The organism is Chitinophaga pendula (genome assembly GCF_020386615.1).
Taxonomy (GTDB): Bacteria; Bacteroidota; Bacteroidia; order Chitinophagales; family Chitinophagaceae; genus Chitinophaga; species Chitinophaga pendula.
In genome coordinates this window covers 2,652,889-2,710,559 of record NZ_CP077769.1, presented here as the reverse complement: position 1 = coordinate 2,710,559, position 57,671 = coordinate 2,652,889, and the positions used below count along the sequence as shown (strand labels likewise).

Below are 57,671 nucleotides of genomic sequence, written 5' to 3'. Positions count from 1 at the left end.
TGAAGCCGGTAAGGAGGAGGTGGTAGCATTGTTACGGCAGATGGGGTGGGAGGATATTGTAGATATGGGTACGATAGAAATGAGTCGCAATATAGAACCGCTGTGTGTGTTATGGTACGCCTATGGTTTCCGCACCGGTATCTGGACGCATGCATTCAAGATGATAAAATGACAGGACATGATAAGGGCGTTGAACCCGGAACGTGCTTCAAGTAGGACTTTAAACCAGGCAGCTATCAAATAGGCAACAACCGGTATAATATCATTACAATGAGTCTGTTATAACGTCCACGGCTCAACGCCCTATATTTTCACTTTAGGTTTACAGTTTTTGTGTCTGTATGTAGAAGTTGGGATCTACCTTAAAGCTGGCGGGATCGGTCAGCGTAATATTGGCAGATTTCCAGGTGGTGGTGGGATAGATAAAAGTGTATCCGCGATCGCCTAAGGTCACCTTTAGCGGCATGTTGAACCCTGGTACGTCTGTCACCCAGCGGAACTGTACCCGTTGTCCTTCCAGTTTATATTCCAGTTTAGGGATGGTGATATGACGCAGGTATTGATCAAATACTTTGCTGAAGTCCATGCCGGTCTGTTCGTTGATATACTTTTCGATCTGCTGAGTGGTAACGGTCTGGTGCCAGAACGTTTTGTTCATACCTCTGAGCAGCTGCCGGAAGGCTTCATCATTATTAATGATCTGGCGGATCATGTGAATCATGTTGGCGCCTTTATAGTACATATCGCCGGAGCCTTCTATGTTTACATTATAGGGGCCGATGACAGGGATATCGTTTTTGATATTCTGTCTGATTCCCTGTACATATTCGCTACCTGCCTGCGGGCCATATTCACATTCGGTGAAAAGGGTCTCGGAATAGTTGGTAAAGCTCTCATGTATCCACATATCCGCGATGTCTTTGCTAGTAATGTTGTTACCGAACCATTCGTGACCGGATTCGTGGATGACGATGAAATCCCATTTGAGACCCCAGCCTGATCCGGAGAGGTCGCGGCCGTTGTATCCCATTTTATATTTATTACCATAGGCTACGGCGCTTTGGTGTTCCATACCCAGATGGGGTGTTTCTACCAGTTTATAGCCATCTTTATAGAAAGGATATTTGCCGAACCAGAATTCGAAACATTTGAGCATATTGGGCACTACTTTAAAATGCTCGCGGGCTTTCTCCTCATTATAGTCGAGTACCCAGTAGCTGAGATCGAGTTTACCTCCTTCGCCGGAGTAGCGGTCTTTGATCTCGACATAGTGACCGATATTAAGTGCGACATTATAGTTATTAATAGGACTTTGTACTTCCCATTCGAAAGTGTTGGTGCTGTCACTGCCAGCCGTACGTTTTTTCAGGCGGCCGTTGGAGACATTGATGAGCTTTTCCGGCACGGTAACGCTGATGGTCATGGCTTCTGCTTCATCGAGCTGATGGTCTTTGTTAGGCCACCATACGCTGGCACCGAGACCCTGGCAGGCGGTAGCGATCCAGGGACGTCCCTTATCGTCTCTTTTCCATACGACGCCGCCATCCCAGGGGGCGTTGATGGCCCGTTTAGGTTTGCCATGATAAAAAACGGTGAGTTGTTGTTCATTACCCACTATCTGAGGTGATTTCAGGGTGACGAAGAATGCATTACCATCCCGTTCGAAGGGTATGGACTTTTTATCCTGGACGATACTGTCTATCTCCATGGGTACCTGCAAGTCGATCTGCATGAGGGAATCAGCTTTGAGTACCTTATAAGAGATCTTATTGTAACCGCTGAGGGTACTATCTTTTGTGTTGACGCTGACATGCAGGTTATAGGCTTTGACATCCCACCAGGCGCGGGCGCGGCCATAGGTCCCCCGGAGGGTATCGGCATGTGTATAGTGTTGTACGACGCCATGCAGCGGCGTCTTTGTCTGCTGTGCACTAACTGCCGCTGAGATCGTCAGCGCTGTGCAGAGCATCTGTAAGTGCAGTTTCATATAAACTGGATGATTTTTGATAATCCCGGTAATAATACCCGGAAAGATATTATTTTACTACCAAATGAAAAGTAGTTATTGCCAGGCGGTTATCATACGCTGTCTTTTATGCTGTATTTGTGGTGCGATGGTCTTTTCCTGCGGAACACGTGCGCGTTCGGGCAGGCAAGTATTTCGCTATAATCAGCAGGAGGGGATCGCCACATTAGATCCGGCGTTCGCCAAGAATCAATCAATTATATGGGCGGTAAGGCAATTATTCAATACCCTGGTGGAGCCGGACAGTCAGCTGGAGATACGGCCGTCGCTGGCAAAGGGATGGGAGGTGTCTGCTGACCGGCGTACTTACACCTTTCATTTGCGGTCGGACGTATATTTTCATGACAGCGAGATATTTCCTGGTGGCAAAGGGCGGCATATGACGGCAGCCGATGTGGTGTATAGCCTGCGTCGTATTATGGACCCTGCCACGGCCTCTCCCGGCGCCTGGATATTTAATGGCCGGGTAGACCCTGCCAAGGGATTCCTGGCCCTGGACGATTCCACCTTTCAGCTTACGTTGCGAGCGCCTTTCCATCCCATCCTCGGCATCCTGAGCATGCAATACTGCTCCGTACTTCCTCATGAAGCCATCTCCCGATATGGGAAAGACTTCGGCCGGCATCCGGTAGGCACCGGGCCTTTCCGTTTTCATGTATGGGACGAGGGGCAGGCGCTGGTATTTCATAAAAACACCCGGTACTTCGAGCAGGACAGTGCGGGGCAGCACCTGCCTTACCTGGATGCCGTACAGGTATCTTTCCTGGAGAACAAAGCCACTGAATTCCTCCTGTTTCGTCAGCATCAGCTGGAGTTCATGAATGATATCGACGCTTCCTTTAAAGATGAAGTGCTGACCAAACAGGGGCGGCTTAAAAAGGAATGGGAGGGACGCATGCGGCTGTCGAAAAGTCCTTATCTCAACCTGGAATATTTTGGTATCCTGATGGACGGGGAGAAGGAGATCGTACGACGGTCTCCGTTACGCCTGCAAAAAGTACGGCAAGCTATCAATTACGGCATAGACCGTACGAAGATGATGACCTATCTGCGTAACAGCATCGGTCGGCCGGCCAACGCCGGCTTTGTGCCACCCGGTCTGCCTTCATTTGATGCCGACAAAGTAAAAGGATATTCCTACGATCCGGCCCGGGCAAGACAGCTACTGCGTGAAGCCGGTTTTCCGGAAGGAAAAGATTTACCCCCGATACGGCTGCTCTCCATTCCCAACTATGCAGACATGGCCAACTATGTGGCTAACCAGTTACAAGAGATCGGTATCCGCTTACAGGTGGAAGTGGTACAGAAGAGCTTATTGCTCGAGCAGACAGCGAAATCGGAAGCGTTGCTGTTCCGTGCCAGTTGGATCGCTGACTATCCCGATGCGGAAAGTTACCTGGCCATGTTCTATAGCCGGAATCCGGCTCCTCCCAACTATACCCGCTATGCGAACCCATCGGTAGATAAATTGTATGAGCAGGCTTTACAGCAGGAAGAAGATTCCATACGGTACCGGCTGTACCAGCGTATAGACAGCACAGTAATGGCAGATGCCCCCCTGATTCCGCTTTTCTATGATGAGGTCATCCATTTCATCCAGCCGGAAGTAGAAGGGCTTGCCAGTAATGGGCTAAACCTGCTGGAACTAAGGCGGGTACGGGTTCGGCAATAATATAATATGGAGATCGGGTTAGATAAACTTTAACATTTGAAAAACAGTTAATTAGGTTACCTTTGTAGACTTATATCATCACATTTACACATTACTAGATGACAGCTATTTTGATATTTTTCTGCGTGCACTGGTTCTTTTCCCTGTTTTTTCACACGTTCTTTTTGCACCGTTATGCATCTCACCAGATGTATACTACCAGTAAATTCTGGGAGCGTACCTTCTATTTTTCAACCTGGTTTTTCCAGGGTTCTTCTTACCTGATCCCCCGGGCTTATGGTGTGATGCACCGTATGCACCATGAATATAGTGATACCGAAAAAGATCCGCATTCTCCACATTTCTTTAAGGATGTATGGCATATGATGGTACAGACCCGTAAAATGTATAACGGTTTTGTTACCAAAGAAAACCTGCCTGATCCTGCTTTTACAAAAGAGCCTTTACCGGAGTGGGAAGCAATGGACAAATTCGGCGATCATAATGTGACCCGTGTGCTGTGGATGTTGGCATATGTTGGTTTTTATGTTGCTTTTGCTCCCAGCTGGATATGGTTCCTGTTGCTGCCTATCCACTTTTTGATGGGACCAGTACAGGGGGCGGTAGTAAACTGGTGTGGTCATAAGTATGGCTACAGCAATTTTGACAACCACGACGAATCTAAAAATTCCAGTCCCTGGGGTATCCTGTTGTTAGGTGAGTTATTCCAGAATAATCACCATAAGTATAAAGACAGCGCGAACTTTGCCAAAAAGTGGTTCGAATTCGATCCTACTTATCCGGTAATGCGTTTGATGAGCTGGGTGGGTATCATTAAGTTGAAATCCACTGCGAAAGTGAGAGCATCAGAATTGAGAAAGGCAGCTGCTGCCTGATCCGTTTAGGTTATTGTATATAATATTATACAGGCTCGTCGAAAGACGGGCCTTTTTTATTTTCATCAGCGAGGTCAATGGAATTGGCGATAGAAGGGATGGGTGGCGATACCCAGCATTGCCCGGTCGCCTTCGGTATCTCCATATGCATATATCTCCTGGTAGTCGGCCAGCTGATACTGCTCCTTTATACGTAACACCTTTTCCTCCTGGTTACAGTTGGCCCCTTGCAGGTTGCCGGAAAGTTGCCGGTCTACTACCTCCAGGCGGGTACCGATGCAACCGATCCCCAGGGTACGGCACCAGGGGGCCACCCAATCTTCGGCAGAAGCAGTGACCACTACTACCTGGTGGCCTTGTGCGAGGTGTTCCCAAATAGCGGTTAATGCGGCCGGCCTTACCAGCTCCGGCAATCTTTGCCGGCAGAAACTTTCACAGCCTGCCTGGAAGGTGTCCACCGGCGTGTGCCGGAAGAACCGGCGGATAGCTAACTGCTTGGCCGTGTGACTGGACAGCAACCCTAATTTGAAGAGCAGGAGGGCTGGCGACAGGCAGGCGAGCCCGGTATAAAGTGCCAGCGTCCCTTGTTGAAAGCGGATGATCTCAAATAGTGTATCCTTTCGGGTAATGGTACCATCGAAGTCAAAAAATGCGATGCTACTCATGACCTATAGTTTCAATTTTTTGAAGATGAACTCCGGGATCGTTTTGATAATGAGCATGATGTAACGCCAGAACCACTTTACATAAATGGTATTTTTCTTTTTCTGTACACCTTTCCAGATAGCACCGGCAACGGCTTCCGGTTGCGCAGTCAGTAAGGCAGGTAGCTGCAGGTGTTCTGTCATCCGGGTATAAACGAAGCCGGGTTGTACACTCATCACATGTACGCCGGTATGGAACAACCGGTTGCGCAGACCGCTGAGGTAGGCAGTAAAACCCGCTTTGGCGCTGCCATATATATAATTACTCTGTCGCCCTCTTTCACCGGCAACGGAACTGATACCGACGATGATCCCTTTTTTGCGGGATGCATAATCTTCCGCTACGACGTTCAGGATAGCGACCGCTCCGGTATAATTAGTATGGATAATACGGGCAGCTTCCTGCCAGTCCTGTTGTGCTTTCTCCTGTTCGCCAAGATAGCCGAATACAGAGATGGTGATATCCGGTTGCAGGGGTAGCGACCGGTAGAAGGCGGCGTGGCTGTCAAAACGTTCTGCGTCAAAAGCATGCAGAGTAGCATTGACGCCAAACCGGATCTGGAGGTCTTGTTGAAGTGCCTCCAATGCAGCCGTATTCCTGGCAGCCAGGAGGATATTATACTTTTCTTTTGCAAACTTTCGAGCGATAGCTACCGCCATATCGGAAGAGGCACCTAATATTAAGATACTTGACATATAAGATTATAAAGCGAACAGGCTGATGAATGACAATAATTTACTCTGCCACAGGAGTGATCTGTAAGCGGTCGGATTGCAGGGAGCGGAAACGCTGACCGGCATTATAGTGCCGTACGATCTCTGCGAACCGGGTGGCGCCGGGGTAGCTTTGCCAGAATATCTCCCGCTTCATCCGGGCGTCTTTAGATAGGTAGATCCGGCCGCCAAATTGGAGGACGAGTTCATCCAGCTCATCCAGGAACGGAAATAGCCCTTTACGTACGGGGAAGTCTAATGCCAGTGTATATCCTTCCATCGGAAAAGATATCAGGCTTTCCTGCCGGCCAAATACCTTCAACACTGCCAGGAAAGAACCCCAGCCTTTATCACTGATACGACGGAGGATAGTAGCCAGGCCTTCCTTCTGCTCGAGCGGAAGGACAAACTGGTATTGTACAAAACCTGCTTTCCCATAGCCACGGTTCCAATGCAGGATGGCATCCAGCGGGTAGAAGAACGGTTCGTAGGGTACGACATTATTGATCTCCTGGCGGATATTCTTATTGTAATACAGCCAGTTAAATGCTTTGACAGAGAAGGTATTCAACACGAAAGAAGGGAAATTGAACGGTATGCTCAGTTTCTTTTTGGCCGGTAAGGACAAAGGGGATTGTCGCTGCCGGGCATTCAGTTCCTCCGGTGTGGCATGTTCGCCAACGATCAGTATACTGCGTCCGAAAGCATCTCCCTTCTTCAGGCAGTCGATCCAGGCCATAGAGTAGGTGTAATCCTTATATTCTTCAAACAACCGGATCACTTCATCCAGGTTGCGTGCTTTGATCTGTTTTTGTTTGATATAGGCGGTGTCGATCGCTTTAAGGCGGAACATCACACGGGTAATAACCCCGGTAAGCCCCATGCCGCCACAGGTAGCCCAGAAAAGGTCAGCGTCCCGGGAGGGGGAGCAGGTCAGCGTTTGTCCTTCGCCGTTAACGACGTCCATATCGATAATATGGTTGGAGAAAGAACCTTCTACATGATGGTTCTTACCATGTACGTCAGAAGCGACAGCACCGCCGATGGTGATATATTTGGTACCCGGGGTTACTGGCAGGAACCACCCTTTGGGAACGATGACGTCCAGTATCTGGTCAAGGGTGATACCAGATTGACACTCGAATACCCCATTCTCATCATCGAAGGCAAGGATCTTATCATATTTAAGAGTGGAAATACTATGTATGCCGAGAGAGGCATCCCCATAACAGCGTCCGTTACCCCTGGCGATAGTACCAGGCTGACGATGTATAATATCCTGTAATTGATCTTCCTGTGTAAAAGCCTGCTCTTCACAGGATATAACCGGGTAATTACCCCAATTGGACAACCGTTTCTCCATTCGCATTAGTTAAAAAATGATCTATTTACTGGTAGTAAATAAATAATTACGTAAAAACTCAGGACCCAAAGGAGTATGGTTAATTGAATAAAACGGTCTTTATACAGGATCTTGGTGGGAGAACCAGTGTTGTTCTCCACATAGGTTATTTGCAAATATCGGAATAATCCGGCAATTACAAAAAGGGTGGTATAGTAAAGACGGTAGGTACCAAAGTGTTGTATGGTATCTATCGACATGGCATACATCAGATAACATACAATGATCACGGCAGAAACCAGGGCAAGCATGACGTTCAGGAAGTCCATATTATACCCTTTGGCGGCTTTACGCATTTCTTTACCGGAGGTCTGCTGCAGGATGATATCATCCCGGCGTTTGCCGATGGCCATAAACAAGGCAAGGAGGAATACCATCAGCATCAGCCATTCGGACACGACGATCCCCGTTGCGATACCACCGGCTTTGACACGGATCACGAATCCCACAGACAGGATGAGGATGTCAAGGATAGAAATATGTTTCAACCCAAAAGAATATAACAAGTTGATAACGAAGTATATGCCTAAAACAAACAGGAATTTGGGGCGAATATACCAGGCGATGGCAGCGGCGATCAGGATACACAACACAAACAGGACCAGCGCTGCCGGTTTGGATACCGCACCGGATGCCAGCGGCCGGTGTCTTTTGACCGGGTGAGCCTGGTCAGCCGCGATGTCCATATAGTCGTTGATAACATAAATACTGCTCGCAGCCAGGCTGAAAGCTACAAATGCGATAGCTGCCTCGATCACCAGGGCGGGATCGAAGAGTTTGCCGGCAAAGAACAACGGGATGAACAGGAACAAATTTTTAGCCCAATGGCTGGGGCGTAGTAATTTTAAATACTCCACGGGATAAATTTTATGTTTGGCGGCCCAAATCTACAATTTCCAGCCCTACATTTCTGTAAATCATTCTTTATCATTCTCCGGCCACCTCCCAAATTCTGCCTTATTTTACTTTCTTTGCATCCATATGAAAATATTAACTCCCCAACGTGGCGCCTTCCTTACAGAGGCGCTTATAATAATCGGACTGGCACTAGTGCCACTGTTAGTCACATTCCCTTACCGAGTGAACATCTTTTTATCCTGGGAAGGAGCTTACCGGCTTTCCCAGGGACAGATCCCCTACAAAGACTTCGGTACCCCCCTCGGATATGGTTTCTGGATCATCCCGGCTTTGTTCTTTAAACTGTTCGGTCCTCAGCTAATTTCTTTAGTAAAAGCCCAGGTGCTGATCAACATTATGGCCGGATTTGCTTTCCGCTCCATTATGAAAAGCATGGGAGTAATACCGGCAATAAGGATATTATCCGTCTTGGTATTTGCCCTCTCTTATTCCTTTTTTAACTTCTGGCCCTGGTACAATCATACCGTTATCGTATATGAACTGATCGGGATCGCCTTCCTGTTAAAATATATCACCGGCCCGCAAAACGGATGGCGTTATCTATGTCTGCTACTCGCGGCCGGGTTTGTATTCCTCTCCATCTTTACGAAACAAGATGGTGGAGGGCTGGCCTTATTATTATGCTGTGCCTTATTATTATATAATGGCGTGCTCGAAAGGCGCTGGTGGGAACTACCGCTCTTCCTGGGAATGTTGGGTGTGGTGGCCATTATCTTTATCGCTCCGCTGATGCCAGGATTTGCCTATTGGTTCAATCATGGTCAGGCACCACACAACTCCAGGCTGGCATTGTCCGATTTCGCAGAAGAAATACTAGGTAATTCCCAATGGATCAAATTATACTTCCTGCTCATCGTGCTGTGCCTGATCCCTGCCTTGAAACAATTCAAGACCTTCTGGGAAGATAAAACAGCGATGTTATTTACCTTATTGACCCTGGGCATCCTGACTGAGGCCGCCATTTTTCAGGTGACCAGCTATACACCGCCGGACAATAATATCTTCTTCCACAGTTTCGCATTCGCTTTTATCTTTTCCCAATTAACGGCGCGATTACAAATCGACTTAAGTGGATTAAGGGCATTTTTACTTTCAGGCCTGCTGATCATGTTATGGTGGTCGCAGGTATATTGGAAATATATCGAGCGGATATTTCCCCGGCAGGAGGTATCTCACCAACCTTCATCTGAGAATGTCGTATCCCGTCAGAACTTTATGATCAACAACGATACGACGAATGTTCCGCTGTCAGAATGGCGGTTTTCTCCTTATCCGGAGTTTCAGAAGATTTCCATGCCAAGTGTTACCGTAGATGGAATAGCGAGGGTGCTGGCATTGCCTGTTGTAAAGGAAAAGCAGGGAGCAATCAAAGTCCTCAATATGACAGAGTTAACCCCACTGGCTCATACTATGCACTACCAGCTGGAGACAGGGCCTGATTTCCCGCTCTGGTACCACCTAGGGGTAGGAATGTTCAACAGGCAATTGCATACTTTCCGTAACAAAGTGCAACAAAAGCAATATGACTTAGTGCTTTACGAATATGCGCCTACCTTGAACAACTTTTTTCCTTTTGCGCTACGGGATGAGCTGAAACTTCACTATCGTCAGGTAGATTCTTTCCTCGCTCCGAGGCGACCTACCAATGCAATGATCGAAGTATATATAAAACCATAATAGTCTAATTATCAAATCATATAGATGCCCATCTGAAATACAACTTCAGATGGGCATCTTGTTTTTAGGAGATAACGGGAGCAACCCACTCCAAGGGCTGGAACAGGGGAGGAGTGCAATGGAAAATTAAGGGAAAATGAACGCAACATATCCTCTCTACAGTCCTAAAATATGCTCATAAAAAGGACCGGTACAAGATCTCGAAAAAAGAAAGGGTGAAGAAGCGAATAAGAAGGTGAAAATAGTATATTTACGACCCTGACTGAAGACCTTTTTTGCTATACATGGCCGTTATTATTTAACTGATTATCATATAATTGTGTTTAAATTTATCAATAATTACTATAGGTATGTAAAAACGCAGGTTTTGCAGTCATATTTTTTAACCTGTAAAAAGTGTTTTGCAGGTTAAAGATGAATATATTACCTTTGTTTTCGATCAAAAAAACAGGTCATGTCATCGACTGTTCCCATGGCAACTTTACGGCTGGATGGCGGGATACTTTGCCTTGATTTTGTCAATACAATTGATAACCGGTTCCGGGAGTCCGGAATAGACTATCTTACGGGTTATCAGCAACTGCTAGAATGGCATGACCATGTGCGGGTCATACCGACCAAGTTATTGCAGACACTACAACGCCTTAGCAGATCTTACCCCGCTCAGGCCACCCTCGTTTTCGAAAAATCACTTCAATTACGGGAGGTCCTCTACCAACTTTTTACGACGATCATATCAAAAAAATCACCTGCAGCACCCGACTTACAGACCTTCAATAACTATGTAACGGAGACGTTAGCCCATGTTACTTTAATATATGATAAGGGGAGTCGCCAGGGTAATGTGATATTTACGTCACCGGTTATGGAACAGGCGATGTGGTGGGTGGTGCAATCAGCCTTAACCTTATGGACGTCTGATCAGTTGCCGTTGATACGCCAATGTCCCGCTTGCGGATGGTTGTTTATGGACCGGAGTAAAAACCGCTCCCGTAAATGGTGTAGTATGGAAACTTGCGGGGGGCTCGACAAAGTGAAGGCATGTTATGAAAGGAAAAAGAAACAGGAAAAGAATAATCGGCATCCATTATCGCGCTAAATACAACCATGTCCAATAAAACCAAGTTGATTGCCTGCCTCGGCGCAGTATATATTATATGGGGATCTACCTATCTAGGCATGAAGATCGCCACCCAGGGGATGCCTCCTTTTCTGATCTCCACCTGGCGATTTGTATGTGCAGGTAGTATTTTACTCCTGATCGGTATTATCAAAGAAAGACAATGGCCAGATAGGCGACAGGTCCTGTCGGCTGCGGCAGTTGGTGCCTTACTAATTGGAGTTGGCAATGGCGGCACGGCTCTAGCGGTTCACTATATGCCCAGCGGTTTGGTCGCCCTGATTGTAGCAGCAATGCCTGCCTGGTTTGTAGGACTGGATTGGCTGTTTTTTAGCAAAAAACGTCCGACAAATATGACTATTTGGGGCATTTTGATCGGTTTTACTGGATTATTTATCTTATTTAACCCTTTTGCTCACCACAGCACCCGGGATTATCCACTTTGGCCGATCGCCGTGGTGGTGACCGGATCTATTTGCTGGGCAACAGGATCACTCATGGTACAACGCCTGCGTATGCCGACACAAATGATCTCCACCGCCATACAGATGTTATCAGGCGCTGTGGTGTCTATACTAGCCAGCCTGCTTTTCGAACGGGCGGACTGGCATGGTACCGATCTGATGACGCCGGCAACCTGGACGGCCTTTGTTTATCTCGTGGCCATTGGTTCACTCGTCGGTTTTACTTCCTATAGCTGGTTGGCACGTAATGCACCTCCCCGGTTGGTGTCTACCTACGCCTATGTGAATCCTGTCGTTGCCTTGTTCCTCGGATGGGCAATCGCCAACGAAGCGCTAACTGGCATCGCCGTGTTAGCCTCTGCTATCGTGGTTTGCGGCGTTGTGTTAATGACCATGGGACGCCGCCTCCAATAAGATGTGCATAACTATTGCATGTAAAAATAGTATTGAAATAATACGAATTTTGACCAATTACGTTTATTATACAACTACGCTGTAGCAAAATGTCTTTACAAATCTATTTTTGGAACAAAAAATAGGCTTGATCGATACTTTATTAGCATTAGCTCGCTTACGAAACAAATAGGATCTGATGGATTTGCTAAAATAATTAGTATTTTTGTATCCTAAAGTGTGTGTGCATGTCTGAGCGTATCCTGGAAAAATTATCCATTCTGGCCGATGCCGCCAAATATGATGTATCCTGTGCATCCAGTGGCAGCGACCGCAAGAATCATAATAAAGGGTTGGGAAATGCACACCCTGGTATGGGCATTTGCCATACTTATACGGCAGATGGGCGGTGCGTATCGCTGCTCAAAGTATTGATGACCAATCATTGCATTTATGACTGTGCCTACTGTGTGTCCCGCAAAAGCAATGATATCAAAAGAGCTGCGTTCACTGTACAGGAAATTGTTGACCTGACCATCAACTTTTATCGCCGTAATTATATAGAAGGGCTTTTCCTCAGCTCCGGCATTTTTAAAGATCCTGACTATACCATGGAGCGATTAGTGCTGGTAGCCAAAAAGTTACGTACAGAACACCGGTTCAATGGATATATCCACCTGAAAGCAATACCTGGAATCAGTCCGGAACTGACTCATGAAGCAGGACTTTATGCGGATCGCTTAAGTGTTAACCTCGAAATACCCACAGAGGCAGGGCTTAAACTGCTCGCACCGGAAAAAGACCGGGCCGCAATGATACGCCCCATGCGCTATCTGCAACAGGAAATCACCCGCTTTGAATCCGAACAGCAGACCATGAAACATGTACCCAAGTTTGCACCGGCAGGCCAAAGTACCCAACTGATCGTTGGCGCAGGCCAGGAAACAGATCGCGATATTATCAGCCTGGCCGATCACTTCTACCGCCAATTCCGGCTCAAACGTGTCTATTATTCAGGCTATGTACCGGTAACAACAGATGCTCGCTTACCCGCCCTCCAAAGTAAAGTTCCCTTAATCCGGGAACATCGGCTATATCAGGCAGATTGGTTATTAAGATTTTATGGATTCGGACCACAGGAATTGTTATCAGATCAGCATCCCGACCTGGACCAGGATGTAGACCCTAAATTAGGGTGGGCATTAAGGAACCTCCACTGGTTCCCTGTAGATATCAACCGGGCAGACCGCCTCCTGCTGGCCAGAGTGCCTGGTATCGGAATGCCTACCGTAAAACGCATCTGTGAAGCAAGACGTTTCGGCGATCTGAACTGGGAACAGGTAAAAAAAATGGGGATCATGGCCAATCGCGCACAATATTTTGTGTCCTGTAAAGGTCTTCCTCCTTCACGTGGCGATCTCAACGCCCAACAAATCAAACGACGTATCATTGACCCGGCAGCACAACAACTATCCTTGTTCTGAAAATCTTCCCGGGCATTTTATTGGCTGACATTTTTCCATTGCAAAGCCGAACAGCTGTAGATGGCTGACACCGGCACAATCACTTTGTTATGACTACCTGGCTTTATGACGGTTCTTTTGACGGTTTCCTGTCGGCGGTCTTCGACCTGTACTGGCAACGCCGGTCAGATGTACGTATTTGCAAAGAGCTGGCTTATGTGCCGTCTCTTTTTGGCCCGGCCATCTTTATGCCAACCGTAATGGCCAACGCAGAAAGGGTATGGGCCGGACTACGAAAAAGACTTTCTGCAACAGGACTGGAACAACTGTTTGCATGTTACCTGGCAGAGATACCAAGAGAAGAAGATAATATGGTGGGATTTATCCGGCATGTATTCGCCGGATCTGAAAATGTCGAAACGGATTTTGGTAACGCCTATGTACTCCGGGTATCTCAGCTTTCCCGGATGGTACACCGGGAGAAACATCGCATGGAAGCGTTTGTACGTTTCCAGCATACCGCGGAAGGCGTTTATTACGCAGTAATAGAACCGGATTACAATGTACTACCCCTGATCACAGGCCATTTTAAAGAGCGGTACGCAGATCAGGACTGGCTGATCTATGACCTGCGTCGTCACTATGGTATATATTATAATCATAAAAAAGACGTCGTCGATACGGTCAACCTGCAGTTTAAACCTGCCTATTTGGGTGGCAGGGACGTAACTGCTGTATGGAGTCCGGACGAAGCCCTTTATCAACAGCTATGGCAAACTTATTTCCGCGAAGCTAATATACCAGCTCGTAGTAACCGTCGCCTGCATCTGCAGCATGTACCCCGGCGATATTGGAAATACCTGACAGAAAAACATCCTCCTCGATAATTTGGTTGCCTCAGCTCACGTCAACACAGCCTTCCGGCAAGATACCGGTACGGAATTGATTGACCGCATTATGGGCTAGCCGGGTCGGCTCCGGCAAACGATACTTACCAATACATTGATGAATAAGCGATATACTATCCCTCACATCCAGGCGATGACCTGGAGATATAAACACCGGCTTTACATGATCCTTGGTCCGGAGTACCGCACCAATAACCTCTCCTTTATCCAATAACGGCGTATAGTCGCCGCGGTGGGAACCGGGGTCAGTATAGGTACCAAATAACAGCTTTTTGGCACAGCCGATAGTCGCCTGTCCTGTGAGTGCTCCAAAATGGGCAGCTATGCCCATCCGGCGAGGATGCGCGATCCCATGGCCATCTACCACCAGCACATCCGGTTTATGTTCCAGCTGCTCCCAGGCCGCTAATAAAGCCGGCACCTCCCGGAAAGCAAGATAACCGGGTACATATGGAAAATGTACTTCCTGTTTTACCAGGCAATAACCAATGGGACGCAATTCCGGAAATCTTAACAAGACAATACCGGCATAAACGGTAGTACTGAATTTATTAAAGGAAATATCCGCCCCGGCGATGATGTTAACAGGAAAGTCGCGTTCCTGTATCAAAGTACGCGTTCTCAATTCTTGCTGTATCCGGGTAGCCTCCGGTACGCTGATGTTGTCGTATTGCATAAAAAGGAAAATCCAAATACCAGGCCACGAGGTTTAAAACAAACTGAGTTGCTGCGGTCCATCTGTTTTTTGGGGTGGAGGTACTTTGCCCATCACAGTGCGCCCACCATGTTGCCAGGAAGTCTGTTGTTCATGCTTTATCAGCTCATCCAGCGATGCATCGGGTTCAAAATGCTCCTCCATGTTGGCTGCCATCGTACTGAGCTTTCGGATAGCGTCCGCTTTGTCCGACTGACCGATACGTGCCTTGCTGACGGCATCTTTCAATACAGTGATGGTCTCATCATAAATATTCACCGGTACCGGGAACGGATGTCCGTCCTTCCCGCCGTGCGCAAAAGAAAAACGCGCCGGATCCGTAAAACGGGAGGGTGTACCGTGTATGACCTCGCTGACAAGGGTCAGCGATTGTAACGTTCTCGGTCCCACACCTTCTAATAATAGGAGAGCGTCAAAATCCAGTAGCTGCCGGTCATGCGCAAGCGCCAGTACAGTACCCAGCCGCTTCAGGTCCACATCCTTCGTACGTACATCATGGTGTGAAGGCATCAGCAGTTGCCTGATCGCTGGTATAAGTTGAGCGGGTGACTCCTGTATCAACTGTAGCATCGCATTTTTAGTATCACCAGCCTCCTTATCAGTCAGGTTAAGTATCTGACCCTGGTTCCGTCCATATATAAAGGTATGTGGCGCCTCCGTATAAGACTGAAATGCCGAGCTATGCCAGTGGTAACGACGGGCCATACCATTACTGTCGTGCATTCCTTGTTGTACAACCGCCCATTCTCCTTCATCACTCAAAATAAAATTGTGCAGGTATAACTGGAAGCCATCCTGAATGGCAGTGTTGTCTACTTTGGCCGTAAGTTTACTGCTACGTACCAGCGCATCTCCTGGCAGACCGGTCCGTTCGGCTATAGCCAGTAGTTCGGCTGGTGTCTGCCGGGAATGTCGGCCCTTGCCCCCACAGATATAAATACCCAACTCATGAGAAATAGGATTGATCGCTTTCTTCAACGCACCCATGACACTGGTCGTAATGCCCGAAGAATGCCAGTCCATCCCCAACACGCATCCCAATGCCTGGAACCAGCAAGGATCACTGAGCCGGCGCAGTACTTCTCCCTTACCGTAGTCAGTGACGATAGCCGTAACGATTGCCCCTCCCAGGTAACTCATACGTTGAGCCAGCCAGGGTGGTACATGACCGTAATGTAATGGTAGATCTGCGTGTGAGTAAGCCATAAATCTAAACAGCAGTAAATCATCAAAGCGGGTTCGTCAATACTTCAAACTCCCGGATGTCCGGATGTTGCAGCAGATAATCATTGAAGGCAGTAATACTTTTCAGTTTCCCTGTCACTTCATATTTATCTTCTATGAGCGTCTCCCGACGCACAGAGAGCATCTTTTTAGACTTAAGACCCAGATTCCTGAATTGCTGATCCAGTTGCTCCGGGATCGGGTGCTCCCTATAGTATATTATAGTATATGTGCGTTTGTCATTCCAGCGGGAAATATATCCTTCGACCTGTTTCATACCCAGCAACACAAGCAGGGAGGCCATTAATGTAAAGGTAGCCAACCAATAGTGATTAATGCCTACTGCCATTCCAAGGGCCGCCGCAATCCAGATAGTAGCTGCAGTAGTGATACCGTCAATGGTGAAATCCCCCTTGAAAATAACACCCGCACCTATGAAGCCAACACCCGTGAGGATATTGGAAGCCACACGATCCGCACTGGCAGGATATCCTAGTTCTGCAGAAAGTATCGTAAACAAAGTACTGCTTACACAGATCAGTGTCATAGTCCGTATGCCGGCAGCCTTTCGCTTGTATTCACGCTCAAGACCCAGAATAGCTCCCAATACAAGCGCAACTGTAATTTTAAACAGCTGATCCTCTTCTATGATATGTAAAATATCCTTCATGGTTTATTTCCTTACAAATGTACGGGTTGGCACAATTCTTTCCTTAAATGGGGATATGTAAATCCTTATTGTTTAACCATTAATACTTTCAATGGATGAAAATGCAAAAAACGGGCGATAAAAATGTAATGCCCTATGTTAAGCCCGGACTTTATAAATTAGTGATGACCCTTTGTTTTGCGTTGATCATCAGCATGTTCCTTTTTGCCTGTGGTGGCGGAACCAAAGATGCCGCACATGAGGACAGCACCATTGTCAACAGTAAAGAGGTGGTACCAGTGAACACAGACAGCCTCCAACGGGATAGTGCATTGACCGTTCCTGCCGATTCCACACTCCCTAACAAATAGGATGTATTTCCTCTAAATGTAGAAAATATTCCTACCCGGTTTACGGTAGTTTTCATAAAGGGCCTCCACAGATACAGCATATCGGACAACTTTATTGCAAAAAACCTTTAAAACGGGAATTATGACAACAACAAGAAAAAGCTATTTCAAACAGGCAGTACAAACAGTGCTGATAGTAAGCCTCTCTGTAGGTCTGCTGAGCGCCTGTGGAAATGGTGCAAATAATAATGCGACCGACTCTACCGGAGTCAATGGTATGGACAGTACCATCAATACACTACCATCAGATACTACCACCATGAGAGATACCGCTCCTGGTTCGGAAATCCCCCCGGGGGCCATTAATCCGGGTGAAGATTCTGCCCGGTACGGCAATGGCGCCAACGACTCTTCCAAAAACAGAAGAGGAGGAAAATAACTATATATAGTATCACGTGTCAAGCAATATCCAGTCTTTCCGAAAAGAGAGGCTGGATATTTTTTTTTCCCCATACCTGCAATTATTACACACCCAACCGTGCAAAAAATAAATTGCTGGTCCTTTAAAATATTATAACTTGTCAATCGTCTTCCTTTATTAGAGCCGGAAGACCATTGTGCATTCAAGATATACACCCCAATAGTTATCACCTGCAGGCCAGCCCGATTGCCAGCAATTGCCCCTGCCTGTATAAACCGAAACTAAACCAGTATGGAGACTAAAGAAGAAAAAAAAGAACCACGAAAGAAGATCTCTTTGAAGAAAACCCTGCGATTGTACAAGTATGTTAAACCCTATTTGTTCGAATTCATCATCGGTATGATCTTTCTGTTCATATCAAGCGTAGCCAACTTAGCTTTTCCAAAATTATTAGGCGACCTGGTCGATTCTGGCAGCAAAGGTCACCTCATGCAGGACATTAATCGTATTGGATTATTGCTCGTACTGATATTAGGTGGTCAGGCAATATTCTCCTTTTTCCGCGTGATACTCTTTGTCAACGTCACCGAAAAAACACTGGCCTCCCTGCGCCAGAATATATACAGCCACATGATACGGCTACCGATGAAGTTTTTCGTAAGCCGCCGGGTAGGGGAGTTAAGCAGCCGTATCTCCTCAGATATATCCTTATTGCAGGAAACATTCACGATGACCATCGCAGAATTCATCCGCCAGCTGATCATCATCGTAGGAGGTATCGTACTGCTCGTAAGTACATCCGTACAACTGACCCTCCTGATGCTGACCATCATACCGGTAATATTATTGGTCGCCATGGCCTTCGGTAAAGCAATCCGCAAATATGCCAAAGACATTCAGACCCAGGTGGCAGAGTCAAATACCATCGTAGAAGAAACATTACAAGGCGTACTCAATGTAAAAGCTTTTGTCAACGAATTCTACGAAATGAAACGTTACAAAAACAAAACCTCCGAAGCGGCCCGCTTGGGTATCAAAGGAGGTAAATACCGCGCCGCCTTCTCTTCCTTCCTCATCATGGCCATATTCGGTGCCATGGTAGCAGTAATATGGAGAGGCGCCATGCTTATCACCGCCGGCGAACTGGCCACAGGACAATTGTTCTCCTTTATTATATACTCCGGATTTATCGGGGGCTCGGCATCCGGCCTGGCAGAAGTATATGCCAGTATCCAACGTAGCATCGGAGCCACCGAAAACCTGCTGGAAATACTCGACGAACCAATGGAACCTTTGACAGAACAGATACAATTGGCCCCCGAAGATGTGCTGGAAGGTCGTATCAGCTTCAGACATGTGTCGTTCCACTACCCGTCAAGAGAAGATATAAAAGTGCTGGATGACGTATCCTTCAATGTCAGCGCAGACCAGCAAGTAGCTTTGGTAGGCCCCAGCGGTGCCGGCAAAAGTACCATCGTTTCTATGCTACTTCGTCTATATGATCCCGTACACGGTTCCATTTATTTCGATGGCCGCGATGGAAAATCCTACCCCTTGTCCGCATTACGTAGTCAAATGGCCGTAGTACTGCAAGACGTATTCCTGTTCGGTGGTACCATCCGTGAAAATATCGCCTACGGAAAACCTGGCGCCACAGAAGAAGAGATCACACATGCCGCCAAACAAGCCAACGCACTGGACTTCATCACTAACTTCCCGGCAGGAATGGAAACGGTAGTAGGAGAGAGAGGTATTCAGCTCTCCGGTGGACAACGCCAGCGCATCGCCATCGCCAGAGCCGTATTGAAAAATCCTCGCATCCTCATACTCGACGAAGCAACATCAGCACTGGATGCAGAATCAGAAAGACTGGTACAAGACGCACTGGACAAACTAATGGAAGGACGCACCTCCATCGTCATCGCTCACCGGCTCGCAACCGTCCGCAAAGCAGATAAGATCATCGTAATGGATCGCGGACAGATCGTAGAAGAAGGCACACACAAAGAGTTGATCACTGTAGATGGAGGACTGTACAAAAACCTTAGCGAAATGCAGTTCACAAACTAATAGACTTATAACCCTATCACAGGGTAAAAGAGAAAGGGTGACTCAAGTAATGGTTTACTTGTAGTCACCCTTTCTTCGTTATTGATAATGAAAGTATTCCCGTCCGTTACAGGTACTGTTTCATTTCCTCGTCAATGTCCTTACGAAGATCCATCAGCTTACGCGCATATATTTCCAGGCGGATCTCATCTTCCGTCGCCGGCGTCCACTTAGGTACCGGTATCGTCTGCCCCTGATCGTCTACAGCAGCAAACACCATCACACAGTGGGTGGTCTTTGTCTTGCCCTGCTGCCTGGGATTGCCCGCATATACATCAATAGCAATGTGCATACTGGTATTCCCCGTATAGATAACGGCAGCCTGTATTTCTACAAGATCACCGATGGCTATCGGTTTAAAAAAACGGATGCCGCCAACATAAACCGTCACACAATACTGCCCACTCCAGTTAGCAGCACAGGCAAAGCCCGCCTGATCGATCCATTTCATGACCGCCCCTCCGTGTACCTTCCCGCCAAAATTAACATCTGATGGCTGCGCCAGAAAACGCAGCGTAGTCGTTTTACTCATTTTTGCTAGTGGTTGTGTCCGCCAAAACTACGATATCACACCCGAATTACTGAAAACCTTCTTCCTGCCCCCCATGCTGAGGACCTCCCTCTTCTTTGTTCTTCTTTTTGAACAAGTGTGTATCCATCTTACCAAAACGATAAGATACATTCAGCCGCAATTCACGGGTTGCCCGCTTACGATAACGCTCCTGGTCGGAGAAACTCGTCCGCGTATAACTCAGGTTACGGTCCGTATTGAAAATGTCGTTCAACCCTAATGAAATAGCCAGCGCCTTGTTTTTCAGGAATTCCTTTTTGATAGCCATGTCCATCGAATACTGTGGTGCATTCTCCCCTTGCGGCAATATTTCCTTCGATTCATACTCCCCACTTACCTGCAAAGTAGTATTCCAGGGCAGTTTCGTATTGCTGTTGATCTTACCAAACCAGATGAAACCCTGATTGCTGATATTTTGTCCCACATTATCCGCATTGATCTTCGTCTGCGCGATATTCAGGTTGGTCGTCACATCCCACCAGGATGTCAGCTGGTTACGAACCGTGAACTCTGCCCCGTAAGAATTACGGGTCGCAGCATTGATAGGATAGGATAATACCACCTTCTGCTGTTGACTATTCAACGTAAGTGTCGTATCTACATAAAAACTGGTAATGGCGTTATTCGTATTCCGGAAATATACCGACACCAGGATGTTATGTTTATGGTTAAAATCCTTCAGATACGACAACTCAAATGAGTTGGTAAACTCCGGCCTCAGTCCCGGATTACCACGACTGGCCGTCTGGGCATTATACTCCAGGTTAGGCAGCAGGTCCCTGAACCAGGGGCGACGTATACGACGGCTATAGTTTAGCTGGAACTCATTATCTCCTTTTAATTTTTGAGAAAGGAACAAACTCGGGAAAAGACTGACAGGATAGTTCGTTTTATAGGAGACCTCTTTAACTCCCTGCATCGTACCCGTATAGAACGACTGCTCCGCTCTCAACCCTACCTGGTATCCGAAGTCCTTCTTAGTACCGCTGAATGTCGCATAGGCCGCATTTACCTGCTCCCGGTAATGATAATCATTGGAAAGAGCACTGTCTAAGGAGAAGGTGCCGGTTGTAAAATCTTTACCCAGGGTAGCCAGGTTGTTCTCAAACGTCCTCAATACCGAACGTAACCCCATCTCCAGCTTTGCATGCTCAGATAGTGGATTCACGAAATCTATCTGACCCGTCCAGTAAGTCGTATTACCCTTACCGTTACCATATCGCAACTCCGGCCGCCGGGGTTGATCGATGGCATGCCCGCCCATGTCAAAGTATTGCACACTATAATCGGTACGGTCCTTACTGTTGGCAGTATTAAAGGTCACGTCAGCAGTCAGTTCCTTTCCTTCCTTGGCAAAAGTATGTTTATAACCCAGCTGTGTAGTGTAGTTACGGAAGCCGCGCTCGCTGTTGTCAATCCCCTTTCCATAGCGTACCCGCTGTTGCTGCTGGCTAAGGTCGTACAAGGTCTGGTCATTGTAGTTGTTGAAATTACCACCTACCAGTCCTTGCGACAGCGTCAGCGTATTGCGGTTATCAATAAACCAGTCCGCACCGATACGACCGTATTGGAATTGCCGCAACATATCACCGTCCTGGTACTGATCCAGGAAAGTAGTCGTGTCCGCACTGATGTTTTTACGGAACAGATGTGAGTTAACAGATCCTTTACGGCGTCTTATATTATAACTGACAAAAAAATTGAACTTCTCCTGCCGTACACTAAGGTCAATACCGCCATTGGCAGATCCTACCGTACCCAATCCACCATTGACACTGCCGTTGATACCGGCCTTACGATTCTTCTTAAGTACAATGTTGAGAATACCGCTAACCCCTTCCGCATCATATTTGGCAGATGGATTCGTCACCACTTCTACCGAAGCAATAGCATCTGCCGGTATCTGGTCAAGCGTAAGCGTAGTCGGCCGCCCGTCCACAAAGATGGTCGGACTGCCATTGCGGATAGACACATTGCCGTCTATATCCACATTCACAGATGGTACTTGTTTCAGTACATCCGTAGCAGTACCACCTATACTGGCAATGTTTTTATCTACATTGAACACACGCTTATCTATAGCCATTGTAAAAGTAGGCTTCTCGCCAACCACTTCAACACCGGTAAGAGATTTAACATTGGCTTGCAGTTTAATATTGCCGGCATCCATGCGAGTACTTTGTGCCGTAAGATGGACCGCCTTATAGATAGTTGTATAACCGATAAAATTCACCTTCAACAAGTACTTCCCTAAAGGTACCTGCTCAAAAAGAAAGTCCCCGTTCCCCTTGGAAAGCATACCGGTGAGGACGCTCGAATCAGCCCGGAGTAAAGCGACTGATGCATACTCCACTGGTTTATTAGTTTGACCGTCCAGCAGTTTGCCATATACAGTACCTTTTTCTGCATTCCCATTCTTTTGTGCAGGCGCCTGCTGGGCATATATATTATTATTTAGCCAGCAGCATATCCCTAACATCAACATAACAAATTTTCTCGTGGTCGCCATTATCTTATTTTATTCTACGGTTTTGGTTTCCGCAAAAGTAAAATGATAAAAAAAACAATGCCGAATTATAGGATGGGTGGAGTGTTAAATACTGTTAATGCCTCACTGGGACCGCTTATAAACGGTAATAAGCAGCCTGTACATGGCAGCATCATTCATATGAATGGCAACAGATGTGGATTAATTACCAGCACTGTATATGAGCACTTTAGCACATTTACGTATCTTTACACTTGCAACTGCCTAATTAATATGCTTAACGACTACCAACCGGATTGGGACATTTACCCGTGCCGCATCGAAGAAAATCCGGCGATTATTGGACTGGACCTGGACTTGCGGCGGTTTGCACCGCTTAAGGAAATGCCGCATGCAATTTATATTTCTGTATACCTGAATAATCCCCGGGAAGATGGTTTCCCTCAAGGTGAAGAATTCAATAAACTGGGAGAGATCGAAGATGCACTCGTACATTCGCTCAAATCAAAACTGGATGCTCAGTTTGTAGGACGTACCATCTCTAATGGTGTAAGAGACTTCTATTTCTATGCCGGCGACACCTTACTGCACGACAAATTCATATCCGATGTAATGATCGGATTCCCCGATTACAGATATGATTATGGCGTAAAAGAAGATAAAACCTGGGAACTGTACTTCGACTACCTGTTTCCCGATATGCACGAATTTCAACGCATCCAAAACCGCCGTGTATTACGCACCCTGCAACAACATGGCGACCTCCCAGACATAGAACGCCCGATCGATCACTGGATATACTTCAAACAAGACGCAGAACGCGAACGCTTCCGCGAACATATCGAAAAAGAAAAGTTCACCGTCACAGAAGTCCGTACCAAAGAAGGCGCCGAAGAATACCCATTGGTATTACAGATCTGCCGCACCGACAAAACAGATGAAGAAACCATCGATCGGGTCGTAATGGAACTCTGGATACTCGCGCAGGAATGCAACGCCTACTACGATGGCTGGGAAACCGTGATCGTAAAAGAAAAAGAACAAAGTAACCCCCACTGAAAAGGAACTTTCTCCTATTCCTGATATAGTTCCAAACCATACTCCGGCCAGCCAATGCAGCGTAAAATACCCTGTACTGGCTGGCCCATAACACAGTTTGTGGAATTCTATGCCCATCACCCCACTGTAACCCATTGACAGTCAGCCGCTAAAAGTCCTTCACAGATCAGTAAAAATGCCCGCCTGCCAGCCTCTTCCAATATCCCATGCCCAACAATATCGCATGGAATGATAATTGCACCCCTGCTCTTATCTGAGCACTACATGGTGTTAACTAGTTGCCACCATAATGCCGCTACTTACTGATTCATTCACCTTAAAACTGTTATGTTATGTTACGTTATGCCCTTATTTTCTTCATTATCGCGATCATCGCAGCCGTGTTCGGCTTCGGCGGTATTGCCGCAGGCGCAGCCGCAATAGCCAAAATATTATTCTACATCTTTATCGTATTGTTCCTGCTTTCCCTGATCGGAGGACTCTTTAGAAGATAGCCGGCTGATGTCATGTCTTAACAATAAACAAAGGCATTCTCGTCTTGGAACGGGAATGCCTTATTTGTTATTTAAATATTTTCTTTACATTAGGCGAATAACTGTTACACGCTCACCGTTCTATATACCAGACAGGGGAGGTATAGTATTTGCTTTGCCTGCATGATATGAGAACGGGTATTTTTTATTAAGAGACCGCCAGATTGCCTAGACTATATAATATATTATTTGCCCTTATGATCAGCAGCTGCCTGCTGTCAGTTTTCAATTTACAGGCAAACCCTACTTCCGATACCGCTTTCTTCCACTTTACTACCATATCCCTCAACGATACACTACCCAAACCCAGGAGCATCTTCCAGCGTATCAGAGACTATCGCGACTCCCTACGGAGAAAACCATACCGGGACTCGCTGATCCGCGCCGTCACCCGACAAAACGTACCCGAACCGGCAGAATTCGATAGCTCTCTCCTCAAAAGTGAAGAGTTTTTCACCCGCTTTTCCGGACGCGTCATAAGAGATATCTACTACCGCCAGGTGCCCGTATTTGGTCCAAGGAATATCAATGATACCTCTTTCACCACCTCCATGAAGCTGATCCACCTGGCCAACAGGCTTCACTTCAAAACAGAAGAATGGGTGATCCGGCAGTCATTGTTCTTTCGCGAACACGATACCATCAGCGCTTTCGTATTGGCAGACAATGAACGTTATCTGCGTAACCGCCCCTTCATCCAGGATGCCCGTATCTATATCATTAATGCCGGCGCACATCCCGATTCCGTTGACCTCCTCATCGTCACCAAAGACGTATTTGAATATGGTGTCGACGTATCCCAGGTAAGTACCTCCGCCGTCCAGGCTGGCGTATATAATAATAACTTGTTCGGCGCCGCTCAGGGCCTTAAAGTAGGGGGCGCCTGGCATAAAAGCTACACCCCGCAATGGAATACAGAAATAAGATATAATAAATACAACATAGGGGGCACCTTCATCGATGCCAGCGCCGGCTATACCACGTTGAACAACTATATGCCGCTGGATACCGGTACCTATGAAGGTTCCTATTACGTCAGTTTCAACCGGCCCCTCTACCGCAGCTCCTCTAAAGTCATAGGGGGCCTGAGCCTAGCCACCAGCTTCTCTATCAATGCCTGGAACCGCCCCGATAGCCAATTCCGCGATTACCGATACAGCGTCATTGACGCCTGGGTAGGATACAACTTCTTCAATCGATATGGCCACAATGGAAAAGCCGTCGACCGGCCCAGTATGGCGCTGCTGCTGCGACACTACAACCTTTTCTTCCAGCAGCGGCCAAGCCAAAAAAGCCTCCTCAGCGACCCATTATATAATAACCATCGGCTCTATATCGCCCAGTTTGTACTCTATAAACAGGACTTCTTCAAAACACACCATTTCTTCGGCTTCGGTCGAACGGAAGATATCCCGCTGGGATATAACGTCTCCGCCTCCACAGGCTGGGAGACCTGGCTCGGCCGTACCCGCATGTATACAGGTTTCGATATACAGCGCTTTTGGCAAACCAAACGCGAAGGCCTCATCAACGTCACCTTCGGCCTGGGAAGCTTCTGGCAACATAATACCTCCGAAGATGCTGTCATCCACGCCAATCTGCAATATTACAGCCGCCTCATCACCTTCCGCAATTCCCGGTTCCGCCAATTCGCCTCCATAGACTATCTCGGCAATCCCAATAAACTCTTTTACCGCCCCCTCGATATCAACTACGAAAGAGGCGTATGGGGATACCGTAACACCAAACTCAATGGATACCAACGCCTGAACCTCCGCTCCGAAACCGTCTACTACAGCCCCCTGAAAATATTAGGCTTCAAATTCAACTTCTTCGCCTCTATACAAGCGTCCATGCTAACAATCAACAGCAATAACCTCTTCAAAAATCCTATATACAGCGGATTCGGATTGGGATGCCGTATCCGCAACGAAAACCTCCCGCTCAATACACTCAAACTTTCTGTCTATTACTATCCGGGAGCAGCAGAAACCGTCAACCCCATCTTCCCAGAAGTAACCACCGTCTCCGACTTCAGATTTGATATCTCCCCCCTACGGGCCCCCAACTTCCAGCAATTCAGGTAGGTTTATATATGTAACTTTATCTCCCAAAAAAGTAATAAGATGAAGTTGTGGAATAATATCGTCGCAGAAAAGCTACAGGTGCAATACCCGCTGATACAGGCGCCTATGTTAGGCATTACCACACCAGCAATGGTCGCCGCCGTCAGCAACGCCGGCGCACTGGGATCACTCCCTATCGGCGGTCTCGCACCTTCCCAAGCCGCTGCCTTGATACAGGAAGTAAAACGCCTTACCGACAAACCATTTGCCGTCAACCTGTTCGCACATCCCGCACCAACACCCTATACAGCAGAAGAGGTCACACAAATGCAATCACTCCTGCACCACATCCGCCAGCAACATCAGCTCGATATCACAGCTATCAATCCCGATAACGTACAATACCACTACCTCGCCGATCAAATACCCGTACTCCTCGACGAACAGGTCAGGATCATCAGCTTCACCTTCGGAATACCCGATGAAGAAAGTATGCACCGCCTCAAAACAGCGGGTTGCCTACTGATCGGTACCGCCACCTCACTCGCAGAAGCCAGTATGCTGGAAGCAAAAGGCTGCGATATGATCGTCGCACAGGGAGCAGAGGCAGGAGGCCACCGGGGCACATTCCTCGATCCCATGCATCCGCCTATGATCGGTACCATGGCACTCGTACCGCAAATATTTGCTAGTGTACACATACCCGTAATAGCCGCTGGAGGTATAATGGATGGGAGAGGAGTCGCCGCCGCTTTCGTACTGGGCGCCCAGGGAGTACAGGCCGGTTCCGCCTTCCTCCGTTGCACCGAAAGCCTCGCCACTCCTGCACACAAACAAGCCATCGCCGACAGCTACGATACCTCCTCACAACTCACCCGCGCCTTCTCCGGCCGATGGGCCAGGGGAATTCGCAACGAATTCATTGACACTGTCCACAACGCTGGCATAACACCGCTGCCTTATCCCGTACAGGATGCCCTCACCAAACCCCTACGCAACGAAGCCAGAAAACAGGATAACATCGCCTGGATAAGCCTCTGGGCTGGCCAGGCCGCCGCACTCGCCCACAACAGAAGCGCCGCCGCCGTAATAGAACAAATGAAAATGGAAACAGAAGCAATATTTAGAACAGCTGCTGAAATGCTATGATCAAAATATTTTAAATTTTCAACCGGGCACATCCTTCTTTTTTACTTTATCAAAAAAGTGACTTTCCGTTATTAAACCGTACGATTTACAGGCCTCCACCCTTCAAAACAGTGAATTACAAAAGATCACCGCACCGCAGAATATTTTGTGGATATCAAAATATTCCCCAATTTTACATGGTAATTAATGCTACAATGGAATCCGATCATTGCTCCGGCAACAATATTCTTATCGCTTATATCACTGCGAATTTCAACACTTCACCTCCCATTTCCAGATAGTAAATATTTTCCGGCAAATTATCGACATAGTATAACTGTTGGCGCATAGCCCGTAGTGAGTCGTTGTATGTGCTTTCCCCACTCAAGGACCAGCACAACAAGATATACCGTGTCCGTACATGCCGGCCTGAGCTTCCCGCTTATTCACATTCACTTATAAACATCTGAAAAATGCAAACCACAACTGTGCTGCAATGGGCATTGCTCATTGGCCTGCCCCTCCTATGCCTGTTATGCTACAAGCTAATTCTTCGCATATTCTTTGGCGTAGTCATCGTACCCGAAGACCGTATCGGTCTCGTCACCAAAAAGTTCGTACTGCTTGGTAAACAAGAACTGCCGGAAGGCCGCATCATGGCCACCAACGGAGAAGCAGGCTTCCAGGCCCAGACACTCGCACCGGGCGTATACTTCTGGAAATGGATATGGCAGTATAGCGTCGCCTTCCAGCCCTTTACCATCATACCAACGGGTAAGATCGGTCTCGTACTCGCTAAAGATGGCGCCGAACTCGAAACAGGTACCATCCTCGCCCGTAAAGTGCCTTGCGACTCCTTCCAGGATGCCGTCGCATTCCTCCAGGCAGGTGGCAGAAAAGGCCGGCAGACAGCCATCATAACGCCTGGATCATATCGTGTCAACACCCTCATATTTGAAGTAGAGATCACCGACACTGTCACCGTACCCGAAAACGCCGTAGGTATCATCACCACCCTCGAAGGAAAAGCCATCGAACCGGGCGCCATCGCTGGTAGAACCATCGAAGAACATAATAACTTCCAAGACGTCGATGCATTCCTCGAAAATGGGGGCTACAAAGGGCTGCAGGAACAAGTCATACTCGCAGGTGCCTACTTCATCAACCCTTGGTTCGCCAAACTCGAACTGGTCAAGATGACCGAAATATCCATCGGACATGTAGGCGTCGTAATCTCCTTCGTCGGCAGCGATGGCATCGACCTCAGCGGAGCAGAGTTCAAACATGGTAACATCGTCTCCAAAGGACAAAGGGGCGTATGGGCAGAACCGTTAGGGCCTGGCAAATATCCCATCAACCCCTACATCATGAAAGTAGAACTCGTGCCTACCACCAACCTCGTACTCAACTGGGCCTCCGCCAGAAGCGAAGCACATCAGCTCGACAAAAACTTGTCTACCATCACCGTACGCAGCAAAGATGGCTTCACCTTCAACCTCGATGTGGCACAGATCATTCATATACCCACCAACGAAGCGCCTAAAGTGATCGCACGGTTCGGTAACATGAGCAACCTCGTCACACAGGTACTGGAACCCACCATCGGTAACTACTTCCGTAACTCCGCACAGGGCGCAGATGTGATCAGTTTCCTCACCAGCCGTAAGGAAAGACAGGAATCCGCCCGCGAACATATCGGCCACGTACTCGAACAATACAACGTATTCGGCGTCGACACCCTCATCGGTGATATCGTACCGCCCGAAACATTGATGAAAACACTGACAGATCGCAAGATCGCAGAAGAACAAAAAGTCACCTACGATACCGAACGCCTCGCCCAGGAAACACGACAGGCACTCGAAAAAGAAACCGCCATCGCCGAAATGCAGAAAGAAATCGTAAAAGCCGACCAAGGCGTATGGATCGCAGAAAGACATGCCGACGCCTCCGTCAAAAAAGCCACCGGTGACGCCAATAGCGTCCGTCTCCAGGCCAACGCAGAAAGCGATCGCATGAAACTGCTCGCCGCCGGTGAAGCCGAAAAAGTAAGATTACTCGCTAAAGCAGAAGCAGAACGCACCGAATGGATCGCCAAAGCCGATGCCGAAAAGATCGCCCTCACAGGTAAAGCAGAAGCAGAAAAGATCCTGGCAATAGGGCAGTCCAGCGCAGCATCCTACAAACTGGCCGTAGATGCCATGGGTGACGACAACTTCACCCAACTCAAAGTAATGGAAGCCATCGGTACACAACAGATCCGCATCATGCCCGAGGTACTCATCGGCAGCAACGATGGCGCCAATGGCCCCATCAGCGGCCTGCTCGGCCTCAAATTGCTGGAAGATATATCCAGGAAAAAAACACCGGAAAATAAAGAATCATCCCACTAACAGACAACATACTTTTATCCCTTCACCTATATCCATTTGCCTATATTAGTACTACGCGGGGTGGTGTCTACCATCCCGCAGCTTTTTATACCGCACATAGGGGGCCGCCACCACTATTACCGTCTATAATACCATCATCAGTATTATGAGCATGCACAGCGCCCGCCAACACCAATCCCCCGGACTCCTCTTTCAACAGCCCTCACCGCCCATCGCCCCGCCGCAATGGCTCCGGCAACTGTGCACCGCCAACCGCTTCCGCTGGCTGCGCCATACCCTCTTCATCACCCTGTTCGTCTACGCCAGCCTCAGCGCATTATTCCACCTGCCCATAGATATGGAACAAAATATCCCCTTCCGTAACGCCGTCAGATGGTACCATATCGGCAACATGCTCACCAGCCTGCTATTCGTATACATCAACATCTGGATACTCGTACCACACCTCCTATACCGGGGCCGGTACCTCCAATATGGCAGCACCTTACTACTCATGCTCCTAAGCTACTTCTTCATCTGCTTCTGGATGGACCGCGCCGTCATCCTCCCCTTATCCTTACCACAATACCTCGACAGGCACCTGCGACTCACCGCCGACGAGATCGTATCCGCCCTCACACTCCCGCTCATACTCATGATCGGCACCACCGGCATCAAAGTCCTCAGCGCCTGGCTACTCCAGATAGATCGCGTCACTTCCCTAGAAAACATGCAGCTCAAATATGAACTGTCACAACTCAAGAACATGGTCAGCCCACACTTCCTGTTTAATACACTCAATAACCTGCAGATACTCATTCATACCAACACCAACAGCGCTAACGACCTCCTCCAGGGACTCTCCGATATCCTCCACTATCAAGTCTATGACTGCACCGCAGAAAAAGTATTCCTCGACAGGGAGCTCCGCTTCTTCCGCCACCTCCTCCAGCTCGAAGCACAACGACGTCACAACTGGCACACATCGATCGACGTGCAGGGCGATACCAGAGGCATCCGGGTATACCCGCATCTCTTCATCCCCTTCATCGAAAATGCCGTAAAATACGCCGACACCAACGCCCTAACCGCCGTGACCATCAACTTCCATATACATCCGCATCACCTGGTATTCCGTTGTACAAACGGTGTACCTGCCCACCCACCCACACCCGAAAAGGGGAGGAGCGGCGCCGGCCTTCAATACGCACGCCGTCGCCTCGACCTCCTGTTTGGAAATAACTATACACTGAATATCAATACAACACCTGCAACATTCACTGTTCAACTTGAATTACCATTATGAACTACATCATACTCGACGATGAACCGCTGGCCCGCAAAGGCATCGAACTCGAATTAAATAATATACCGGACTTACACCACAAAGGCAGCTTCGCAGCTGCCACCGATGCCATGGCCTGCTGCAACAATACCCGGATCGACCTGCTTTTCCTCGATATAGAAATGCCGGACTGCAACGGCTTCGAATTCCTCGATACACTACCCCGGTCGCCTATCGTCATATTCACGACCGCATACCCACAATATGCCGTCGAAAGCTATAACTACCACGCCATCGACTATCTCCTCAAACCTTTGAAAAAAACAAGATTGCTCAAAGCCGTACAAAAAGCCATACACTACCACCAACTCCTATACACACCTGCCAGCCATTACGATATCAGCCAGCTGTCCGCCGACTACATCGTAATACGCACCGAAAGGAAATACCGCCGTATCATGCTCGCAGATATCTGCTTCATCGAAGGCCTCAAAGACTATGTCATGATACATACCACCACCCAACCCCTGCTGGCTTCCATGAATATCAAAACTATCTGCAATAGCCTGCCCCCAGCACATTTCGCACGCGTCAGCAAATCATACCTCGTCAACCTCCGGCACATCGATGCCATGGACCATGAACTGATATACATTAATACAAATGAGATACCCCTCAGCGCCACCTACCGCGAAGAAATATTGGAAAAATGGCTCAATGGCCATTTCGTAAAAAGATAACCACGTCAGATAAAAAGAAAAAACTCCCCCGCAATGGGAAAAAGAAAGAGCATAAAAAAACCAGCCCCCCACAAACAACACACTAAAAGGGAGCTGGCCGTCAATCAGCGACTTTGAACCGATATCGATCTGCTAAATGGTCTCCGTATCCCCTCGCAGATCCCTATCTCATTGGTGATTACAACCACAAACTTAGAGACTTGACACTGCCTACCAGCCACATTTTCTACAAAGTCCCCCCCCTCGTATACCAAACCATCCCCTTTCCGCTTGCTACAGGTAGCCTATAGCTCTCCTGTATCATTCCTATAGCATTCGTATAGTCATTGTATAAGCGAGGCATATAGTTGCATATACAATGCTTATACAACGCTTATACAGCCTATAGGCAACAAAATTGCAACCCGCTGATTCACAGCGAGATCGATGCATATGTGAAATTATTAATAAAAGGAGGAACGGTATCAGCTGGATAACAATAGGAGAGAAGTCCCCAACCGCCTATAACAATCGCTTGAACAAACCGGGATAATCCGTCACTAGTCCTTCCTCGTCTACCGGCAACTCCGCATGGAAATCAATAGCAGGCTGCTCATACAGGTAACGGCCGGAGGGCAACAACGTATAGAACTGCTCCACTTGCTGCAGCTCGAACTCCGGCAACCGGATATAGATCACGGAAATAGGGGTACGCACTTCCTTTTCTAGCGCCAGCCGGCGGATCGGCAACGTATTGGTAAATGGGGTCAGCGAAATGTCAATATCCATACAGGCGTCAAAAGCAGCAACATGAGTACCGTCCTTATCAAACCAATGACCATTCAGATCCGATACCAGCCGCAGATGCTTACCGTCGCTTCCCAGCGATTGCAGGTTGAACCAGGATACCTTCCAATCCGCCGTAAGCGAAATATCATACTGTATCGCAAATGGCTGCTCCCGCACAATCCCCGTTACCACCCCCGTCACTACCCGCTCTCCATCCTGCTCATAACTGCTCAGGTGTTCTATACCGGACCATTGTATTGCCTCCCAAATAGTTGTTTTCATAAATCACTGCTTTTAAAAGGATTGCCGTAAATATAGGATATTAAATAAAAAACGCACAGCATCCATAAGGACGCTGTACGTCAACAACACGGAATACGGGTCGGCAAAAAATACTACCTGAAAAGAAGTGCCAGGATATATTGCTTACGCTCCTGTAACAACTGTTCATAATCCGCTGCCGTCACCGCCGCCAACGAATGAAAAAGTCCTTCCATTACATAAGGCTGCGTCACCAGCGAAAAAAGATCCAGGATGAATTGCAGGGGTGCGCCGGAAACAATTACCCCACTTTCCATAGCCGACAATACCTCAGCCGACAATTGCCGGAAGTATAACGCCTTCCCGGATACAGGAGGTCGCCCCCCCGCCGCCGCCACGGACCGGAAAGTAGTAACCAGAAAAAGCAAATGGTAAGGATACCGGCGATTATGCCCCTGCAATACATCAATCAATTGTGATACCCGCTCCCGGAAAGATAATGCCGCCTGCATCACCGCATCCATCTCCCCACCCAAATGCTCCGTAGCCTCCTGGAATACCTCCCGGAATAAACTGGCAGAACTGGTATAATAACCGGTCAGTAATGCTGGCGCGATGCCCGCCTGGCTCGCTATCTCATCAGTGGTCGCCTGCAAACGCCCCTCCGTAAGGAAAATACGACTGGCAGCTGCGCGGATCAACACGCAGGTATCTGTAAAACTCATGAACAGTAGTGGTTAATTCAGTGAAAGATATAGGATGGGTCTATTTTTTAAATGTCAGGGCCGCCGTCTTCGCTTTGTCCTCCGGCTCCCTCCGCAAATCAAACAACGTCCCGAACACCCGGTCCCACAAAGTAGAACTCACCCCGAAACCCTGGTCGTCATTCTTGTAATGATGCAAATGATGATTACGCCACAATGGCTTCATAAACTTAAAAGGGGGCGCCCAGGCATGAATAGCATAGTGCAAACTGCCATACAACAGGTAACCGAGTATAAAACCGGGAAAAAACATAAAGGCAGCCTGCCGCATACATAAATACATCAGCGCAAAGATCACCGATGCCAATATCAGACTCGGCACCGGTGGCATAAACAACCGCTGCTTGTCCCTGGGATACTCATGATGATTACCGTGCAACGTATATACCACACGACGGACCGCCGCATTGTCACTGCCCATATGAAAGACAAAACGATGCATGATGTACTCAAAAAAACTCCAGAAGAAAATAGCACCGGCAAAATAACCGCCAATACGCCCCACAGCATACCCCAACTCGGCATGACTGTAATACAACATGTATACTATCACAGGTATATACATCCCCCAGATCAACAATGGATGCGTCTTCGTCAGCATTTCCAGGTATTTACTTTCAAACAGCCTGGCTTGACCCTGGTTCTTGATCTTGTCAAATTTCATCCCCGTTCCTTTTTGTTTCCTGGTGTAAAGATGCAGGCCGCCCATCACTCGTCAAACAGTTTTCCTACGAACTGTTGGATAACTAGCGCGAATTGTCAAATAATGATCCCAAACGATCCCCCAAAAATACAACAGCCGGTATCGCCTACACAATACCGGCCGCCGCCAATAATAATCTTAATCGCCTAAGCCTTCACCAGCATCTTACCTGTGTTCTTCCCGGAAAATAATCCTAGAAACGCCTCCGGCAACTGGTCAAATCCCTCCACAATCGTCTCCTTCCCGTGCAACTGTCCCGCCTTCACCAACTTCACTAACTCCTGCAATACTTCCGTATACCGCTCCCGGTAATTAACCACCACAAACCCTTGCAGCATAATACTCCTCGTCAGCACATAAGGCAGGAACCGCGGACCCCGCTCCACCTCCTGCTCATTATACGAAGCAATCTGCCCGCACAACGGTACCCGCGCATGAAAATTCAAATGGGGGAACACCGCATCCGTCACCTCGCCACCCACATTGTCAAAATAGACATCCACACCTTTCGGACACGCAGCACCAATAGCCGCAGACAGGTCCGTCGCCGTCTTATAATTGATCACCGCATCATAACCAAACTCCCGTTGTAATAACGCAGCCTTCTCATCCGTCCCGGCAATACCTACCACCCGGCATCCCCTTATCTTCGCCAGTTGCCCCACGACCGTGCCTACAGCACCAGCCGCACCAGATACCACCACCGTCTCGCCTTCCTTCACCTTACCAATATCGATCAACCCAATATATGCCGTCACTGCCGTCATCCCCAACACATTCAGATACGCCGTCGCCGGTATCGCACTGGTATCCACCTTCCGCACCGCCTTGCCCGCCACCACAATCGTCGTCGACCAGGGCAACTGCGCTCCCAATACAATATCACCGGCCTGTAATGCCGCATCCTTACTTTCCACTACCTCCGCAACCACACCGCCCGTAATAGGAGCGCCCACCTCAAATGGCGGTACATATGATTCCCCCTCATTCATACGGCCCCGCATATACGGGTCCACTGAATAATACAATCCCTTCAACTGCACCTCTCCATCCTTTAGTGAAGGAACAATTACTTCCTCCGTACGGAAATTGCTGCTGTCTGGCAGCCCCGAAGGGCGCTTCGCCAGTAAGATCTGTCTGGTTTGCATAATCTACATTTTTTGGGGCCTGCACTACGATCAGGCGTTTTCAACAAATAGGGTTACTTCAATATTATTACGGGTGGCATTAGAGTAAGGACAGGTCTGATGCGCCTTCTCCACCACCTCCTGCGCCACCGCCTGCTCCACACCAGGTACCCGCACATGCAATTGCACCGCCAACCCGAATCCACCGTCCGGACGCTTCCCGATACCTACCTCCGCTTGCACACTGGTCTCCCCGGTCCGTAACTTCGCCGCCCGTATCACATGGTTCAACGCACTGTCAAAACAAGCCGCATAACCGGCGGCAAACAACTGCTCCGGATTCGTATAAGCACCGCCGCTACCACCCAACTCCTTCGGCATCCTCACCTCCAGATCCAATACACCGTCACTGGATTGCACATGCCCGTTACGCCCGCCAGTAGCTGTCGCACTGGCTGTATATAATACTTCGATCATAAAATATTTAGTTTGTTATACTGATAATTAGTTCGTTATACATGAAGTGATGTAGTTTGCTGTGCTGAAGTGATAAATACCGGTTAACGTGGCTCCACATGATCCACAATCTTGTTTAACAAAAGCTTCAACGTCATCAACTCCTGCGCATCCATCCGCAACTCGTCCAACAACTGCCCAGGTACCTTCGCCGCCTTCCGGCGCAACTGCACCCCAGCATCCGTCAGCAAAATATCTACTACACGCTCGTCCGCCTTGCTGCGCTCCCGGCGAATCAACCCCTTCTTCTCCATCCGTTTCAACAAGGGCGTCAATGTACCGCTGTCCAGCCACAACTTCTCCCCAAGCTGCTTCACCGTCAATGCCTTCGTCTCCCACAACAACAACAATACCAGGTACTGCGGATACGTCAGGCCCAGCTTCTCCAACAACGGCCGGTAAGCAGCCGTTACCGTACGCGAAGCCGCATATAAAGGAAAACATACCTGGTTCTCGAATTTAAGCTGCTCCATTTTTAGCAATTTGATTGTGCAAAATTAAATATTGTAATATGATTTAATTGTCATGACCGGGTAATTTTGGTAATTTGGAATAGCCGGCCTATATTTACCCTACCAACTTCTCTATCAATATTTTGCTTCGTAACCTATACCGATAATAGTAGTCATTACTCAAAATAACCGTTAAACGATCCCTGCATACCGTGCAGATAACCATTAACATCTAAAAGACAACTTTCGACCGGTACAACGACCATTACTCAGCGACCCTGTAACTAAACGTAGGCCTCACCACGCCCACGCACGATTGTCATGACCGGTCCCTCACAGATCTACATATATTTATTAAACCCCCTATTATTGCTATGAGTTATTTAAACACTCCACGACTGCAATTCGCCGGACAATTCCAGGCTGACCCTTCCACCGTCAACAACGACCCGGAACACTTTAACACCCAAACGTTCCAAACCAACTTCCAGGAATTTGGTAATGGACCAAACAATGGCTGGTGGAATCCCAAAGGCACCGGTGCCTGGCGCCTCGTAGGCTGTACCGTACAAAGGGTCTATTACAAAGATGGCTCCTGGTGCGATGACCCCACACTCGATCCCATCATCGGTATGTCCATCACCGGAGCCGACAGAAGGGTAGAAGGCAAAATCGTCGACCTCGACTCCGAAAACCAGAGCGTATCACAACTCTGGGGATTCCAGGTACTCCTCAACCCCGGCGGCCCCGGCATCAGCTTTCAAAGCGACTTCGAAGTAGCCGCCTTCGGCGACCTCTGGGGACGTTGCCTCACAGGGGGCGGCGATGAACGGTATGCAGCCATCTATCAAAGCCAGCTCCATATCAAAAAATGGGTAGATGACAAATCCTCCAGGTACCTCACCGAACTGGCAAGCACCTTCTCCGGAGATGCCGTAGGCTCCTCCCTCAGCATCAAATTCAATATCGATGGCTTCATGATGGATGTCAACCAACCCGCCAGCTTCACTATCGGACGCATCAGCGGTGCTATCGGCCCCGTAGCCGCTACTTCAACACCATTCCCAGCCGAACCCAAACACTTCGTATACGGCCGTACATTGACTCCTACCTCCGGCCCCATGGCTTACAACTATGCCTACGCACAGATCGTTGGTAACAACCTGTTCCTCGACATGGGCAACAGCCTCACCACACTCACCCCGGGAGGTCCCTTCCAGGACCAGGGCCGCCTACACCTCGCCATCGCACCCGCAACAGGAGATCCCCAGGTAATAGGAGAGATCCGGTACCTCGACTGCGACTGGTACAACAAAACAGCTGGCATCTGCTGCTTTACCCTCACAAACGATCAACTATATAGCGCACAGCGCAATCCACTGGTCATTTTGTCCGTAGGACCATTCGCCGGCCCGCTCTTCGCAGAAGCCCCCGATGGCAGCAACGTCAGAGCCGACGAATACGTTTTCCGCGTCGACCCCCCGGCCAAAGACAGCGATCCGGCCACACAGATAAGCACCACCTTCTATGCCACCTCTTTCGGATCACCTCTCCCCAACGTGAAGGTATACGCCATACTCGATCCCACTATCCTCATCGGATATGCCTACCAGGGCCCCATACCCGGCCCCACAACAGTCAACGTACCCGCCGACGCATTCACCTTCCCCGCTAACGTAACCACCGCCGCCGATGGCAGCGCCACCTTGCAGATCTCCGTCAAAAACCCGGGCAACCCAAGAGGATACATCGATGGCCAGGTATACGCCATCTCCTATCAGATCGGCAGCGCACCGGCCATCGGCGCCATACAAAACGGTAACCAGCTGATCAGCGCCCTCGTATTCAGCAGATACACACCGCCCACCAAACCCAACTGGCTCATGGACGTTCAACCCATCTTTCAGCAGTACGCCGACCTATACCCGGTCATGAAACCCATCGTCGATCTGGGCAACTACGCCTCCGTCAGACAAAAACGATACATCCTCCAGAACGTATTCCAGTCCGATATCACCGATCCTAACTATATGCCGGTCACCCGCGACCTGTCCACCGCCAAACGTAACATGCTGCTCACCTGGCTGCAAGACGACGAACTGACGTACATGGACCTCGATAGCGTCGACGACCTCAAAAAAGCCTTACAGATCGCCATCGAACTCGAACACTCCACCATTCCTCCCTACCTATCCGCTTTGTATAGCATCAAACAGGGCGCTAACCAGGAAGTCGCGGCCCTCATCAACAGCGTCGTTATGGAAGAAATGCTGCACATGGCACAAGCCTGCAACATCCTCATCGCCATCGGTGGCACCCCCACACTCAACAATGCAGACTTCATCCCAGCTTACCCGGGACCACTACCAGGCGGACTACGCGCTGACCTCACCGTCAATCTCAGACGTTGCTCCATAGAACAAGTAAGAGATTGCTTCATGTCCATCGAAGAACCCGAAGACCCGCTGAAAGTGAAACTGAAACTGCTCTTCCCACAACTCTTTAACAAACCACAGCCAAATACCGGCGTACAAAAAGGGGTAGGGCCACAGCAATTACCCATAGAAACCGTATACACCATCGGGTGGTTCTACGATGAAATCAAAGATGCCTTGAAACAGCTGTCCCGCGATGGTAAACTCATCTTCGGTAATACCGCCGATCAGATCACCGAATGGCATGGCACCGGCATCCTACACCTCGTCACCGACCTCGACTCCGCACTCGCCGGCATCGACGAGATCAAAGAACAGGGAGAAGGCAACAACCAGGACCCTTACGACGCCGACGCCGAACTGGCCCACTACTACAAATTCGCCGAGATCGTCGCCGGAAAACGCCTCGTCCAGGTAGGAGAGACCTACCTCTACGCCGGCGCTACCATCCCCTTCGACCCCGCCGGCGTATGGCCCACCACCGACAACCCCCGGCTCGTCAACTTCCCCGATGGCTCCAAAGCCAAACTGTTAGCATTACGCTTCGCCAATACCTATCAATCACTGCTGAATGCCCTCAATACCACCTTCAACAGCACAGCAGCGTACAATAAACTCCCGGCAAGCGATAAAACCAATATGTCGCAAACACAATACAAAATAAAATGCCTCCACGAGGCCATCGGTATCATGTTCTCCATGCAGATACAAGCCCAGGATCTCGTACAGACACCCTCCGGCAACAACGATGGCCTCAACGCAGGCCCCGTATTCCAGATCGCACAACCCATGATACCAGGCGAATAATAATCGCCCCGCTTGATAAGCTGATATCCCGTTTTTTTACCCGCCGGCCATCGACCATAGATGGCCGGCTTAGCCTGCCACAGCTAAATCACACACAACCATCCCTCCCATATTCCCCAAATGCTTGTTGCTATAACGAAACTTTTCGTTATATTGTTGAGGCTACATACCACATGTATAGCCGTCTGGAGCCAGCTATCTGTCATTATCACTATCCGAACTATAACAGCATCGCTCGCTTAATAAGACACATCACCCGGTGTGTTTAACCTTTGTAATTATCACCTGACCGGACAGCCACCATACGGCTGAAAGGATTGTTATGTCATCGTTCGTTCAAAAAAAACCAAACCAACCATCATGAAAAGGATCTTAAGTTTGCTCCTATTCCTTCCCTTCCTGGCAATGGCTCAGGACAAAGGCGTACATTTCGAACATGGCCTCAGCTGGGCCGAAGTGAAAGCAAAAGCCAAAGCAGAAAACAAGTACATCTTCATGGACTGCTTTACCACTTGGTGCGGCCCCTGCAAATTCATGAGCAATACCATCTTCCCACAGGAACAGGCAGGCGCCTTTTTCAACGATAAATTCGTCAGCGTAAAAGTGCAACTCGACTCCACCAACAAAGACAATGAAGAAGTAAACAAATGGAGAGCAGATGCCAATAAAATAGCTAAAGACTATAACGTGGTAGCCTATCCCACCTTCCTCGTCTTCGCCCCTGATGGCCATATCGTACATCGCATAGTAGGTGGCGCCCAAACAGCAGAAGCCTTCATCACCCGCGTAAAACCGGCACTCAACCCGGAAGAACAATACTACACACAACTGGATGCCTTCAACAAAGGCCGCCGCGATACCGCCTTCCTGCGCAAACTCGCCACCACAAGCACCCAGCTGTATGATAAGGCAAACAGCGAAAAAGTGACCGCCGCCTACCTCCACAGCCAGAAAGATCTCCTCACGCCTGCCAACATACGCCTGCTGAATAGCGCCGTTACCAGCACCAAATCAAAATGGTTCCCGCTCTTCCTCAACGAAAACGAAAAAATAGATAAAGTACTGGGAGAAGGAGAAGCCGATCGGAAAGTAACAACGATACTGGCTAATGAATACGTTAAACCGGCACTGGCTACAGACAACGTAACACCAGCCACCTGGACCAAAATAGAAAGCAAACTCACCCGGCAATATCCCAAATACGCTAAGAAGATAGTAGCATTCAATAAAATACACTACTACCTGCGTAAAGGCGACTGGGTGAACTTCCGCCCGGCTGTAAACAGCTACATACAGCAATATGGTAAAGACGTAGCTCCTTCCGATCTGAACACCTACGCCTGGACCGTATTCGAAAAATGCGACGACAAAGCATGCCTGGAAGCCGCACTCGACTGGAGCAAACGCTCCTTCGAAGGCAATAACTCCCCCGCCCTCATCGACACCTACGCCAACCTGCTCTACAAACTGGGCAGAAAAGACGAAGCGATCAGCTGGGAAGAAAAAGCAATGAATGCACTGCCCGAAAGCGACCGGGCAGACTTCAATGCCACCATCAACAAGATGAAAAATGGCCAGCCTACCTGGTGATCAGGATCACGCATTCCATACATATAAGAAAGGTTGGGCCACAAAACCCAACCTTTCTGCTTATATATGGTTTCCGTTCTATAACTATCCCACCGCCGTACGATACGCTCCTACCGCCCACCAGAATGCCAACGCAAGCAGCCAACCAGTGTGGCACAGTGTTCATAGACAATGGGGCGTAAGAAAGATCGTCACACCGGTATCCCGAAACTGCCGCACCTGCTCCCGGTTCTGCAGATCCAACCCCGTCGTCGGCTCATCGAGGAACAATATCCGCTCCGTTCGTATAAAAGATGGTCTGCATCATGAGTGAGTTTACAGCTCAAATCTACAGCAACACCACGCCCGCAGACAACACCTGATCGGCCACCTGCCACCGTTTACCGGTGAAACCCTGGTAAACAGGAGAGCAATAGCCACACACCCATTAGACCGGGTAAAGAAGGTCTTTTACCGCCTTCACCGCCATAACTCAACTATTTATACTAATTTGCTGCTGCACTAAAAAAACAACCATATGCGCTGGCAAGATAAAAGACTAAGCGATAATGTAGAAGACCGCCGCGGCGGAGGTGGAGGCATGAGAACCCTCGGCATCGGAGGTGGTATAGGTGGTATCATTATCGTCGTCCTCGCGCTACTGTTCAACCAGGACCCCAAACAAGTACAACAGGTCATCCAACAGGCACAACAACAAACCGGCGCCGGCAGCGGACCCTCCAAATCAGTCACCGCCGCCAGCGATGAACAAGCCCGCTTTATCTCTACCGTACTCGCCAGCACCGAAGATGTATGGACAGATCAATTCCGTAAATTGAACCAGCAATACAGCGCCCCCAAACTGGTGCTGTTCTCCGACCTCGACGAATCCGGATGCGGCTCCGCCCAGGCTGCCATGGGCCCATTCTACTGCCCAGCAGACCAAAAAGTATATCTCGACCTCAGCTTCTTCCGCGAAATGGAAGAACGCTTCAACGCCGCCGGCGACTTCGCACAGGCGTACGTCATCGCACACGAAGTAGGCCACCACGTACAAAACCTGCTGGGCATCAGCAGAAAAGTACAAGCCATGCGCGCACGCATGTCAGAAACAGCCTACAACCGCATGTCCGTAAAACTAGAACTGCAGGCAGACTTCCTCGCAGGCGTTTGGGCACACCATGCACAACAAATGGAAAACATCCTCGAACCGGGAGATATTGAAGAAGCACTGAGAGCTGCCAGCGCCGTAGGGGATGATAAACTGCAACAAGCATCACAGGGTAGGGTAGTCCCCGATGCCTTCACACATGGCACCTCCGCACAACGTATGCGCTGGTTCAAAAAAGGATTCGATACCGGCGATATCAACCAGGGCGATACCTTCGCCTCCGATAACCTCTGATCACAATCCCTATTCCGGAATATCTAGCATCGCCTTCGCCAACGCAATCATGCGGGGATCACCCGTATATTTACCATTGATATCAGATAACTTGACCACCGGCGTCCACTGCGCCGCATCCTCCGGATAGGCCTCGTACATCTTGATCACAATATTCAACGGCTCCAACCCAACATCATTCGTGAAGTTAGTACCTATACCAAACGACATACCCACCTGCCCACGGCAATAATCCGCAATACGGGCCACCTTCTCCTCGTTCAGACCGTCAGAAAAAATGATCGTCTTCGACAACGGGTCTATACCCATCCGCTGATAATGTGCGATCGTCTGCGCCGCAAAACTCAATGGATCCCCACTGTCATGACGCACACCGTCAAATAACTTGGAAAACTTCTTATCGAATTGCTCAAAAAATACCCGCGTAGTATACGTGTCCGACAACGCAATCCCCAGATCACCCCGGTATACCTGCACCCAATGCTCCAACCCCAGCATATTAGCCATCTTAAAACCATACTTCGCAGCGTGAAACATAAACCACTCATGCGCATGGGTACCAATCGGCTTGATACCACTCCGCATAGCCAAATGCACATTGCTGCTACCAATAAAACATCCCTCCCCATACTGCTTCAGCGTCTGCACCACCAGCTTATGTACCGCATAAGAATGCCGGCGCCGGGACCCGAAATCCGCAATCGTAATACCCATCTCCTTATACCGGACGATCTTCTCCTTACTCCGCTGTATCACCGCCTCATCCGGCATACGCTGCTGCCCCGTAAGCTTATAATACAACTCACAGATCAAAGACATCAACGGCACCTCCCAAAGGATCGTCCGGTACCAGTATCCTTCCACCGTTACCTCCAGCTGATCCCCATGCTGTAAAATATGCACCTCCGATGGATCATAACGGTAACCTTGCAGGAAGTCCAGATACGTAGGGTCCAGGTACGGACACGTCACCCGCAGATACGCCTGCTCCTCCCGTGATAACCGCAACTGTGCCATATCATCCACTGCCTGCCGCAACACCTGGTCAAAACCCGGTGGATAACGATGCCCTCCCCGGTTAATAAACCGGTAACGCGCCCTCGCCTTCGGAAACAACTTGATTACACAATGTTGCATCGTAAACTTATAGAAATCATTATCCAGCAGTGATGTCAATATCATAACAACGCTAATTAGGTCTTTCGTTTAAAATAAGGTCACAACTTACTACCACAGTGTTTGCAATACACCGCATCCGCATCCAGCGACTCTTTCATACAGTGTGGACATACTTGCAATTTAATATCACCGGCATGCTGCAAACGATTCATCTCCACCGTCACAATACCCGTAGGCACCGCAATAATAGCATACCCCATGATCATGATCACCGCAGATATCGCCTGACCCAATGGCGTAACCGGCGCTATATCACCATAACCAACAGTTGTCAGCGTCACCACCGCCCAATACACACTCACCGGGATACTCGTAAAACCCGAATTATACGACGACTCTACCACATACATAATAGTACCCATGATGACAGTCAGCAACAAAATGAAAAACAGGAATACAGATATCTTACGTCTGCTCGCCCTCAGTGCAAATAACAACTGCTGGCTTTCATTGACGAACTGTACCAGCTTGAACACACGGAATACCCGGAGCAACCGCAACGCCCGTATCACCAACAGGAAATGAGCCCCGCCAAAGAAAAACTCCAGGTAATTAGGTAATATACACAACAAGTCTATCAACCCGTAAAAGCTGAATATATACGCCTTCGGCCGGTAACTGCAATAAATACGGAACAGGTACTCCAGCGTGAACATCACCGTAAATATCCACTCCAAAGTGACAAAGACCGTATGATACCGGCTACGTATACTATCCACACTCTCCAGCATAATGACTACAACACTCAACAGGATCAGAGAGAGTAACACAATGTCAAATGCACGACCAGCAGGCGTTTCCGCCTCAAAGATGATCTGATGCCATTTCTCCTGCAAAGGGCTGAGCGTACGTCTGCGCTTATCTGTCATAGGGAATACTACTTTATCAATGCTGCATGCGGCACATACCGTACCATTTATTACTGTTGTTGAAACAAAACTGGCCTCATCTTTGTTTGGAAGGGCGTAACTATACATCAAAACGACAAAAACAGACTTATGCAAAAAAACTTACTGTTAGCAGCAGGCTTGGGACTAGTATTAATGAGTGCTTGCCAGTCATCCACAACACCAGGAAACACCGACAGCACCGCTACCTTCAATCCGGCTAACGATACTAACATGATCGCCACTACACCTGGCACCGTGTACGCTGACTATTACGAAGCAAAACTGCCGGCAGCATCAGGCCCCGGCCGTATCATAGGCCTGTCCCTCCGCGCTACAGGAGATGCCGAATTGACGACCGACTACCAGAACTATCAACCCGAGATCGTTCAGATAGGACCATATGAACAAGGCGCCGATAGCACCATCAAACTAACCCTCACCACCGTAGGTAGCGGCAACGATAAAAAGGAAACCATGGTATTCAAAAGGGAAGGAGAGGTGCTCGTATACCAGGGCAAAGACTTCGGCAGCGATGGCCTTAAACTGACTAAAAAAGAAAAACAGGTGCCCGAAGAAAAAGAACTGATCATGTGGGTGAATAAGAAAAAAACAAAATGCACAGTACCTCCGGGCGGCCCCCGCGATTGCTACCAGATCTCCTACGATAAAGTAGCACCCACCGCAGACAAAGACTGGCAGTCATTCTCTAACGAAATCGAAGGCTTCACCTTCCAGGAAGGTAAAGTACAACATATCAAGGTACAACGCAGATCAGTAGTGGCACCGCCCGCTGATGCCAGCCCTTACACCTACAAACTACTGGAAGTAGTGAAGTAAGGAAACTACCGTACCAGATAACTTATTGAAACCGCGGGCACGATGATGTAATATCATCGTGCCTGTCATTTTTTAACTATATAACATTTTTACTATGGCATGGATCTATTTAGCAATTGCCGGCCTCTTCGAAATCGGCTGGCCATTAGGATTGAAACTCTCGCAAGGCGGACAGTACAAAGTAACAGGCATTATTCTCGCCGTGGTATCAATGGCCATCAGTGGCTTCTTCCTGTGGATGGCACAACGAACCATTCCAATAGGCACCGCCTATGCTGTATGGAGCGGTATCGGCGCCGCAGGTACCTTCCTGGTAGGCATCCTGTTCTTCAGCGATCCGGCCAGCTTCTGGCGCATAGCCTCCGCTTTCCTGATCATCATGGGCGTAATAGGCCTGAAACTCAGCGCCTGACAAACATGGTCGGCAACATAGCATGAAAACACTACATTTGGGTTCCTTTTGCATACCTAAATCATGCTACATGCTCACGACCACCTTAATCAACATCTTTGACCGGGACCTCGGCAAACTGGAAGAAGAGATACGCACATTCAAACAGGAAGAACTATTGTGGAAGACATTACCAGGCATCACCAATTCCGCAGGTAACCTTACCCTGCACCTCGCCGGCAACCTGCGCCATTTCGTTGGCGCACTGCTCGGCAACACCGGCTACATACGCGACCGGGACAAAGAATTCTCTGCCAAAGATATACCGGCAGCCGATCTGCTTTCCGCTATCGCTGAAACAAAACAAGTAGTGAAAGAAACAATTGGTAAGCTGTCAGCAGATGACCTGGATAAGACCTATCCCGTGAAGATATTCGATACAGAATTGACGACCGGGTACTTCCTCGTCCACCTGCTCAGCCACCTGAGCTACCACCTCGGACAGATCAACTACCTGAGACGTATCCTTCAGCCCTAAGCAGGCACCCCGGACAATTAACTAACTTCCTACTGCCGGTACCAATGCGCACACCAAACCATTGTACCGGCAGTACATTTTTATGGAGATGCCTTGGGAATAAGATTCGTATTGTTTTCCTTTATGATAAGCGTATATCCTGACTTAGTAGCCTCTTCCTCCTGGCTCAGCGGAAGCGTGAAATAAAAAGTAGTACCATTACGGGGCTGACTCTTAAACCAAATAGTACCCTCGTTACGCAACAGGAAATCCTTCGAAAGCGTCAATCCCAATCCACATCCCTTCTCATTCTGCGTACCACTGGTAGAATAATAAAGATGCGAAAAGATCTTCGCCTGGTTCGCTTCTGGAATACCAATGCCATTATCCTGTACCGCAATCTCAACATGCCTCTCATTCAGCAACGCATATACGCTGATAGCTCCCCCGGCAGGAGTGAACTTGATCGCATTACTGATCAGGTTACGGATCACCAGCCGTATCATATCCGGATCGGCATATACCAATATGCTCCGGTTCAACCGGTGCTCCAACGTCACCTCCTTCTGCCGTGCCAGCGACTGCAACAGCGAAAACTCCTGGTTGAGCAAACCCGTAATGTCAAAATCATCCGCATGTACCCGTATGCCTTTCATCTGGCTGCTGGCCCAATGAAGCAAATTATCCATCATATAGGCCGTATTCTTCATGTCCCGCCACAACTCATCCGTATAATTGCGGAACTGCTGTTGCGGGATCTTATCATCGCGCAACAGAAACAACAACCCCTCCAGTATAGCCAACGGAGACCGCAGATCGTGAGAGATCACAGAAAAGATCTTGTCCTTCACCTGGTGCAAACTCTCCAACGCCGCATTCTGCTCACTGATAATACTGTTCTGTAACGATACCTTCTCATTACGGCTGTTCAACTCACTATACAACTCATGCTGCTGCCGGTAAGTACGATACAGTAAAATCGTTGCCGCAAGCAGGATAATGAACAATAACGCCACCGCACCCACGAATACCCGCTGCTGACTGATCGTCGTCAAGTTCAGCCGCTGCTCCTTTTTAGTATCTCGTTCTCCCGCTGCCGCTTCTCCGATTCATATTTTTCCCTCGTCTGCTCTATCAGTTGCGTCTTCTCCTTATTGAAGAAGCTCTCATTCAACGATGCATAATGTTTGTAGTTATTCAGGGCAGACAGGTAATCATGCCGCGCCGAATCCAGCTGCGCGCGATACCGGTAATAGATCAGCTCATTACGCACATTCTGCTGCGTCTCGTTCAAAGAAGCCGCATTAGACAGATATTTATCCGCCACCGGGTACCGCTTAAGCATCGTATTGATCAACCCCAGGTTCAAATAGGCCTTCGTCAACCCAAGCAGGTTATTGGCCTCCTTATAATAAGCAGCAGACAACTCATGATAATGTAAGGACTTCGGGTAATCCCCCGACAACATATGTATGATACCTATATTCTCATAAGTGAAAGCCAGGCTCGGACGGTCCTGGAAAGATAACTTGATCGCCTCCGCCGCCTGCAGATAATGCAACGCCGAATCCAGCTGCTGCAACTTAAGATACGCACACCCGATATTATTCAACGTCTTACCTACCTCCACCTGCTGATGCAGATACTGTTTGATAGGCAACGATTTCTTAAAATACGCCAACCCCTGCTCCGGATGCTCCTGCTCTACATAAATGTTGCCAATGTCATTATATAACACCGCCATCGCCGGCAGATCATTAGGCTCCGCCAATGCCAGCGCCGTCACCGTCAGCTCCATCTGCTTCTCCAGGTTACCATGCACATTCTCCACCAACGCCATATTCCGCTTCGCCCATATCTTACCTTTCGTATAATGCAGACTGTCACTGATATGCAGCGCCTCCTTCGCATACACAAATGCTTGCGCCGGCTGCCGGTTGAAATAAACACGACTTAACTGGTTCAACAATACTACCCGCTGCGTATCCCTTACAAGATGTGCCCGCAATAATAACGATAGACTATCCTGCATCTCTCGCTGCGCAAATGCATGCCCGCCGGTAAAAAGTACCGGTAATAACAATAAAAAAATATATACATACGAAGATGTAAGTCGCATAGCTTATTCAGTTGTTGGCACAGGCAGCTTGGGGTGGCTGTAGCAGACCGGACTGCCGACTAAAAATAGTACTTAATGCTGACGATTCAAAAGCAGTGCTGACGGGCCTTTTATTTAATTGATAAACACGAAATTATATAATCCACCCTCGGCTACATTATAGATCTTGTATATATACGGAAAGGATAGTACTTTCAGATTCTAAATCGACACCACATGCTGGCATTATCAAATATTATCGCTTTCTGTATCGCGTCCGTCATCCTCATTGCCATCCCCGGTCCGTCCGTATTATACATCATCGCCCGCAGTACCGAACAAGGACGCAAAGCCGGCCTCGTATCCGTAGCGGGTATAGAAACCGGTACCATGGTGCACGTCTGCGCCGCCGCATTCGGCCTGTCCGCATTGCTCATGAGCTCCGCCCTCGCTTTCAGCCTCCTCAAATACGCCGGCGCCATATACCTCATCTGGCTCGGTATCAAAAAGTTCAGCGAAAAACAAGCCTCCTCACAAGTAACCCTCCGCCCACAGGAATCCATGTCCCGCATCTACTGGCAGGGCGCCGTGGTCAATATCCTCAATCCTAAAACAGCCTTGTTCTTCTTTGCATTTTTACCACAGTTCATCGAACCGGCCAGAGGCCATGTCAGCCTACAAGTATTCATACTGGGCAGCATATTCGCCAGCATAGCCTGGATATCCGATACCTTGTACGCCCTCGCCGCCGGCAGCCTCTCCGCATGGCTCCGTAAAAATCCTGCCTATATGAAGATACAGGCATACGTTAGCGGGGCCATATACCTCCTCCTCGGCGTACTCACCCTCTTCTATCAACCTGCTCAAAAGAAATAAATTACATGAAACCGACCGTCACCATCGAATACTGCCCTAAATGCGGCTGGATGCTCCGCGCCGCCTATATGGCACAGGAACTGCTCACCACCTTCACCGAAGATCTCCACCAGGTCGCCCTCAAACCTAGCGAAGTAGGTGGAAGCTATATCATCTATCTTAACGACCAGGTCATCTTCGATAGAAAAGAAACCGGACATTTCCCGGAAATCAAAACCCTGAAACAGCTGGTAAGAGACCTCGTAAATCCCGGCAAAAACCTCGGACACAGCGATCGCAAATAAAAAATTATCTGCGGGGCAACAGCAGTTGATCGTTATTGGAAATCCTTTCGTTTATTTGCAACTTCATTATGAAGTGCAGGAATATATATATTACCGTTATATTGCTATTACTGAGCCAACACATATATGCTCAGTTGTTCTCCCGTCCAGACAGCTTATCACGTCGTAAGCCCAGCCTCTTCCCGTTGCCCGCCCTCGGATACTCCCAGGAAAAAGGCCTCGAATTCGGCGCCTACCTCCTGTATTCCTTTTATACAGATCGACACCTCCCGGACACCGGCACCCGCAACTCCACCGTCAACCTGGGTACCACCTTCACCACTGAAAAACAGTTCAAGGTAGACCTCAAAACCGACATCTGGACCCGCGGCAACAAATACCACTATAAAGGCAACCTCCGATACCATAACTTTCCCATCTACTTCTACGGCATCGGCGACAAAACACTGGATAGCAACCGTACCCTCCTGGATAATACCCGCTATAAAGTACAGCTGGAAGCAGAACGTAGGGTAGGAGGGCACTTCTATGTAGGATTCTCCCTCCTGTTCCAACATGACGCCTACAGCGCCAAAAAAGATAAAGGCATCTATCCACAAGCCGACCTCGTCGACAAAGATGGCGGCTATGTCACCTTCCTCGGTGTCACCGGCATCTTCGACAACCGCGATAACCAGAACTACACCCGCAAAGGCACCTGGCTCAAAGCCAACATAGCATACGCTCCATCCTTCCTCAGCAAACATGCCCTCTGGCGCTTCGAAGGACAGGGCACTCAGTTCTTCTCCATATCCCCCAAAAGCACCATCGGTCTCAATGGATACCTCCAGTCCGTTCAAGGCGACCAGGTACCGTTTTACCTGCTGCCCGAAATGGGAAATGACCTGCTCATGAGAGGCTACTACACCGGCCGCTATCGCGATCGTAACTACCTCGCCGGACAAGTAGAATACCGCTACTTCATCGATCCTAAAATACCAATCAAAATATGGTTCGTCGACATGCAACCGAAATTTGCCCTCGCAGGCTTTGCCGGCACAGGCGCCGTATTCAATAACCATAACTTCGGCATCGATCGCTTCAAACCCAACTACGGCCTCGGTATCCGCTGGTTCTACGACGAACATGCCAAACTCACCATCCGCCTCGACTACGGATGGGGCGAAAAACGCCCGGGTGAAAAACGCCAGTCCGGTTTCTATCTCTCCCTGGCAGAAGCTTTCTAAAATAAATCACTACCGCCAGTCCCAGGCCACCACATGCCAGGTCACATCACCTTCCCGGACTATCTGCACCGTCTGGAAACCAACCCGCGCATGCGCCGCAAGCGACCGCTTATTAGCAGCCGATATCTCCGTGACCATACAGTCATACGCCCCGCTGAAAAGCACCTTATGATGCTGGTACAAGGCATCAAATAGACCCATACCCCGCCATCCTTCCCGCACACAGATCTGCCCCATAATATAATACCGCAGATCACCGATCCGCCGGTCATCGATATACAACTCCTGGCATTGCTCCGCCAAAGGCGCCAATAACCTACTCTCCGCACAGGCCGCCCGCGACGCCGCCAATGCATAACCAACGAGCTGACCATGCCCGCGAACAACCGGCTGCGGCATATCCCGCATCATACTGCGAAGCGTAACAATATCATACTGAAAAGTTAGAAAACCCTGACTCGCCGCCGTCTGCGCAGATAACTGCTCCTTCATATTGTCAAGCTGTAGCGCCAATAACTGCTCCGCCTCCGTAGCCAGTAATGTGGATGTCTCAAATGATTGCATAACGAGGATAGATAACTGTTTGGATAATAAACCTATACAAACATAAGTAATCAAATGCTCCGGAAAACCACCACTCCTGTCAAAAGAGTGAACCTACATCGCATTATATATTAAATACATTACCTAACGTACACATTTACACGTTTTTATTACTTATTATTATTTGCTTTGCTTTTGATCGTTTGCTAAGAAATTGTTAACTTTCACTTTGACCAATCCTTTTCATCAAAACAATTCCATTATGAAGAAACGTGTAATCATGCTATCCACGTTTGCGCTCGCAACTGCTTTTACCAGCCACGTTTTTGCGCAGAAAGCCCCCGCAGCGTCTTCCAAATTCTACCTCAAAGCATCAGGAGGGTACTTCTTCAGTGTAACCCCCGGACAATTTCCGGATGTAGGACAATTCCCTCCTCATGACGTACGTCGCGAAGTAGACCCGGCGACAGGCGCCACCACCACATTATCTGAAAAGGTATTGACCGGCTCATACGGCCAGGGCGCCAGAGGCGGCCTTACCTTCGGCTGGAACATCAATCAGTACATCGGCATCGAGGCCACCTTCAACTACTTCCGTAGTAGCAAAAACCTCATGACCAAACAACTGACCACCCGAAAAGGAACCTCCCAGGTACTGGGAGATGTAGCATCACATGGATACGCGCAGGCCATCGACTTCATGCCCAGCATCGTACTCAACCCGGGCTTCGCCAAACTCAACCCTTACGTACGTTTCGGCGCAGTACTCCCGCTATGGGGTAACCTCAACATCGAAACAGATGCGCTGGTTTCCGGTACCGCTACCTTGCCTGGCGTAGGCGCCGTACTGACCCGTACCAACATCCACCGCGAAGAACGGATCAAACCAAGCCCCACCATCGGCTTCCAGGGCGCTTTGGGCGCCACTTATCCCATCAGCCGCAAACTCGACATATTCCTCGAAATGGAATATCGTAACGTGCCGGTAAAAGGCAAAGAGAAAGAAGTAAAAGTGTTCGATCAAACCACCACCTTCCTCAGCCCCACCACCGGACAACCCATCCCTAACGTACCACAGCAGAAACGCGGCCTGAACGACCTCAGCACCGCCGAACGCAACACCGAGTACGTTACCACCATCGACCAAAACTCAAATACCCCCACCGGCCAGAACGCCAGCGGTGGTACCAACTACAAAGACAACAACCGACCTGCCAACGAACTGAAATCTTACATCAACATCGGTGGCCTGGGCTTCAACGCTGGCCTGCGATTCAGATTGTAATTCCTTCCGACAGCAAGGTGCTAAATAAAAAAACACCCGGGAGTACTCTCCCGGGCGTTTTTTTATCCTGTCAACCCAACGATCAGTAACTGCTCGCCAGGTTCAACAATTCCATCGCATCACTATCCAATTGCAACTGCGTCGCCTGTATCAATTCCCCCAACTGCTCCAAACTCGTCGCACTGGCAATAGGGGCCGTAATACCAGGGGTCACCATCAACCAGGCCAACGACACCGCAGCAGGCGTACTGTGATATCGCTCTGCCACATTATCCAACGCCTCCAGGATCGCAAACCCGCGCTTATTCAGATAACTCATCGCCTTTTTCCCTCGAGGACTCTTACTTACATCCGCCTCCGAACGGTACTTGCCACTTAAAAACCCGCTGGCCAGCGAATAATAACTGATCACACCGAGGTTATACTGCTGGCAAACAGGCGCATACTGCCGCTCAAACCCCTCGCGGTCATAAAGATTATACTCCGGCTCCAAAGTCTCATACCGCGGTAACCCCTTCTCCTCACTAACCGCCAGCGACTGCAACAACCGCTCCGGACTCATATTCGATGTCCCGATCGCCCGCACCTTCCCCGATTGGATCAGCTCCGCATAAGTACTCAATGTCTCCTCAATAGGCGTGTCCAGATCATCATAATGCGTCTGGTAAAGATCAATATAATCAGTCTGCAATCGCCGCAACGACTCATCCACCGAACGCAAAATATGATCCCGCGAAAGCCCCTTCCGGTCCGGCGCCATCTCCGCACCTACCTTCGAAGCAAGGACCACCTCCTTACGACGGCCACTCTTTTTGAGCCATTCCCCAATAACCGTCTCCGATTCCCCTCCCTGGTGCCCCGGCACCCACTTGGAATACACATCCGCCGTATCCACCAGGTTACATCCGGCATCCAGGAATGCATCCAACAAACGCAATGAAGTAGCGGAGTCCGCCGTCCATCCCAATACGTTACCGCCAAATGCCAGTGGCGCTATACCAATCTCCGATTGTCCCAATGTTCTTTTTTCCATGGCTATCATTTGTGCTGATGATTAAATATATCATTCTCTAACCTCAAAAATAAGACCGCATTATAAGACAGTGACCACTGTACTTACATTTAATACCAGACTAAATAATTGACAATCAATTATTAAGAATATTATTATGTTAAATAGTGGCCAGAAACCCGCTACCACAGCGGGTTTAGTCCTCACGTCCACGTCTCCCTTTACATTCCTGTATCATTCGTATAAGTAGGGTATAAGTAACCACGTACATGGATATATCCCAAACAGGCATTATCTTGTTACAAACTTATCAGCAATCATAGCTGATGCAACAGTGAACATCATGCGCTATCTACTACTATCATGGCTACTCCTGGGCAATATATACGTAGCACAGGCACAAACCACGCCCACCACCAAACGGCCCAACATCATCTTCATCATGTCCGACGATCATGCGGCCACCGCCATCAGCGCCTACGATCAGACATTGATCAAAACCCCTAATATAGATCGCCTCGCCAAAGAGGGCATCCTATTCCGCAATAGCTTCGTCACCAATTCCCTCTGCAGCCCCAGCCGCGCCGTCATGTTATCCGGCAAATTCAGCCACCTCACCGGCTCCCGCGATAATCAATACGCCATGGCCTTCGATACCACCATCACCACCTTTCCCATGCGGCTGCAAAAAGCCGGCTACCAAACCGCCCTCATCGGCAAATGGCACCTCGTCACCCGTCCGCAGGGATTTCAGTACTGGAACATATTACCGGATCAGGGTAGCTACTACAACCCCGAATTCATCGAAATGGGACAACATCGCACCATCCCCGGTTATGTCACCAACATCACTATGGACCTCGCCATGCAATGGCTCAACCAGGCCGACAAAACACAGCCGTTCTGCCTCCTCATACACAACAAAGCACCGCACCGCAACTTCATGCCCGACACCAGCCTGCTCAATGAATGTAAAGACGACCTACCGCTACCGGCTACCTTATACGATAACTATGACCAGCGCGGACAGGCAGCCCGCCAGCAAATGATGACCATCAGCCATCATCTCTATCCGGGCATCGATCTCAAATATGGCTTGCGCGACACCGCAGGCGCAAAACGCGTAGGAGGGGAGTGGAACCGAATGACGCCCGCGCAACGCAATAAATTGCTGGCTTTCTACGCCGCCGAAGACGATAAAGTAGATACCCTCCGCATGTCTCCCCAACAACGTACCGCCTGGCGATATCAACGATATATCAAAGACTACCTCCGCTGCATACGCTCCGTCGATAATAACATCGGCCGCCTGATGGCATACCTCCAACAACAACACCTGATGGACAACACCATCATCATCTATACCGCCGACCAGGGTTTCTACCTCGGAGAACATGGCTGGTTCGATAAACGTTTCATGTACGAACAATCCCTCCGTAACCCGCTCATCATCCGCTACCCACCCATGATCAAAGCGGGTACCGAATCCCGGGCCATGGTGCAGAATATCGACTACGCACAAACCTTACTCCAACTCGCTGGCGTAAAAGCCCCGGCAGACATGCAGGGCGCCTCACTCGTACCGCTCTTCAATGGCCACTCACCAACACAATGGCGCCAGGCCGTCTACTACCATTACTACGAATACCCGGGATACCATGCCGTAAAACGCCACTACGGCATCCGTACCGCCCGCTATAAACTGATCCGTTACTATTATGATGTAAATGAATGGGAACTCTTCGACCTCCAAAAAGATCCGCAGGAACTACACAACGTATTCCAGGACCCGGCATATAGCAAGATAAGAAAAGAGCTGACCGCACAACTGACCCGCCTGCAGGCACAGTACAAAGATTCCCCCGGCCTGGCACAGCAAATACTGGAAAAAGATAAACAACAGATGAATGAAAAAAATGGCAACAAATACTAATACCCGCACAGCCGGACAAAATGAACTAAATTGCAACCGTAGCCATCATCCTGTCACATGCAATATCGCCAGATAACACCTCCCGAAGAGCTCCGCGAATACGTCAGGTATTACTGGACCCTCGAAAGCCCCGGGGCCAACCAGGGACCACAGGTATTTGCCCCCACGGCAGATGGATGCCCCGGCATGGTATTCCAGCAACCAGATATCGGCACCTACTTTCAATACGATAAACAACTACCGCCCATCTTCCTCTACGGACAGACCACCCGCTACATGGAACTGTTCTGTAAAGGACGGGTAAGCACCATCGGTATCTGCCTGTATCCCACCGCACTCTATGCCGTCTTCGGCATCGCCGCCCACGAACTTACCGACACCTGCCTCGACCTCGATATGATCGCTGCCTCCCAGGGCATCCACCTATCGGGTCAACTGCAGGAGCTCCCCGATATACAACAACGCATACAACTGATCACCACCTTCCTCATCGCACAGATCAAACGTAATAAAACCATCGTCGACCCGGTCACCCAATACGCACTGTCCCAGATCATGCAATCCAACGGTACCGTCACCTTAAAAGAATTACACAAAGAAACACGCCTCTCAGAACGCAGCTTCGAACGTAAATTCAAACAAACCGTAGGCATCACACCTAAGTTATTCTCCCGCATTTGCCGCTTCCAAAGCACCCTGAGCCAGCTGCGTAACAACCAATACGATAAGCTGTCAGATATCGCCTTCGAAAATGAATACGCCGATCAATCCCATTACATCCGCTCATTTAAAGAATTCGCCGGCATTTCCCCCTTCCAGTACCAGAAACAATCCAAAGAAGCCTGGACCGACTTCCCCATGATCATAAAATGATCCCTTGTCGGTTTTGTTCTATTTCTCCCCTGATCGTCGTCATAGTTTTGTGCTATCAAAAACAAATGATGATGAACACCATAATTTTCGGCGCTTCCGGCGGCACAGGCCGTCACCTCGTTACGCAGGCACTGGCACAAGGCCACCAGGTTACCGCCTTCGTACGCAATCCCGCTACGTTCGATATCCGCCATCCGCAATTACAGGTCGCTCAGGGCGATGTACTCGACTTCAACTCCGTAGCCACCGCCGTCAAAGGCCACGATGCAGTAATATGCGCACTCGGCCGCCCGGCCAATAAAACCGGCCAGCTACGCTCCGCAGGTACCTTGAACATCATCCGCGCCATGCAACAGGACGGTATTCGCCGCCTCATATGCCAAACCTCCCTCGGTTACGGAGATAGCAAAGCAACCCTCAAACGCACACCTTTCATCTTCCGCCATATCATCGTACCATACCTCCTCAAAAAAGGATTCGCAGACCATGCCCTCCAGGAACAACATATCCGCGAAAGCAAACTCGATTGGACCATCGTACGGCCTGGCAACCTGACAGACACGCCATTCACCGGTCACTACCGCCACGGCTTCGCCGCCAACGATCCCAAGGTCACCGTTAAAGTAGCCCGGGCAGATGTAGCCGATTTCATGCTCAAACAATTGACCTCCGATCACTACCTGCATCAAACACCTGGCATCTCTTACTAGATAAAATATTCATTCCGCTCACATCACTTATTGCTCACTTGAAAAATTTCCGTGTATGCTTCTCAGAAATATCTTATTAGTCGCCACCGCCACCACCGCCGCACTCGCTGCCGGCTTATTCTATGGCTGGTCCTGCTCCATCGTAGTCGGCCTATCAAAATTGC

At 48.9% G+C, this 57,671-nt stretch carries 55 protein-coding genes (2 of these 55 only partly in view); 33 read left to right on the top strand and 22 right to left on the bottom strand.

Annotated elements, in window-relative coordinates; translation table 11 throughout:
* A protein-coding gene (locus KTO58_RS09820; protein WP_095839529.1) for an NADPH-dependent F420 reductase crosses the window boundary here: on the top strand, positions 1-172 show its 3' portion. Its footprint begins 485 nt before the window's first position; only the last 172 of its 657 coding nucleotides appear in the window; its start codon lies off the left edge, out of view; the stop codon is at positions 170-172.
* 150 nt (positions 173-322) lie between these two features.
* On the opposite strand, the gene KTO58_RS09815 is transcribed toward KTO58_RS09820, so the two are convergent.
* Positions 323-1,987, bottom strand: coding sequence for a M1 family metallopeptidase (locus KTO58_RS09815; protein ID WP_095839530.1), 1,665 nt, complete (start codon positions 1,985-1,987; stop codon positions 323-325).
* A 127-nt stretch (positions 1,988-2,114) separates the two neighbouring features.
* On the opposite strand from KTO58_RS09815, the gene KTO58_RS09810 reads away from it, so the two are divergent.
* Positions 2,115-3,698, top strand: a complete 1,584-nt coding sequence (locus KTO58_RS09810) for an ABC transporter substrate-binding protein (RefSeq protein ID WP_095839531.1) — start codon at positions 2,115-2,117, stop codon at positions 3,696-3,698.
* 188 nt (positions 3,699-3,886) lie between these two features.
* Positions 3,887-4,573: a fatty acid desaturase gene (locus KTO58_RS09805; protein ID WP_225860171.1), complete on the top strand. Its 687-nt coding sequence runs from the start codon at positions 3,887-3,889 to the stop codon at positions 4,571-4,573.
* Between the two features lie 74 nt (positions 4,574-4,647).
* On the opposite strand, the gene KTO58_RS09800 is transcribed toward KTO58_RS09805, so the two are convergent.
* The 4 genes from KTO58_RS09800 to KTO58_RS09785 are packed head-to-tail and all read right to left on the bottom strand — an operon-like array spanning position 4,648 to position 8,250.
* Positions 4,648-5,238, bottom strand: coding sequence for an HAD-IB family hydrolase (locus KTO58_RS09800; protein ID WP_095839533.1), 591 nt, complete (start codon positions 5,236-5,238; stop codon positions 4,648-4,650).
* Positions 5,239-5,241: 3 nt separating this feature from the next.
* Positions 5,242-5,973, bottom strand: a complete 732-nt coding sequence (locus KTO58_RS09795) for an SDR family oxidoreductase (protein WP_095839534.1) — start codon at positions 5,971-5,973, stop codon at positions 5,242-5,244.
* A gap of 40 nt (positions 5,974-6,013) precedes the next feature.
* A complete protein-coding gene (locus tag KTO58_RS09790; RefSeq protein ID WP_095839535.1) occupies positions 6,014-7,354 on the bottom strand; it encodes an FAD-binding oxidoreductase in 1,341 nt (446 codons plus the stop codon).
* A gap of 5 nt (positions 7,355-7,359) precedes the next feature.
* Positions 7,360-8,250: a decaprenyl-phosphate phosphoribosyltransferase gene (locus KTO58_RS09785; protein ID WP_095839536.1), complete on the bottom strand. Its 891-nt coding sequence runs from the start codon at positions 8,248-8,250 to the stop codon at positions 7,360-7,362.
* A gap of 124 nt (positions 8,251-8,374) precedes the next feature.
* On the opposite strand from KTO58_RS09785, the gene KTO58_RS09780 reads away from it, so the two are divergent.
* From KTO58_RS09780 to KTO58_RS09760, 5 genes are all read left to right on the top strand, one after another.
* Positions 8,375-9,988, top strand: coding sequence for a hypothetical protein (locus tag KTO58_RS09780; RefSeq protein WP_095839537.1), 1,614 nt, complete (start codon positions 8,375-8,377; stop codon positions 9,986-9,988).
* Between the two features lie 454 nt (positions 9,989-10,442).
* Entirely contained in the window at positions 10,443-11,087 is a 645-nt protein-coding gene (locus KTO58_RS09775; RefSeq protein WP_095839538.1) for a CGNR zinc finger domain-containing protein, read from the top strand.
* Positions 11,088-11,095: 8 nt separating this feature from the next.
* On the top strand, positions 11,096-11,986 hold the full coding sequence (locus KTO58_RS09770; protein WP_095839539.1) for an EamA family transporter: 891 nt from the start codon (positions 11,096-11,098) through the stop codon (positions 11,984-11,986).
* A 227-nt stretch (positions 11,987-12,213) separates the two neighbouring features.
* Entirely contained in the window at positions 12,214-13,449 is a 1,236-nt protein-coding gene (locus KTO58_RS09765; RefSeq protein WP_095839540.1) for a putative DNA modification/repair radical SAM protein, read from the top strand.
* A gap of 89 nt (positions 13,450-13,538) precedes the next feature.
* On the top strand, positions 13,539-14,315 hold the full coding sequence (locus tag KTO58_RS09760; RefSeq protein ID WP_095839541.1) for a TIGR03915 family putative DNA repair protein: 777 nt from the start codon (positions 13,539-13,541) through the stop codon (positions 14,313-14,315).
* 10 nt (positions 14,316-14,325) lie between these two features.
* On the opposite strand, the gene nfi is transcribed toward KTO58_RS09760, so the two are convergent.
* The 3 genes from nfi to KTO58_RS09745 are packed head-to-tail and all read right to left on the bottom strand — an operon-like array spanning position 14,326 to position 16,945.
* The gene (gene nfi, locus KTO58_RS09755; protein ID WP_095839542.1) at positions 14,326-15,012 is read right to left on the bottom strand and encodes a deoxyribonuclease V; all 687 of its coding nucleotides are present in this window, start codon (positions 15,010-15,012) and stop codon (positions 14,326-14,328) included.
* A gap of 33 nt (positions 15,013-15,045) precedes the next feature.
* Positions 15,046-16,257, bottom strand: a complete 1,212-nt coding sequence (locus tag KTO58_RS09750; RefSeq protein ID WP_095839543.1) for a DUF763 domain-containing protein — start codon at positions 16,255-16,257, stop codon at positions 15,046-15,048.
* 22 nt (positions 16,258-16,279) lie between these two features.
* Positions 16,280-16,945, bottom strand: a complete 666-nt coding sequence (locus KTO58_RS09745; RefSeq protein ID WP_095839544.1) for an MgtC/SapB family protein — start codon at positions 16,943-16,945, stop codon at positions 16,280-16,282.
* 95 nt (positions 16,946-17,040) lie between these two features.
* Between KTO58_RS09745 and KTO58_RS09740 the strand changes: the two genes are divergently transcribed.
* The 3 genes from KTO58_RS09740 to KTO58_RS09730 all read left to right on the top strand — a co-directional run bounded on the left by KTO58_RS09740 (position 17,041) and on the right by KTO58_RS09730 (position 19,765).
* Complete coding sequence (locus KTO58_RS09740) at positions 17,041-17,295, top strand: hypothetical protein (RefSeq protein ID WP_095839545.1); 255 nt, start codon at positions 17,041-17,043, stop codon at positions 17,293-17,295.
* Between the two features lie 121 nt (positions 17,296-17,416).
* Positions 17,417-17,713, top strand: coding sequence for a hypothetical protein (locus tag KTO58_RS09735; protein WP_095839546.1), 297 nt, complete (start codon positions 17,417-17,419; stop codon positions 17,711-17,713).
* Positions 17,714-17,986: 273 nt separating this feature from the next.
* Complete coding sequence (locus KTO58_RS09730; protein WP_095839547.1) at positions 17,987-19,765, top strand: ABC transporter ATP-binding protein; 1,779 nt, start codon at positions 17,987-17,989, stop codon at positions 19,763-19,765.
* A 106-nt stretch (positions 19,766-19,871) separates the two neighbouring features.
* Here KTO58_RS09730 and KTO58_RS09725 read toward each other — a convergent pair whose 3' ends face one another.
* Positions 19,872-20,336: an acyl-CoA thioesterase gene (locus KTO58_RS09725; protein ID WP_095839548.1), complete on the bottom strand. Its 465-nt coding sequence runs from the start codon at positions 20,334-20,336 to the stop codon at positions 19,872-19,874.
* A 46-nt stretch (positions 20,337-20,382) separates the two neighbouring features.
* Positions 20,383-22,884, bottom strand: coding sequence for a TonB-dependent receptor (locus KTO58_RS09720; RefSeq protein WP_225860170.1), 2,502 nt, complete (start codon positions 22,882-22,884; stop codon positions 20,383-20,385).
* A gap of 252 nt (positions 22,885-23,136) precedes the next feature.
* Between KTO58_RS09720 and KTO58_RS09715 the strand changes: the two genes are divergently transcribed.
* The 7 genes from KTO58_RS09715 (at position 23,137) to KTO58_RS09685 (ending at position 32,046) form a co-directional block, all read left to right on the top strand.
* Entirely contained in the window at positions 23,137-23,922 is a 786-nt protein-coding gene (locus KTO58_RS09715) for a DUF695 domain-containing protein (protein ID WP_198314956.1), read from the top strand.
* A 332-nt stretch (positions 23,923-24,254) separates the two neighbouring features.
* On the top strand, positions 24,255-24,416 hold the full coding sequence (locus KTO58_RS09710; protein WP_095839551.1) for a DUF1328 family protein: 162 nt from the start codon (positions 24,255-24,257) through the stop codon (positions 24,414-24,416).
* Positions 24,417-24,652: 236 nt separating this feature from the next.
* Positions 24,653-26,542: a BamA/TamA family outer membrane protein gene (locus KTO58_RS09705; RefSeq protein ID WP_095839552.1), complete on the top strand. Its 1,890-nt coding sequence runs from the start codon at positions 24,653-24,655 to the stop codon at positions 26,540-26,542.
* Between the two features lie 39 nt (positions 26,543-26,581).
* Positions 26,582-27,670: an NAD(P)H-dependent flavin oxidoreductase gene (locus KTO58_RS09700; RefSeq protein WP_198314957.1), complete on the top strand. Its 1,089-nt coding sequence runs from the start codon at positions 26,582-26,584 to the stop codon at positions 27,668-27,670.
* A gap of 452 nt (positions 27,671-28,122) precedes the next feature.
* Positions 28,123-30,042 carry an SPFH domain-containing protein gene (locus KTO58_RS09695; RefSeq protein ID WP_095839553.1) on the top strand — a complete coding sequence of 640 codons (1,920 nt, stop codon included), beginning with the start codon at positions 28,123-28,125 and terminating at the stop codon, positions 30,040-30,042.
* A 145-nt stretch (positions 30,043-30,187) separates the two neighbouring features.
* On the top strand, positions 30,188-31,327 hold the full coding sequence (locus KTO58_RS09690) for a sensor histidine kinase (RefSeq protein WP_095839554.1): 1,140 nt from the start codon (positions 30,188-30,190) through the stop codon (positions 31,325-31,327).
* Positions 31,324-32,046: a LytR/AlgR family response regulator transcription factor gene (locus KTO58_RS09685; protein WP_095839555.1), complete on the top strand. Its 723-nt coding sequence runs from the start codon at positions 31,324-31,326 to the stop codon at positions 32,044-32,046. Before KTO58_RS09690 ends, KTO58_RS09685 begins: the two co-directional genes overlap by 4 nt.
* A 501-nt stretch (positions 32,047-32,547) precedes the next feature.
* Here KTO58_RS09685 and KTO58_RS09680 read toward each other — a convergent pair.
* The 6 genes from KTO58_RS09680 to KTO58_RS09655 form a co-directional block, all read right to left on the bottom strand.
* Positions 32,548-33,096, bottom strand: coding sequence for a putative glycolipid-binding domain-containing protein (locus tag KTO58_RS09680; protein ID WP_095839556.1), 549 nt, complete (start codon positions 33,094-33,096; stop codon positions 32,548-32,550).
* A gap of 113 nt (positions 33,097-33,209) precedes the next feature.
* Positions 33,210-33,800: a TetR/AcrR family transcriptional regulator gene (locus tag KTO58_RS09675; RefSeq protein WP_095839557.1), complete on the bottom strand. Its 591-nt coding sequence runs from the start codon at positions 33,798-33,800 to the stop codon at positions 33,210-33,212.
* Positions 33,801-33,840: 40 nt separating this feature from the next.
* Positions 33,841-34,503, bottom strand: a complete 663-nt coding sequence (locus KTO58_RS09670) for a sterol desaturase family protein (protein WP_095839558.1) — start codon at positions 34,501-34,503, stop codon at positions 33,841-33,843.
* Positions 34,504-34,688: 185 nt separating this feature from the next.
* Positions 34,689-35,690, bottom strand: a complete 1,002-nt coding sequence (locus KTO58_RS09665; protein ID WP_095839559.1) for an NADP-dependent oxidoreductase — start codon at positions 35,688-35,690, stop codon at positions 34,689-34,691.
* 30 nt (positions 35,691-35,720) lie between these two features.
* A complete protein-coding gene (locus tag KTO58_RS09660; protein WP_198314958.1) occupies positions 35,721-36,146 on the bottom strand; it encodes an organic hydroperoxide resistance protein in 426 nt (141 codons plus the stop codon).
* 83 nt (positions 36,147-36,229) lie between these two features.
* Positions 36,230-36,658: a MarR family winged helix-turn-helix transcriptional regulator gene (locus tag KTO58_RS09655; RefSeq protein WP_095839560.1), complete on the bottom strand. Its 429-nt coding sequence runs from the start codon at positions 36,656-36,658 to the stop codon at positions 36,230-36,232.
* Between the two features lie 353 nt (positions 36,659-37,011).
* Between KTO58_RS09655 and KTO58_RS09650 the strand changes: the two genes are divergently transcribed.
* From KTO58_RS09650 to ypfJ, 4 genes are all read left to right on the top strand, one after another.
* On the top strand, positions 37,012-39,879 hold the full coding sequence (locus KTO58_RS09650) for a ferritin-like domain-containing protein (RefSeq protein ID WP_225860169.1): 2,868 nt from the start codon (positions 37,012-37,014) through the stop codon (positions 39,877-39,879).
* Positions 39,880-40,239: 360 nt separating this feature from the next.
* Positions 40,240-41,469, top strand: a complete 1,230-nt coding sequence (locus tag KTO58_RS09645; RefSeq protein ID WP_095839563.1) for a thioredoxin family protein — start codon at positions 40,240-40,242, stop codon at positions 41,467-41,469.
* Positions 41,450-41,782, top strand: coding sequence for a hypothetical protein (locus tag KTO58_RS09640; RefSeq protein ID WP_157753054.1), 333 nt, complete (start codon positions 41,450-41,452; stop codon positions 41,780-41,782). The genes KTO58_RS09645 and KTO58_RS09640 overlap by 20 nt, the downstream gene beginning before the upstream one ends.
* 204 nt (positions 41,783-41,986) lie before the next feature.
* Positions 41,987-42,853, top strand: coding sequence for a KPN_02809 family neutral zinc metallopeptidase (ypfJ, locus tag KTO58_RS09635; RefSeq protein ID WP_095839564.1), 867 nt, complete (start codon positions 41,987-41,989; stop codon positions 42,851-42,853).
* 9 nt (positions 42,854-42,862) lie between these two features.
* Here ypfJ and pncB read toward each other — a convergent pair whose 3' ends face one another.
* Positions 42,863-44,035 (bottom strand): nicotinate phosphoribosyltransferase, encoded by a 1,173-nt coding sequence (gene pncB / locus KTO58_RS09630; protein WP_095839565.1) that lies wholly within the window; start codon positions 44,033-44,035, stop codon positions 42,863-42,865.
* A gap of 35 nt (positions 44,036-44,070) precedes the next feature.
* Positions 44,071-44,901: an ion transporter gene (locus KTO58_RS09625; protein ID WP_095841632.1), complete on the bottom strand. Its 831-nt coding sequence runs from the start codon at positions 44,899-44,901 to the stop codon at positions 44,071-44,073.
* Between the two features lie 129 nt (positions 44,902-45,030).
* Between KTO58_RS09625 and KTO58_RS09620 the strand changes: the two genes are divergently transcribed.
* From KTO58_RS09620 to KTO58_RS09610, 3 genes are all read left to right on the top strand, one after another.
* A complete protein-coding gene (locus KTO58_RS09620) occupies positions 45,031-45,759 on the top strand; it encodes a DUF4377 domain-containing protein (RefSeq protein WP_095839566.1) in 729 nt (242 codons plus the stop codon).
* Positions 45,760-45,853: 94 nt separating this feature from the next.
* Entirely contained in the window at positions 45,854-46,171 is a 318-nt protein-coding gene (locus tag KTO58_RS09615) for a DMT family transporter (protein ID WP_095839567.1), read from the top strand.
* A 70-nt stretch (positions 46,172-46,241) separates the two neighbouring features.
* On the top strand, positions 46,242-46,688 hold the full coding sequence (locus KTO58_RS09610) for a DinB family protein (protein WP_095839568.1): 447 nt from the start codon (positions 46,242-46,244) through the stop codon (positions 46,686-46,688).
* A gap of 80 nt (positions 46,689-46,768) precedes the next feature.
* On the opposite strand, the gene KTO58_RS09605 is transcribed toward KTO58_RS09610, so the two are convergent.
* Together KTO58_RS09605 and KTO58_RS09600 are read right to left on the bottom strand one after the other, a co-directional pair.
* Positions 46,769-47,722 carry a sensor histidine kinase gene (locus tag KTO58_RS09605; protein WP_225860168.1) on the bottom strand — a complete coding sequence of 318 codons (954 nt, stop codon included), beginning with the start codon at positions 47,720-47,722 and terminating at the stop codon, positions 46,769-46,771.
* Positions 47,723-47,724: 2 nt separating this feature from the next.
* On the bottom strand, positions 47,725-48,786 hold the full coding sequence (locus KTO58_RS09600; RefSeq protein WP_225860167.1) for a tetratricopeptide repeat protein: 1,062 nt from the start codon (positions 48,784-48,786) through the stop codon (positions 47,725-47,727).
* Positions 48,787-49,002: 216 nt separating this feature from the next.
* On the opposite strand from KTO58_RS09600, the gene KTO58_RS09595 reads away from it, so the two are divergent.
* From KTO58_RS09595 to KTO58_RS09585, 3 genes are all read left to right on the top strand, one after another.
* Complete coding sequence (locus tag KTO58_RS09595; protein ID WP_095839570.1) at positions 49,003-49,641, top strand: LysE family translocator; 639 nt, start codon at positions 49,003-49,005, stop codon at positions 49,639-49,641.
* A 5-nt stretch (positions 49,642-49,646) separates the two neighbouring features.
* Positions 49,647-49,925, top strand: coding sequence for an Rdx family protein (locus KTO58_RS09590; protein WP_095839571.1), 279 nt, complete (start codon positions 49,647-49,649; stop codon positions 49,923-49,925).
* Between the two features lie 68 nt (positions 49,926-49,993).
* Positions 49,994-51,151, top strand: a complete 1,158-nt coding sequence (locus KTO58_RS09585) for a BamA/TamA family outer membrane protein (RefSeq protein WP_095839572.1) — start codon at positions 49,994-49,996, stop codon at positions 51,149-51,151.
* 9 nt (positions 51,152-51,160) lie between these two features.
* Here KTO58_RS09585 and KTO58_RS09580 read toward each other — a convergent pair whose 3' ends face one another.
* Positions 51,161-51,715 (bottom strand): GNAT family N-acetyltransferase, encoded by a 555-nt coding sequence (locus KTO58_RS09580; RefSeq protein WP_095839573.1) that lies wholly within the window; start codon positions 51,713-51,715, stop codon positions 51,161-51,163.
* Between the two features lie 241 nt (positions 51,716-51,956).
* On the opposite strand from KTO58_RS09580, the gene KTO58_RS09575 reads away from it, so the two are divergent.
* Complete coding sequence (locus KTO58_RS09575; protein WP_095839574.1) at positions 51,957-52,979, top strand: outer membrane beta-barrel protein; 1,023 nt, start codon at positions 51,957-51,959, stop codon at positions 52,977-52,979.
* Positions 52,980-53,061: 82 nt separating this feature from the next.
* Here the strand turns inward: KTO58_RS09575 and KTO58_RS09570 are convergent, their stop codons facing one another.
* Positions 53,062-54,012 carry an aldo/keto reductase gene (locus KTO58_RS09570; RefSeq protein WP_095841633.1) on the bottom strand — a complete coding sequence of 317 codons (951 nt, stop codon included), beginning with the start codon at positions 54,010-54,012 and terminating at the stop codon, positions 53,062-53,064.
* A 322-nt stretch (positions 54,013-54,334) separates the two neighbouring features.
* Between KTO58_RS09570 and KTO58_RS09565 the strand changes: the two genes are divergently transcribed.
* From KTO58_RS09565 to KTO58_RS09550, 4 genes are all read left to right on the top strand, one after another.
* The gene (locus KTO58_RS09565) at positions 54,335-55,924 is read left to right on the top strand and encodes a sulfatase family protein (protein WP_095839575.1); all 1,590 of its coding nucleotides are present in this window, start codon (positions 54,335-54,337) and stop codon (positions 55,922-55,924) included.
* 57 nt (positions 55,925-55,981) lie between these two features.
* Positions 55,982-56,797, top strand: coding sequence for a helix-turn-helix domain-containing protein (locus KTO58_RS09560; RefSeq protein WP_095839576.1), 816 nt, complete (start codon positions 55,982-55,984; stop codon positions 56,795-56,797).
* 71 nt (positions 56,798-56,868) lie between these two features.
* On the top strand, positions 56,869-57,507 hold the full coding sequence (locus KTO58_RS09555; protein WP_095839577.1) for an NAD(P)-dependent oxidoreductase: 639 nt from the start codon (positions 56,869-56,871) through the stop codon (positions 57,505-57,507).
* Positions 57,508-57,562: 55 nt separating this feature from the next.
* On the top strand, positions 57,563-57,671 hold the beginning of the coding sequence (locus KTO58_RS09550; protein ID WP_095839578.1) for an anthrone oxygenase family protein. It continues 389 nt past the right edge of the window; only the first 109 of its 498 coding nucleotides appear in the window; it begins with the start codon at positions 57,563-57,565; its stop codon lies beyond the right edge, outside the window.

What these genes read in the sequence shown, in the direction of transcription:
- KTO58_RS09815 (WP_095839530.1), bottom strand. Translation starts at nt 1,987, where the DNA reads ATGAAACTGCACTTACAGATGCTCTGCACAGCGCTGACGATCTCAGCG.
- KTO58_RS09810 (WP_095839531.1), top strand. Translation starts at nt 2,115, where the DNA reads ATGGTCTTTTCCTGCGGAACACGTGCGCGTTCGGGCAGGCAAGTATTT.
- KTO58_RS09805 (WP_225860171.1), top strand. Translation starts at nt 3,887, where the DNA reads ATGTATACTACCAGTAAATTCTGGGAGCGTACCTTCTATTTTTCAACC.
- KTO58_RS09800 (WP_095839533.1), bottom strand. Translation starts at nt 5,238, where the DNA reads ATGAGTAGCATCGCATTTTTTGACTTCGATGGTACCATTACCCGAAAG.
- KTO58_RS09795 (WP_095839534.1), bottom strand. Translation starts at nt 5,973, where the DNA reads ATGTCAAGTATCTTAATATTAGGTGCCTCTTCCGATATGGCGGTAGCT.
- KTO58_RS09790 (WP_095839535.1), bottom strand. Translation starts at nt 7,354, where the DNA reads ATGGAGAAACGGTTGTCCAATTGGGGTAATTACCCGGTTATATCCTGT.
- KTO58_RS09780 (WP_095839537.1), top strand. Translation starts at nt 8,375, where the DNA reads ATGAAAATATTAACTCCCCAACGTGGCGCCTTCCTTACAGAGGCGCTT.
- KTO58_RS09775 (WP_095839538.1), top strand. Translation starts at nt 10,443, where the DNA reads ATGTCATCGACTGTTCCCATGGCAACTTTACGGCTGGATGGCGGGATA.
- KTO58_RS09770 (WP_095839539.1), top strand. Translation starts at nt 11,096, where the DNA reads ATGTCCAATAAAACCAAGTTGATTGCCTGCCTCGGCGCAGTATATATT.
- KTO58_RS09765 (WP_095839540.1), top strand. Translation starts at nt 12,214, where the DNA reads ATGTCTGAGCGTATCCTGGAAAAATTATCCATTCTGGCCGATGCCGCC.
- KTO58_RS09760 (WP_095839541.1), top strand. Translation starts at nt 13,539, where the DNA reads ATGACTACCTGGCTTTATGACGGTTCTTTTGACGGTTTCCTGTCGGCG.
- nfi (WP_095839542.1), bottom strand. Translation starts at nt 15,012, where the DNA reads ATGCAATACGACAACATCAGCGTACCGGAGGCTACCCGGATACAGCAA.
- KTO58_RS09750 (WP_095839543.1), bottom strand. Translation starts at nt 16,257, where the DNA reads ATGGCTTACTCACACGCAGATCTACCATTACATTACGGTCATGTACCA.
- KTO58_RS09745 (WP_095839544.1), bottom strand. Translation starts at nt 16,945, where the DNA reads ATGAAGGATATTTTACATATCATAGAAGAGGATCAGCTGTTTAAAATT.
- KTO58_RS09740 (WP_095839545.1), top strand. Translation starts at nt 17,041, where the DNA reads ATGAAAATGCAAAAAACGGGCGATAAAAATGTAATGCCCTATGTTAAG.
- KTO58_RS09735 (WP_095839546.1), top strand. Translation starts at nt 17,417, where the DNA reads ATGACAACAACAAGAAAAAGCTATTTCAAACAGGCAGTACAAACAGTG.
- KTO58_RS09730 (WP_095839547.1), top strand. Translation starts at nt 17,987, where the DNA reads ATGGAGACTAAAGAAGAAAAAAAAGAACCACGAAAGAAGATCTCTTTG.
- KTO58_RS09725 (WP_095839548.1), bottom strand. Translation starts at nt 20,336, where the DNA reads ATGAGTAAAACGACTACGCTGCGTTTTCTGGCGCAGCCATCAGATGTT.
- KTO58_RS09720 (WP_225860170.1), bottom strand. Translation starts at nt 22,884, where the DNA reads ATGGCGACCACGAGAAAATTTGTTATGTTGATGTTAGGGATATGCTGC.
- KTO58_RS09715 (WP_198314956.1), top strand. Translation starts at nt 23,137, where the DNA reads ATGCTTAACGACTACCAACCGGATTGGGACATTTACCCGTGCCGCATC.
- KTO58_RS09710 (WP_095839551.1), top strand. Translation starts at nt 24,255, where the DNA reads ATGTTACGTTATGCCCTTATTTTCTTCATTATCGCGATCATCGCAGCC.
- KTO58_RS09705 (WP_095839552.1), top strand. Translation starts at nt 24,653, where the DNA reads ATGATCAGCAGCTGCCTGCTGTCAGTTTTCAATTTACAGGCAAACCCT.
- KTO58_RS09700 (WP_198314957.1), top strand. Translation starts at nt 26,582, where the DNA reads ATGAAGTTGTGGAATAATATCGTCGCAGAAAAGCTACAGGTGCAATAC.
- KTO58_RS09695 (WP_095839553.1), top strand. Translation starts at nt 28,123, where the DNA reads ATGCAAACCACAACTGTGCTGCAATGGGCATTGCTCATTGGCCTGCCC.
- KTO58_RS09690 (WP_095839554.1), top strand. Translation starts at nt 30,188, where the DNA reads ATGAGCATGCACAGCGCCCGCCAACACCAATCCCCCGGACTCCTCTTT.
- KTO58_RS09685 (WP_095839555.1), top strand. Translation starts at nt 31,324, where the DNA reads ATGAACTACATCATACTCGACGATGAACCGCTGGCCCGCAAAGGCATC.
- KTO58_RS09680 (WP_095839556.1), bottom strand. Translation starts at nt 33,096, where the DNA reads ATGAAAACAACTATTTGGGAGGCAATACAATGGTCCGGTATAGAACAC.
- KTO58_RS09675 (WP_095839557.1), bottom strand. Translation starts at nt 33,800, where the DNA reads ATGAGTTTTACAGATACCTGCGTGTTGATCCGCGCAGCTGCCAGTCGT.
- KTO58_RS09670 (WP_095839558.1), bottom strand. Translation starts at nt 34,503, where the DNA reads ATGAAATTTGACAAGATCAAGAACCAGGGTCAAGCCAGGCTGTTTGAA.
- KTO58_RS09665 (WP_095839559.1), bottom strand. Translation starts at nt 35,690, where the DNA reads ATGCAAACCAGACAGATCTTACTGGCGAAGCGCCCTTCGGGGCTGCCA.
- KTO58_RS09660 (WP_198314958.1), bottom strand. Translation starts at nt 36,146, where the DNA reads ATGATCGAAGTATTATATACAGCCAGTGCGACAGCTACTGGCGGGCGT.
- KTO58_RS09655 (WP_095839560.1), bottom strand. Translation starts at nt 36,658, where the DNA reads ATGGAGCAGCTTAAATTCGAGAACCAGGTATGTTTTCCTTTATATGCG.
- KTO58_RS09650 (WP_225860169.1), top strand. Translation starts at nt 37,012, where the DNA reads ATGAGTTATTTAAACACTCCACGACTGCAATTCGCCGGACAATTCCAG.
- KTO58_RS09645 (WP_095839563.1), top strand. Translation starts at nt 40,240, where the DNA reads ATGAAAAGGATCTTAAGTTTGCTCCTATTCCTTCCCTTCCTGGCAATG.
- KTO58_RS09640 (WP_157753054.1), top strand. Translation starts at nt 41,450, where the DNA reads ATGGCCAGCCTACCTGGTGATCAGGATCACGCATTCCATACATATAAG.
- ypfJ (WP_095839564.1), top strand. Translation starts at nt 41,987, where the DNA reads ATGCGCTGGCAAGATAAAAGACTAAGCGATAATGTAGAAGACCGCCGC.
- pncB (WP_095839565.1), bottom strand. Translation starts at nt 44,035, where the DNA reads ATGATATTGACATCACTGCTGGATAATGATTTCTATAAGTTTACGATG.
- KTO58_RS09625 (WP_095841632.1), bottom strand. Translation starts at nt 44,901, where the DNA reads ATGACAGATAAGCGCAGACGTACGCTCAGCCCTTTGCAGGAGAAATGG.
- KTO58_RS09620 (WP_095839566.1), top strand. Translation starts at nt 45,031, where the DNA reads ATGCAAAAAAACTTACTGTTAGCAGCAGGCTTGGGACTAGTATTAATG.
- KTO58_RS09615 (WP_095839567.1), top strand. Translation starts at nt 45,854, where the DNA reads ATGGCATGGATCTATTTAGCAATTGCCGGCCTCTTCGAAATCGGCTGG.
- KTO58_RS09610 (WP_095839568.1), top strand. Translation starts at nt 46,242, where the DNA reads ATGCTCACGACCACCTTAATCAACATCTTTGACCGGGACCTCGGCAAA.
- KTO58_RS09600 (WP_225860167.1), bottom strand. Translation starts at nt 48,786, where the DNA reads ATGCGACTTACATCTTCGTATGTATATATTTTTTTATTGTTATTACCG.
- KTO58_RS09595 (WP_095839570.1), top strand. Translation starts at nt 49,003, where the DNA reads ATGCTGGCATTATCAAATATTATCGCTTTCTGTATCGCGTCCGTCATC.
- KTO58_RS09590 (WP_095839571.1), top strand. Translation starts at nt 49,647, where the DNA reads ATGAAACCGACCGTCACCATCGAATACTGCCCTAAATGCGGCTGGATG.
- KTO58_RS09585 (WP_095839572.1), top strand. Translation starts at nt 49,994, where the DNA reads ATGAAGTGCAGGAATATATATATTACCGTTATATTGCTATTACTGAGC.
- KTO58_RS09580 (WP_095839573.1), bottom strand. Translation starts at nt 51,715, where the DNA reads ATGCAATCATTTGAGACATCCACATTACTGGCTACGGAGGCGGAGCAG.
- KTO58_RS09575 (WP_095839574.1), top strand. Translation starts at nt 51,957, where the DNA reads ATGAAGAAACGTGTAATCATGCTATCCACGTTTGCGCTCGCAACTGCT.
- KTO58_RS09570 (WP_095841633.1), bottom strand. Translation starts at nt 54,012, where the DNA reads ATGGAAAAAAGAACATTGGGACAATCGGAGATTGGTATAGCGCCACTG.
- KTO58_RS09565 (WP_095839575.1), top strand. Translation starts at nt 54,335, where the DNA reads ATGCGCTATCTACTACTATCATGGCTACTCCTGGGCAATATATACGTA.
- KTO58_RS09560 (WP_095839576.1), top strand. Translation starts at nt 55,982, where the DNA reads ATGCAATATCGCCAGATAACACCTCCCGAAGAGCTCCGCGAATACGTC.
- KTO58_RS09555 (WP_095839577.1), top strand. Translation starts at nt 56,869, where the DNA reads ATGAACACCATAATTTTCGGCGCTTCCGGCGGCACAGGCCGTCACCTC.